This window comes from Grimontia indica, from assembly GCF_000333895.2.
Taxonomy (GTDB): domain Bacteria; phylum Pseudomonadota; class Gammaproteobacteria; order Enterobacterales; family Vibrionaceae; genus Enterovibrio; species Enterovibrio indicus.
The window spans coordinates 1-57,671 of record NZ_ANFM02000035.1 but is presented as its reverse complement, the minus strand read 5'-3'; the positions used below and the strand labels follow the sequence as shown (position 1 = coordinate 57,671).

Sequence of the window (57,671 nt, the reverse complement as noted above, 5' to 3'; positions counted from 1 at the left end):
AAGCGCTGGAAAATTCAAGCTTCATCCCAATGCATCTCGAAAATGCCTTCTTTGCAGATCTGGACCGCCTGATCAGCGTATTAAAGGAGCGCTGGAATCCGGATGTGAGCACTCTGCGGTTGCACGGTGACTGTCACCCCAGCAACATTCTCTGGCGTGATGGCCCTATGTTTGTGGACTTGGATGATGCCAGGAATGGTCCTGCGATTCAGGATATCTGGATGCTGCTCAACGGGGACCGACACGATCAGCTCGCACAGCTTGATACGATTTCCGAGGCATATTCAGAATTTCACGATTTTCCCACCAATGAGTTGCAACTTATTGAACCATTACGCGGTCTGAGAATGGTGCATTACATGGCATGGCTGGCAAAACGCTGGGAAGATCCGGCATTTCCGCGTGCATTCCCATGGTTTGCTGAGGCAAAATACTGGGAAAATCAGGTACTCGCCTTTAAAGAACAATTGGCCGCCCTTGAAGAACCACCGCTCACACTGGCTCCTCAATGGTAAGCAGCCATGAATAACACTCAGGGAGAAAAGACGTTATGTTGAAAAAAATGTTGGCTGTAGCTGCAGCGGCAATGCTGGCCTTTTCGGCGCAGGCAGCGCGCTTTAACGCAGGGGAAGACTATCAGGTACTCGACCTGCCAAAGAGCGACACACCTAGTGTGGTTGAATTTTTCTCGTTCTATTGCCCACACTGCTTTAAAAGCGAACCGCTGATGCAGGAGCTAAAAAAGAACATCCCGGACAATGCCAACTTCACCAAAAACCATGTGTCCTTTATGGGCGGCAACATGGGCAAAGCGTTGAGCAAAGCCTATGCGACGGCTGTGATGCTGGATGTAGAAGACAAGATGGTGCCGGTGATTTTCAACCGTATCCACCTGATGCAAAAGCCACCACGCAATGAAGAAGAGCTGCGCCAGATGTTTATCGATGAAGGTGTAGACGCTGAGAAGTTTGACGGCACTTTCAACAGCTTTGCTGCAAATGGTATGGCAAACCGCTTTGATAAAGCCTTCCAGGATTCGGGCCTTCGTGGCGTGCCAGCACTGATTGTGAACGGCAAATACCACGTGACACCAAAAACCGTGAAGACCAAAGAAGATTACTTCGCGCTGGTTAACTTCCTGCTGACCCAGTAAGCCAAAGGTCAACAGACCCTAGCAACATGAAGAAAGGGCCATCAGGCCCTTTTTTGTTATCTATGATTTAAACCGCCGTTTTCTCTCGCTCGACGATATCGACGTCTGGCTGCGTGTGGCCATAAATACCATCCAGCCTGTCGTCTTTCTCTTCCCAAACGTCATTCAGCCACTGATGGAAACGGCGCTTAAAGGCCTTGTCATTGAAGTAATCACCTTTAACGTTGTCGTCCACGGGCAGTGTGTCGATACGCACCACAATCTTTTCCATCTTCCCACTGAGCAAATCTTTAAAAGGCAAATGGCGGTTATCCGGATACGCCACCGTGACATTAATGATGGCATCAAATTGATCGCCCATTGCACCCAAGGTGTAAGCAATGCCGCCAGTTTTAGGAGGCAGTAGGTTGTTATACGGCGATCGCGTCTGACGCTTCTTTTCATCGGTGAAGCGGGTACCTTCAACAAAGTTGACCACAGTGGTTGGGGTGTGGCGAAAACGCTCGCAAGATTTACGGGTAGTTTCCAGATCGCTGCCGCGCTTTTCCGGATGTTTTAACAGGTACTGACGTGAATAGCGCTTCATGAATGGCATATCCACTGCCCAGCAAGCCATGCCAAGAAACGGAACGTACAAAAGCTGCTGTTTTAAGAAAAACTTCGCCATCGGAATACGGTTTCTGAATACCGAAAAAATCACCACGATGTCAGTCCAGCTAAGATGATTGCAGATAAGCAGATACCAGCCATCTTTTCTCAGGGTCTCTCCGCCCTGAATATCCCATTCCACGTTAGAGGTCAGGTTCAGAAGCTTATGGTTTCCGGTTGCCCACGCCCACATCATGCCGTTACAAAGACGGGTGATCCCCCTTTGCAAAGCAGGAATGGGTAACAACATTTTGATCAGGGCAAAACAACAGATTAGCACTGACCAAAACGCAGTATTCAAGCACACCAGAAAGGCGTTCAGATAAAGTATCAAGGTATCAGTCTCGCGGTCTATTCACTGAGTTGTCATCCAAGGGTCATAATACGACGCAGAAATAAAAAACACCATTCAGTTAAAAGTGGTCACATCAGTCTGCGCGTGCCTTGAAGGCATTAACTTGCCAATGCAGTCAGCTGCTTTAGGAGCCTGTCCATCGAGCGATATCCTAAGGCTTCAGCCAAGTGCCCCCTTTGAATATTCGCCTCACCAGACAAATCCGCAATGGTACGTGCCACTTTGATAATCCGGTGATATGCGCGGATGGACAGCCCTAATCGATGCAGCGCCGTTTCCAGAAAATCCGCGTCCGCTTTATCGAGCGGACAGTAGGTTTCAATTTCCCGACTGGAAAGCAGGCTGTTTACCTTGCCAGACCGTGCGAGCATCACCGCTCTTGCTCTTTCTACCCGCGCTTTAATCACTTCCGTCGGTTCGCCACGATCGCCACCTTCCGTTAACGTGCCTCGCGGCAGTGCGGGGATTTCAATCGAAAGATCAAAGCGATCAAGAAATGGACCTGATAAACGATTTAGATAACGAAGCGTCGCCTGTGGATTGGAGCGCGCCAACTGACCTTCATAGTGTCCGGTCGGACTGGGGTTGAGTGCACCAATAAGCTGGAAGCGCGCAGGAAAACAGGTTTTACCGTTGGCACGGGAAATAACCACCTCGCCAGATTCAAGAGGCTCACGCAGTGAATCCAACACCTTTCTTTCAAACTCAGGCATTTCATCGAGAAAAAGTAAGCCATTGTGTGCCAGCGATATTTCACCCGGTTTCGGGGTGCTACCACCGCCCACCAATGCGGCCATTGAACTGGAATGGTGTGGTGTACGAAAAGGTCGTTTGCGCCAGTTACCTTCGTGCAAAGGCTTTTCTGTAAGGGAAGTGATCGCCGCGGTTTCGAGCGCTTCTTTGTCACTCATAGGTGGCAACAGATCGGCCATGCGTGATGCCAGCATGGTTTTTCCGGTTCCTGGAGGGCCAAGGAAAAGTAAGTTGTGCGAGCCTGCCGCCGCAATCTCCAGCGCTCGTTTTCCCTGTTGCTGGCCGATAATGTCCTGCATACAACGTCCGGCGGTATTTGGCGTGACTTCGTCATCTTCAGGCTCTTTCAGCATCAGGCTGCCCTGTCCGCTTAAGTGGCGACAAACAGAAATCAGATCCGGCGCAGACACATGAATATCCCGCCCCACCAACGCCACCTGTCCGCCATTTTCATCTGGCACCACCAAACTTCTCTTCGCTTCTCGGCATGCCACGGCAGCGGGCAACGTCCCTTTTACCGAGCGCAGCTGACCAGAGAGAGCCAGTTCTCCCGCAAATTCATGACTATCGAGCTTGGTCATCGGAATTTGACCGGAAGCAGCCAAAATGCCGAGCGCGATAGGTAAATCAAACCGACCACCTTCTTTGGGTAAATCCGCCGGGGCCAGGTTGACTGTGATGCGTCTTGCGGGAAATTCATAGCCCGAGTTCACAATGGCGCTGCGCACCCTGTCCCGCGCCTCTTTGACCGTGGTTTCCGCAAGACCAACTAACGTAAACGCAGGTAATCCATTGCTGATATGGACTTCGACAGTCACTTGTGGTGCTTCGACGCCGACACAGGCGCGACTTTGAATAATGGCAAGATTCATAAGGCGTAATCAGTAACTATTTAACTATCAATAGGTTATTTGCATAAACCATTAGTATTACTGCATTACGAAGCGGAAATTGGAAATTCGAGCCACTTTTTGCTTGTCATGCGACAGAAGTCTGTGATACCACTATGAGCGGACAACATCTGTGCAAACAAACGTTGACATAAACATACAGCGCCCAAACAAATGGCGCTAAAAGAGACAAAATGAATCATCTATCTCGCGCCCTAGTCATTATTATTTCAATTATCGTGGTGGTACTACCGCGAGGGGCAGCGACGGCTAGAACATAGCAAACAAACATCGCAACAGCCCCCGCATCGAAAGGTCCGGGGGCTTTTTTCACATTTGGACGTGCGGTTGCAAGACGCAAAAAGGAAAACTCGGTATGGGACCATCTCAGGAAGCACAGCAAGCAACCTCCTTGGCGGGATTTAACAGGAGGCCACAATGACAGGTGCACAACTCGTAGTTGAAGCTTTGCGAAAGCAAGGGGTGACGACAATCTTTGGTTATCCGGGCGGTGCGATCATGCCCGTTTACGATGCCCTTTATGACGGCGGCGTTGATCATGTCCTTTGCCGTCACGAGCAAGGCGCTGCCATGGCCGCTATCGGCTACGCACGCTCCACCGGCGGCGTCGGTGTGTGTCTTGCCACTTCCGGTCCTGGTGCGACCAACCTTATCACGGGTCTCGCGGATGCCATGATGGACTCTGTGCCCGTCGTTGCTATCACAGGTCAGGTTGCCAGCCCACTTATCGGCACCGATGCCTTTCAGGAAGTTGATGTTCTCGGTATTTCCCTTGCCTGCACCAAACACAGTTTTCTGGTGACCGACACATCAAAACTCGCTTCCACATTGGCAGAAGCTTTTGTGGTTGCTAAAGAAGGGCGCCCTGGCCCAGTGCTGGTGGATATCGCCAAAGACGTGCAGCTTGCCCAAATCGAAGAAGCCTTTACGGCTATTGTAAATCAGCCTTCTGCGCCAGAAGTGTCGGAAGCTTCGTTACAGGAAGCCAATACACTGATCGCAGAAGCTAAGCAGCCAATGGTGTATGTCGGTGGCGGCATTCAACTGGCCCATGCGACAGACACCCTTCGCCAGTTTTTAAATCACAGCCAGATCCCAGCCACCAGCACCTTGAAAGGGCTTGGCTCGGTCGACAAAGATTACCCCTACTATCTCGGCATGCTCGGTATGCATGGCACCAAAGCGGCTAACCTCGCGGTGCAGCAGTCTGATTTATTGATTGCTATTGGTGCGCGTTTTGACGATCGCGTCACTGGCAAACTGGATACCTTCGCGCCGAACGCCAAAGTCGTTCACATTGATATCGATGCCGCGGAATTCCACAAACTGCGCCGCGCCAATGTCGCACTTCGCGGTGAGCTAAATACCGTATTGCCGCAGTTGGGCGAGCCTTCGGACATCCAAGCATGGCAAGACAGTGTGCAGACCATGAAAAAGGACTTCGGATGGCGTTATGACCACCCTGGCGATCCAATTTTTGCGCCGCTGCTCCTTAAACAGCTCTCTGACATGATGCCGGATTCCACCGTCGTCGCGACCGATGTTGGCCAACACCAAATGTGGGTGGCGCAGCACGTAGAGCCTCGTCGCCCAGAAAACCTGTTAACCTCCGCTGGTCTCGGCACAATGGGCTTCGGCTTACCTGCCGCCATGGGTGCCAAAATGGCCCGTCCCGACGATGAAGTTGTATTAGTTTCTGGAGATGGTTCATTTATGATGAACATTCAGGAACTTGGCACCCTGAAACGCCGCAATATTCCGGTAAAAATGGTACTGTTGGATAACCAACGTTTGGGGATGGTACGTCAATGGCAACAGCTTTTCTTCGAAGAGCGCTATAGCGAGACCAACTTGTCGGATAACCCTGACTTCGTGACATTGGCGTCAGCCTTCAACATTCCAGGCAAAACCATTACCCGGAAAGAAGAAGTGATCCCTGCCCTGCAGGAATTGCTGGCAAGTGACACAGCCTACCTGCTGCATGTTGCTATCTCAGAGGAAGAGAACGTATGGCCACTGGTTCCACCCGGTGCCGCTAACCAGGATATGTTGGAGCGTACATGAGCCAATCACACACTCTGCTAATCAATGCTGACGACCAGCCAGAATTGCTGGAGCGTCTGCTGCGCATTGTCCGTCACCGTGGATTCCGCCTGACGAGCCTCGACATGCATCATACCAATGACGCCAATGCGGTTGAAATTACCCTGCAAGTGAAGAGCGATCGTCCTATCGCCAATCTTCAGAGCCAGTTAGACAAATTATGGGATGTCTCACGCGTACGTCTGCTCCCGCTAGAACAACAGTAATGCGTTATAAGGATTAATAAGAATGGCAAACACAGCGGATTATATTTGGTCAAACGGCGAACTGATCCCATGGCAAGATGCCACAGTTCACGTACTGACCCACGCCATGCATTATGGCACCTCGGTTTTTGAAGGGATTCGTTGCTACGACACCCCGAATGGCCCAGTGGTCTTTCGTCATCGCGAACACATGCAACGTCTGAAAGACAGCGCAAAAATCTACCGCTTCCCTATCCCGTATTCTGTCGATGAGTTGATGGAAGCGTGCCGTGAAACACTGCGCGCCAATAACCTGAACTCTGCGTACATCCGCCCACTGGGTTTTGTCGGAAATGTTGGTCTGGGCGTTTGTCCGCCGCCAGACACTAAAATGGATCTCATCATTGCAGCCTTCAACTGGGGCACTTACCTCGGCGAAGATGCGCTGGCTAATGGTGTCGATGCCATGATTTCAAGCTGGAACCGCGCCGCCCCGAACACTATCCCGACCGCAGCTAAAGCGGGTGGTAACTACCTGTCGAGCCTGTTGGTCGGTGGTGAAGCCCGTCGCCACGGCTATGCTGAAGGTATTGCCTTGAGTGTGGATGGCTATCTGTCAGAAGGTGCCGGTGAGAACTTGTTCGTGGTGAAAAATGGCGTGATTTCAACGCCTCCAGCGACCAGCGCTATCCTTCCGGGCATTACCCGTGATTCCATTATGACCATCGCCAAAGACATGGGTTACGAGGTGCGTGAAGAGAACATCGCGCGCGAAGCCCTCTATCTGGCAGATGAAGTATTCATGACGGGCACAGCGGCGGAAATCGTGCCGGTTCGCAGTGTAGACCAAATTACTGTGGGTGAAGGCAAACGCGGCCCAGTCACAGAGAAAGTACAAACCGCCTTCTTTGGCCTGTTTAATGGCCAAACCGAAGACAAATGGGGATGGCTGGATCCGGTCTCTCCGGACGCCAAATAAGTAGTTTTAGAGGAATAAGGAAATGCCTAAGTACCGTTCAGCCACCACCACCCATGGCCGTAATATGGCGGGTGCCCGCGCCCTTTGGCGTGCAACCGGCGTAAAAGATGAAGATTTTGGTAAACCTATCATCGCCGTGGTGAACTCCTTCACCCAGTTCGTACCCGGTCACGTGCACCTGAAAGATCTTGGCCAGCTGGTAGCGAAAGAAATCGAAGCCGCTGGTGGCATCGCCAAAGAATTCAACACCATTGCTGTTGATGACGGCATCGCCATGGGTCACGGCGGTATGCTTTACAGCCTGCCATCACGCGAAATCATCGCGGATTCTGTGGAGTATATGGTGAACGCTCACTGCGCCGACGCCATGGTGTGTATCTCCAACTGTGACAAAATCACCCCGGGAATGCTGATGGCAGCAATGCGTCTCAACATCCCAGCGATTTTCGTCTCTGGTGGTCCAATGGAAGCAGGTAAAACCAAGCTTTCTGATCAGATCCTGAAACTGGATCTGGTGGATGCCATGATCCAGGGTGCCGATCCAAATGTCTCAGACGAGCAAAGCGAGCAGATCGAACGTTCTGCGTGTCCAACCTGTGGCTCTTGCTCTGGTATGTTCACCGCCAACTCCATGAACTGTCTAACCGAAGCACTGGGTCTCAGCCAGCCGGGTAACGGCTCTATGCTGGCTACCCATGCAGACCGTGAAAAACTGTTCATTACTGCTGGCCAGCGTATCGTTGAGCTGACCAAGCGTTATTACGAGCAGGATGACGAATCTACCCTGCCGCGTAACATTGCCAGCAAAACCGCGCTGGAAAATGCCATGGCGCTGGATATCGCCATGGGCGGCTCGACCAACACCATTCTTCACCTGCTTGCAGCAGCACAGGAAGGTGAAATCGATTTCGATATGTCTGATATCGACCGTCTCTCCCGTCAAGTTCCGCACCTTTGTAAGGTAGCCCCTTCCACTCAGAAATATCACATGGAAGATGTTCACCGCGCAGGTGGCGTGATGGGTATTCTGGGTGAGCTTGACCGCGCAGGTCTTCTGAAAACTGACGTGCCAAACGTCTTAGGTGAAACCCTGGCAGATACGCTGGCGAAATACGACATCACGGTCACAGACAACGAAGACGTAAAAACCTTCTACCGCGCAGGCCCTGCTGGCATCCGCACCACCAAAGCCTTCTCACAGGATTGCCGTTGGGACACGCTGGATGACGATCGCACTGAAGGTTGTATCCGTACCAAAGAAAACGCCTATAGCCAGGATGGTGGTCTTGCCGTACTGAGCGGTAACATTGCTCTTGACGGGTGTATTGTGAAAACCGCCGGTGTGGCAGAGGAAAACCTCACCTTCCGCGGCCCAGCCCATGTGTTTGAAAGCCAGGAAGATGCAGTCAACGGCATCCTTGGCGGTGCAGTGAAAGCCGGTGAAGTCGTGGTTATCCGCTATGAAGGTCCTAAAGGTGGCCCAGGTATGCAGGAAATGCTTTACCCAACCACTTATCTCAAGTCCATGGGTCTTGGTAAAGAGTGTGCGCTCATCACCGATGGTCGCTTCTCCGGCGGTACCAGCGGTCTGTCTATCGGCCATATTTCTCCTGAAGCGGCTAACGGCGGTACCATTGCTTTGGTTAACCAAGGCGACATCATTGCCATCGACATTCCAAACCGCTCGATCGTTTTGGAAGTGGATGACGCTGAACTGGCAGCACGCCGTGAAGCTCAGGCAGAGAAAGGCTGGAAACCAGCATCGCGCGAGCGCACGGTATCACTGGCGCTGAAAGCCTATGCCAGCCTGGCAACCAGTGCTGATAAAGGCGCAGTGCGCGATAAAAGCAAGCTGGAGGGATAATCATGAGTCAGGCCCGCCAACACAGTGAACCCGCACCGCTCAGCAACGCTGAATACCTGCGTGATATTTTGCGCGCTCCTGTTTACGAGGCTGCGATTGTCAGCCCGTTGCAGGACATGCCACGTATTTCGCAGCGTTTAGGCAATACCATTCAGCTCAAGCGTGAAGACCGCCAGCCGGTGCATTCGTTCAAGTTACGCGGCGCCTACAACATGATGTCGCAGTTGACCGAAGCGCAAAAACAAGCCGGTGTTATCGCTGCATCAGCGGGAAACCATGCGCAGGGTGTGGCTCTTTCAGGTAATAAGCTGGGTATCAAAGCCACCATCGTGATGCCTCGCACCACGCCAGACATCAAAGTGGCATCAGTTCGCGGCTTTGGTGGCAACGTCGTGCTGCATGGCAACAACTTCGATGAAGCCAAAGCCAAAGCGGTTGAACTGTCCGAAGCCCATGGCTACACCTTTGTGCCGCCTTTTGATCATCCTTTAGTGATTGCAGGCCAAGGCACCATGGGCATGGAAATGCTGCAGCAGAACGGCCATCTGGAATATATGTTCCTGCCCGTCGGTGGGGGTGGTATTGCAGCGGGTGTTGCTGTACTGGTTAAACAGCTGCTACCTCAGGTCAAACTGATTGCCGTAGAAGCGGAAGACTCTGCCTGCCTGAAAGCGGCGCTGGATGCCGGTGAGCCGGTCACTCTCGATAACGTGGGTACCTTCGCAGATGGTGTGGCGGTCAAACGCATTGGTGATGAGACCTTCCGTCTTTGTCAGGAGCACCTGGATGACATCATCACGGTGTCGAGCGATGAAATCTGTGCAGCGGTGAAAGATATTTTCGAAGACACTCGCGCGATTTCTGAGCCTGCTGGCGCCTTGTCTCTGGCCGGTCTCAAGAAATACACCGAGCAGCATCAACTCAAAGGCAAGAAGATGGCCGCCGTACTTTCCGGTGCGAACACCAACTTCCACAGCCTGAGATATGTGTCTGAGCGCGCTGAGCTGGGTGAAAAGCGCGAAGGCCTGTTGGCGGTAACGATTCCTGAGCGTACAGGTGCATTCCTCGAGTTTTGCAAAATCCTCGGTGGCCGAGCGGTGACAGAGTTTAACTATCGTCACAGCGACGACACACTGGCAAATATCTTTGTCGGTGTGCGTTTGCAAAATGGCCAGGAAGAGCTCGATGGCATCATTGCCGATCTACGCAAAGGCGGGTATCCGGTGCAGGACTTGTCTGATGATGAAATGGCGAAGGTCCACATCCGCTACATGATTGGTGGAAGGCCTACCAAAGCGATGAAAGAGCGTCTGTACAGCTTTGAATTCCCGGAATATCCGGGCGCCCTGCTACGCTTTCTCCACACCTTGGGTACGCATTGGAATATCAGCATCTTCAACTATCGCAATCACGGCTCTGACTACGGTCGCGTGCTGTGTGGCTTTGAACTGGAAGATAAAGACATCCTGTCATTTACCGCGCACCTGCGTGAGCTGGGATACGCATGGAAAGATGAGACAGAAAATCCGTCTTATAAATTCTTCCTGGCCAAGTCCTAGTCACAAACCCAAAAGACAAAAAAGCCCAGCATTGCTGGGCTTTTTGCTTTTTCTTTTTATCGGTCTTTATCCGGCGTTGTCATATTGATCATGTACTGTGCCAGCAGTAACGCCTGATCCATCACAAGGTTACGTGCTGATTCAGGTAACTGACTGAATAGTGCCAACAGGGAGTTCAGATCGTCCCTGTGCGTAAACGCGATGTCACTTCGCGTACTTTCACCATACAAAAACCAATTTAATGGACGGCCGGTTACATCAGCGATGATTGCCAGGGAAGACACTTTGGGCTCTGTTTTACCGGACTCAATATCTAAATAGGTTTGACGGGCAACATCTAAATGCTGCGCCATTTCCACCTGAGTGATATCCCGGTACTCCCGCGCTTCCCTAATGCGCTGTGCAACATGAGCTTTGACAATAAACATCGCTTGCCCCACAACTCGGCGCCAAGGAACAGGTTAATTCGCTCTGTTCACAGTGACGCACTTTACTGCTAGATCCTGCATTATGCACAGGGTTGTTTTCTACACATGTAAAGCGTTGTTGAAGTGTGAATCAGGGCTACTGTTGCCTAAGCCAGATGACAAGGAAAATACGCAATACCTATTTTGGCAGGCAAGGCGTGACCCTGCTTGCCAAGTAAGTAAGTGCTTAACCTCGTTGTGCTGATTTCGAGTAGTTAACCAGGAACGATGCCATATTGACACTCTGGTTCAGGATAGCGGTGCGCGCTTCATGCGGCAGCTTGGAAAAATGCTCCAGCAAGCGGTTAACATCCTGTTTGTACTGCACATCATGCAGTTCAACGTCAGCATCACCATAAACGAACCACACCAGTGGACGCTCAGTGATTTCTGCAATTTCTGACAACATGCGAACGCGAGGCTCTGTTTTGCCCGTTTCGATATCCAGATACGTTTGGCGCGCTACTTCGAGTAGTTTGGCCATTTTCACCTGAGTGATCCCTTTCCACTCACGTGCTTCTTTAATGCGTTTTGCTACTTGTGCTTTCGAGTCGATCATACTTCACTCCCTACGACGTACAGCTATCTGTTATATAGTTTTGCTGTTTATCGACAATATGCACAATGCAGGCCAACTATTTAGACATCCTATAATGTATTTAATATCAATACTTTAAATAAACCCCAATTGACACTGTTAGTCTTTCTGGGCTCGATGTCTTGTTATGACTGCGAAATGATTTGCAAAATGCGAATAAGCGTTCCCACTCAATAATTGCAAAAAGCAAATCAGACAATGCCTGTATGCCTTATAAGGCACAAAAAGGAGCCTAGTGGCTCCTTTATAAATTAAAACTCTCATTTTTAAGCTGTATTATTCTACTGTCACAGCTTTTGCGAGGTTACGAGGCTGGTCTACGTCTGTCCCTTTGATAAGCGCTACGTGGTAAGACAGCAGCTGCATGGGCAGTGTGTAGAAAATAGGCGCACACACTTCATCGACATGCGGCATAGCAACAATGGTCATGCCCTCACTGACTTCAAAGCCCGCATCTTTATCCGCAAACACATAAAGCTGTCCACCGCGAGCGCGCACTTCCTCAATGTTGGACTTCAGTTTTTCAAGCAGTTCGTTGTTTGGCGCTACCACGATGACAGGCATATCTGCATCAATTAGCGCCAGCGGGCCATGCTTGAGTTCACCAGCTGCGTAAGCTTCAGCGTGGATATAAGAGATTTCTTTCAGCTTTAGCGATGCTTCCATGGCAATCGGATAGTACTCTCCGCGTCCGAGGAATAAAGCATGGTGTTTGTCGGCAAAATCTTCTGCGAGCAGCTCTATCTCTTTGTCGAACGCCAATGCCTGTTCCATGGTTGCCGGTAAGCGATTCAATGCCTCTACGATGGCTTTTTCTTTAGCAGTGTCTACATGGCCTTTCTGCTTGCCTACTGCGGTGACCAGCATCAAGAGGGTAGCCAACTGGGTGGTAAACGCTTTGGTCGATGCCACACCAATCTCAGCACCTGCACGGGTCATAAACGCCAAATCAGATTCTCGAACCAGTGAAGAGCCCGCTACGTTACAAATGGTCATTGCCCCCATAAAGCCACGCTCTTTGGCTTTGCGCAACGCCGCCAATGTATCTGCGGTCTCTCCAGACTGGGAAAGGGTGATCAACAGGCTGCTAGGGCGGGTGACGAAGTTGCGATAGCGGAATTCCGAAGCGATCTCCACGTCACAGCTCACGCCTGCAATATCTTCGAACCAGTAACGTGCCACCATGCCTGCGTTATACGAAGTACCACAAGCCACAATCTGAATATGTTCGGCTTTAGTCAGAAGCTCCGCTGCACCGTGGCCAATACTATCCACCAGCACGCTGTTGCCATCAATACGCCCTTCCAGCGTGTTAATGAGTGCAGAAGGCTGCTCAAAAATTTCTTTTTGCATGTAATGGCGGTATGGGCCTTTGTCTGCCGCATCATGCTCAATAGACGACTCATGAATCTGGCGTTCAACACACTCACCATTCAAATCGGTAATGCTGACTTCGCGTCGGGTAATTTCCGCTACATCACCTTCTTCAAGGAAGATGAAACGTCGGGTGACATTGAGCAGTGCCAGTTGATCGGACGCCAGAAAGTTTTCCCCAATACCAAGGCCAATCACCAAAGGACTGCCCGAACGTGCTGCAATAAGTCGCTCTGGGTCACATCTATCCATCACCACGGTGCCGTAAGCGCCTTCTAGCTGTTTGACCGTGCGTTGGAAGGCTTCCATAAGGCCGCCTCCCTGCCCCAATTCCCAATCCACAAGGTGAGCAATGACCTCAGTGTCAGTTTGGGATGTAAAAACGTAACCGCGGCCTTTGAGCAGCTCTCGGAGCGGTTCATGGTTTTCAATGATGCCGTTGTGGACGATGGCAATGTTATCGCCTGACATGTGTGGGTGTGCATTGGATTCGCTTGGTTCACCATGGGTTGCCCAACGGGTGTGAGCAATACCAGTACCACCAAGAACTGGTGTTTCGTCTAGAGCTTCCGCCAGATTCTGTACTTTGCCCAATCGGCGCAACCGACGCAATTGTTGTTCGCTGTCAGTCACGGCTAGACCGGCAGAGTCATAGCCGCGGTATTCAAGTCTGCGTAAACCTTCCAGTAAGATTTCAGCAACGTCCCTTTGCGCAACCGCGCCAACAATTCCACACATATCTTTCCCCGTATCTAGTCAGGGGCGCAGATCACCTCTGTGCCCGTCTTTTCAATGGCAAGTTTGGTGGTGGCATCAAGCTTACTGTCGGTGATCACCGTGGTGATCACTTCCCAGGGAAGTTCAAGATTCGGGATCTTGCGGCCGATTTTATCGGACTCAATCAAAACCACGACTTCCCTGGAAACCTCTGACATAACACGGCTAAGGCCAACAATTTCATTAAACGTTGTCGTACCGCGACTAACATCGATGCCATCGGCCCCAATAAACAGTTGGTCAAAGTCATACGCACGCAATGCTTGCTCTGCCACCTGCCCCTGAAACGCTTCAGAATGCGGGTCCCAGGTACCGCCTGTCATCAGGAGTGTCGGTTCGTTTTCCAACTCCTTAATGGCTTGCGCCACATTCAGGGAGTTGGTCATCACTACTAGACCACGCTTTTGATTGAGAAGTGGGATCAAAGCTGCCGTCGTTGAACCACTGTCCACCACAATTCGATTATGGTCGCGGATCCGGGTTGCCGCCATTTTTGCGATTGATAACTTTTGTTCCGAAACTTTTACTGCGTTTTCCGAAACCATTTCATGAGGAACAGGAACTGCTCCGCCATAACGACGCAGCAGAAGTCCATTTTTCTCAAGCTCAGCAAGGTCTTTACGGATCGTTACCTCTGATGTTTCAAACAGCGTTGAAAGCATATCTACGCTAACTTCACCCTGTTCAGTCAGCATGGCAACAATCGCATGGCGACGTTGTTGAGTATTACGTTTCGACATGTAACCACCAAACTTTCGTTTCGAAAGATAATATAAACTTTAAATCAAATATCAAGGATGAAATGCGATACACATCACTTTGGACATGATCTGAAGCACAGATTGAGAATTATACAGAGAGTTATACCAATCACAGTAGGTAGATGATCAGAAATAGCGCAGGAAAAATGCTCGAGAACAAGGCGAAAAATTTTCGATAAGTAGTTATTCTACAATCAAATTTTTCAACGTAGTTATTGAGCATTTTAACAAGCTAGGATGAGCAGATATTTACTACGATAGGTATTGCGCACTGAGAGCGCGAGAAGTTGAAGTGAGAGAGTGGGTTGCAAACTGCAGATAGAAAAAAAGCAGGCTAAAAAGCCTGCTTTCAATCATGGTGCGGAAGGAGAGACTTGAACTCTCACACCTTGCGGCGCCAGAACCTAAATCTGGTGCGTCTACCAATTTCGCCACTTCCGCAAATTGTTTTACCTAACCCTTCTTGTTGAAGGCTTAAGTGATGTTTGGTGCGAAGGGAGAGACTTGAACTCTCACGTCCGTAAGGACACTAACACCTGAAGCTAGCGCGTCTACCAATTCCGCCACCATCGCAATTTTGTCGCCTGATATTGAGTTTATAACCCGCAGACACTGGTAGTGTGTCTTATCTGGCAGAAAGTCAGAGACTTTCGAAATAAGTGGTGGCTACGACGGGATTCGAACCTGTGACCCCATCATTATGAGTGATGTGCTCTAACCAACTGAGCTACGTAGCCAACCTGAAATATGGCTGGGGTACCTGGATTCGAACCAGGGAATGGCGGCATCAAAAGCCGCTGCCTTACCGCTTGGCGATACCCCAACAGCAACCACGCTCGAGAGCATGATCTTTAAATAATGGTGCGGAAGGAGAGACTTGAACTCTCACACCTTGCGGCGCCAGAACCTAAATCTGGTGCGTCTACCAATTTCGCCACTTCCGCAAACCTAATTGTTCATCTCACCTCTGGAAAGGAAGAGATGGCGCGTCCGGGAGGATTCGAACCTCCGACCGCCTGGTTCGTAGCCAGGTACTCTATCCAGCTGAGCTACGGACGCGTTGTTGGCTGGGGTACCTGGATTCGAACCAGGGAATGGCGGCATCAAAAGCCGCTGCCTTACCGCTTGGCGATACCCCAACAGAGGCGCGTATAATATTGCGGATTCAGAGGAGCGTCAACCCCCTATTTTTCGTTTGATGACGATTTAATCGCTTCAATAAAAAAACACCGCTTTTGCGGTGTTTTTTTGTGCATAACAAGTATTATTTCTGCTTAATCGGTCTCTTCCAGCCATCAATTGCACGCGCTTTTGCGCGGGTAATTACGAGTTGGCCCTCTTCCACATTACTGGTCAGTGTCGTACCTGCACCAATCGTTGCGCCTTTTTTGATGGTTACCGGGGCCACCAACTGGCTATCAGAGCCAACAAACACATCATCTTCAATCACAGTCTTGTGTTTATTGGCACCATCGTAGTTACATGTGATAGTACCTGCACCGATATTCACACGCTCACCGACTTCAGCATCACCAAGGTAAGTCAGATGATTAGCCTTAGAGCCTTTACCGATACGTGCATTTTTCACTTCAACAAAGTTACCTACATGTGCATCTTCCACCAGCTCAGCGCCAGGACGCAGGCGCGCAAACGGACCCACGGTGCAATCTTCACCAACCGAAGCACCTTCAATCACGCTGTATGGGCGGACGACAGTGTTGTCATCAATTTCACAATCTTTCAGTACACAGCCCGCACCGATGACCACGTTGTCACCCAGAGTAACTGAACCTTCAATCACGACGTTCACATCGATTTCGACATCAGTGCCACACTGTAGCTGACCACGCAGGTCAAAACGCGCAGGGTCGCGGAGCATCACACCGCTTTCCAGAAGCTTCTCTGCCTGAGCAGCTTGATAAGCGCGTTCCAGACGAGCCAACTGAATGCGGTTGTTGACACCTTCTACCTCAATTGCACTTTCCGGGTGAACCGCTTCAACTGCACGACCTTCATCGTGGGCAATCGCAATCACATCTGTGAGGTAGTATTCGCCTTGTGCGTTGTCGCTTTTTACTTCATTCAGCCAACGGCGTAGATCACGTCCGGTAGCGACCATTACACCAGTGTTGATTTCTTTGATAAGCTTTTGCTCTTGTGTGGCATCTTTATCTTCCACGATCGCCACCACAGGACCATTACGGCGAATGATACGTCCGTAGCCCGCTGGCTTATCCAGTACCACAGTCAGCAATGCAATGCCGCCGTCTGGCTGTGCATCCAACAGGTTTTCGATGGTTTGCTCAGAAATCAGCGGAACATCGCCGTAAAGCACAAGAACCTGCTCATCATCCGAAAATTCCGGGGCAGCTTGGTTCACTGCGTGGCCTGTACCTAACTGCTCCGCCTGAAGGACCCAATTGACTGACTCTTCTGCCAGTGCTGCTTTCATTGCATCACCACCATGGCCATACACCAGATGCAGGTTTTTTGCGCCCAGTGAGGAGCAGGTATCGATGACATGCTTCACCATAGGTTTCCCTGCAAGCGTATGCAGTACCTTAGGTAGGTTGGAGTACATGCGGGTTCCCTTACCCGCAGCCAGAATCACAGCACTGAAATTCATGGAGAGTTGTCCTTGGTATTGAGGGTCTACTTCAAATAATGGCGCTTATTGTAACGGTTCGCTTTGTAAAACGGGATTCAAACCTATAAGAAATTCATAAATTTCCGTCATCTTGTAGCAATTTTCAGGCGATACCTCGCAGATAATCACTTAAGAAAAGACACATATGAATTCACATCAACTAATTGATAATTAAATCATAAAAACTGAACATATCTTTTTCTTCCAAGGCTTAAAGACCGAAAAATTAGACGATTGGAAAACGAGAAAAACAAACATAAAAAAGGCGACCTCTCGGTCGCCTTCCAGTCTTTGGGTGATACCTGGTACTTAGCGTGCCTTTTTGGTCAGCTCGATAACTCGTAGCTGGGCAATCGCCTTGGCCAGATCACTGGCCGCCTGAGCAAAGTCCATATCGCCATGTTTGTTGAGGATACGATCCTCTGCACGGCGCTTCGCTTCTTCTGCCTTAGCTTGATCCAGGTCGACGCCGCGAATTGCGGTATCAGCCAGCACAGTCACTGTGCTTGGTTGCACTTCCAGCATACCACCAGAAAGGTAAATTACCTCTTCATGGCCGTGTTGCTTAGTAATGCGGATCATGCCCGGCGTGATAGCGGTCAGCAGCGGGGTGTGGCTTGGGTAAATACCCAATTCACCTTCGCTACCCGTTACCTGGATTGCTTCAGCACGGCCAGAAAACAGTTGTTTCTCTGCGCTTACTACATCCAGGTGAAAGGTCATCGCTGCCATGTCGCCTCCTACCAGCTATTACAGGTTCTTCGCTTTTTCCAGTACTTCTTCGATACCGCCACAGTACAGGAATGCCTGCTCAGGGATATCGTCGTACTCACCGTTCAGCAGACCTTTGAAGCCTGTGATGGTTTCTTTAAGCGAAACATACACACCAGGTTGGCCTGTGAAGACTTCTGCTACGTGGTAAGGCTGAGTCAGGAAACGCTCAATCTTACGTGCACGGGCTACTGCCAGCTTGTCGTCTTCAGACAGTTCATCCATACCCAGGATGGCGATGATGTCTTTCAGCTCTTTGTAGCGTTGCAGTACAGACTGCACACCACGTGCAACATCATAGTGCTCTTGACCGATAACCAGTGGATCCAGCTGACGTGAAGTCGAATCCAGTGGGTCGATGGCTGGGTACAGACCCAGTGCAGCGATGTTACGTGAAAGTACAACGGTCGCATCCAAGTGCGCGAACGTGGTTGCTGGAGATGGGTCAGTCAAGTCATCCGCAGGTACATATACCGCCTGTACAGATGTGATAGAACCACTCTTAGTCGAGGTGATACGCTCCTGAAGAACACCCATCTCTTCTGCCAGTGTAGGCTGATAACCTACCGCAGACGGCATACGACCCAGCAGTGCCGATACTTCGGTACCTGCAAGGGTGTAACGATAGATGTTATCGATGAACAGCAGTACGTCACGGCCTTCATCACGGAACTTCTCAGCCATTGTCAGGCCAGTCAGTGCAACGCGCAGACGGTTACCCGGTGGCTCGTTCATCTGACCGTAAACCATTGCTACTTTCGATTCTGCTGGATTCTCAACGTTTACAACGCCCGCTTCCTGCATCTCGTAGTAGAAGTCGTTACCTTCACGAGTACGCTCACCAACACCTGCGAATACAGACAGACCAGAGTGCTGCAGTGCGATGTTGTTGATAAGTTCCATCATGTTAACGGTCTTACCTACACCTGCACCACCGAACAGACCGATTTTACCACCCTTAGCGAATGGACAAACCAAGTCGATAACCTTAACGCCGGTTTCCAGCAGTTCGGTTGCATTTGATTGGTCTTCGTAGCTTGGCGCTTCACGGTGGATAGAGTAACGCTCTTTCTCACCGATTTCGCCACGCTCATCGATAGAGTCACCCAGAACGTTCATAATACGTCCCAGTGTCTCAGTACCTACTGGTACTTCAATCGGTCTACCAGTATTTTCTACTTCCAGTCCACGACGCAGACCATCAGACGAACCCATTGCGATGGTACGAACGATACCACCACCAAGCTGCTGCTGAACTTCCAGCACCAGACGCTCGCCTTCACGTTTCACGTTCAGGGCATCATATACCTGTGGCACAGATTCCTGTGGAAACTCTACGTCGACTACCGCACCGATGATCTGAACGATCTTACCTGTAGCCATCGTTATTCCTCTAAAATAGTTCGTTGGCCCTTGCCTTACACCGCAGCAGCACCGGAGACAATCTCCGACAGCTCTTGGGTAATTGCAGCCTGACGGGCTTTGTTATACACCAGTTGCAGTTCATCAATCAGATTCCCTGCATTGTCTGTTGCAGCCTTCATCGCAACCATTCGCGCTGCTTGTTCACACGCGAGGTTTTCTACCACGCCCTGATAAACCTGAGATTCAACATAGCGAACCAATAGGGTATCCAGCAGTGGTTTTGGCTCAGGCTCATAGATGTAGTCCCAAGCGTGGTTGCGCTGCATTTCTTCGTCTTCCGACTTAGGCAAAGGCAGCAATTGATCGATCACTGGTTCCTGCGTCATGGTGTTTACAAACTGGTTGTAAACCAAATACAGGCGATCCAGTTGGCCTTCATCATATTTCTTCAGCATCACACCGACGGTACCGATCAAATCTTCCAGTGATGGGCTGTCACCCAGACCAGAAACTTGTGCGGATACGTTGCCGCCGTAGCTGTTAAAGAATGCAGTCGCTTTAGCGCCTATCAGTGCAGTTTCAACTTCCACACCTTTTTGGCTGTACGCCTGCATATCTGTGATGGCACGTTTGAACAGGTTAATGTTCAGGCCACCACACAGACCGCGGTCTGAAGATACGATGATGTAACCGACGCGCTTGGCTTCACGCTCTTCCAGATATGGATGGCGGTACTCAAGGTTACCAAGTGCGACATGACCGATCACTTTGCGCATAGTAGTCGCGTATGGACGGGAGGCTTCCATGGCGTCTTGCGAACGACGCATTTTAGAAGCGGCAACCATTTCCATCGCTTTGGTGATCTTCTGTGTACTTTTTACACTTCCGATCTTGTTACGAATTTCTTTTGCGCCGGCCATCGTTACTCTCCGTTATTAGAAGGCCGCTGAGCGGCCTTCTACGCATTACCAGGTTTGTGTTGCTTTGAAGTCTTCAACCAGCTTAGCCAGTTGCGCTTCAATGTCGCCGTTGTAGTCGCCAGTCTCATCGATCTGTGCAACCAGCTCAGCAAACGTACCTTTAGCATATGCAAGCAGAGCAGATTCGAAATCAGCCAGTTTGGTCAGCTCAACGTCTGACAGGTAGCCTTTTTCCGCAGCAAAAATCATCAATCCCTGCTCAAACACAGACATTGGTGCGTATTGCTTCTGCTTCATCAGTTCAGTTACTTTCTGACCATGATCCAGCTGCTTCTTGGTTGCATCGTCCAGGTCAGAAGAGAACTGAGCAAATGCAGCCAGTTCGCGGTACTGAGCCAGAGCGGTACGGATACCACCAGACAGCTTCTTGATGATCTTAGTCTGTGCTGAACCACCTACACGAGATACTGAGATACCTGGGTCAACTGCCGGACGGATACCTGCGTTAAACAGTTCCGATTGCAAGAAGATCTGACCGTCGGTGATCGAGATAACGTTGGTTGGTACGAACGCAGATACGTCACCCGCTTGGGTTTCAATGATTGGCAGCGCGGTCAAAGAACCAGTTTTGCCAGTCACTTCACCATTGGTGAACTTAGCAACATAATCAGCGTTAACACGCGCAGCACGCTCCAGCAGACGAGAGTGGAGGTAGAAAACGTCACCTGGGAATGCTTCACGACCTGGTGGGCGACGCAGCAACAGAGAAATCTGACGGTAAGCAACAGCTTGCTTAGACAGATCATCGTATACGATCAGCGCATCTTCACCGCGGTCACGGAAGTATTCACCCATCGCACAACCTGCGTAAGGCGCAAGGTATTGCAGTGCCGCTGCTTCAGAAGCAGATGCAACAACAACGATGGTGTTTTTCAGTGCGTCGTGCTCTTCCAGTTTGCGAACCACGTTAGCGATGGTTGACGCTTTCTGGCCGATAGCAACATAGATAGAGTAGATACCAGAGTTCTTCTGGTTAATGATCGCATCGATTGCCAGCGCCGTTTTACCGGTCTGACGGTCACCGATAACCAGCTCACGCTGACCACGGCCGATTGGGATCATTGCATCAACTGCTTTGTAACCGGTCTGTACTGGCTGGTCTACCGACTGACGTGCGATTACGCCAGGTGCAATCACTTCTACAGGAGAAGTCAGTGCAGCATTGATAGGACCTTTACCGTCAATTGGCTCACCCAGAGTGTTAACCACACGGCCCAGTAGCTCAGGACCTACTGGAACTTCAAGAATACGACCAGTACCGGTTACTTTCATGCCTTCCTGAAGGTCGGCATAAGGACCCATAACAACCGCACCTACAGAATCACGCTCAAGGTTGAGCGCCAGTGCGAAACGGTTGCCAGGTAGTTCAATCATTTCACCTTGCATAGCATCTGCAAGGCCATGGATGCGAATGATACCGTCGCTGACTGACACGATGGTACCTTCGTTGCGTGCTTCACTAACAACGTTGAATTTTTCAATACGCTGTTTGATCAGATCGCTAATTTCCGTGGAATTAAGTTGCATGCTCCAATTCCCCAAATCAAGACTGCAATGCATCGCTCAGACGGCGCATACGGCCGCTAACTGAGTTATCGATGATCAAGTCTCCAGCTCGAATCACAACCCCGGCAACCAGGGTCTCGTCTACACTACAGTTCAGCTTCACTTTTCGCTCAAGGCGGGCTTCCAGCTTGCTTTCAATAGCGTCCAGTTGCGCTTGTTCCAGCGCGACAGCAGAGGTGACCTCAACGTCAACCTGCTTTTCTAATTCACGGCGAAGTGCCATGAACTGGACAGTTACTTCCGGCAACGCTTTTAAGCGTCCGTTTTCAGCCATCACCTTCACGAGGTTCTGGCCGAATTCATTGAGCTGCTCACCGCACACTGAGAGAAAAATCTCAGTCAACTTTTCAGCTGAATAAGAACCATCGAGAAAGTCTGCGATGGTTTCATTGCGGGCAACTTCAGCAGCAAAAGCCAGCATTTCAGACCACTGGTCCAATTCGCCTTTTTCTACTGCCAGATCGAAGGCTGCTTTAGCGTAGGGGCGTGCGATGGTAGTCAGTTCAGACATAGCTGCCCCTCCTTCTTAAAGTTCTGCAGTGATTTTATCGAGAATATCTTTATGAGCATTTTCGTCGATTGAACGCTCAAGGATTTTCTCAGCACCGATTACGGCCAGAGTTGCAACTTGTTTGCGCAGTTCATCGCGGGCACGGTTGCGCTCAGCTTCCAGTTCAGCCTTTCCTTGGTTAAGGATATTTTCACGCTCAGAAGATGCTTCTTCGCGGGCTTCATCAAGAATTTGTGCTTTACGCTTATTCGCCGAATCGATGATCTCAGTTGCAGCGCGCTTTGCTTCTTTCAATTGATCAGAAGCATTAGCCTGGGCCAAATCCAGGTCTTTCGCGGCACGCTCAGCTGCCGCAAGACCGTCAGCAATTTTCTTCTGACGCTCTTCAATCGCTTGCATGATTGGTGGCCATACATACTTCATGCAGAACCACACAAACATGGAAAACGCGATCGCCTGGCCGATAAGAGTAGCGTTCATATTCATAACTGCTTCTCCATCTCCCAATAGTTAACTACAGGTATAATCAGGCGACTTAACCCAGCTGACCAACGAATGGGTTTGCGAAGGTGAACAGCAGTGCGATTACGATACCGATCATTGGAACCGCATCCAGCAGACCAGCGATGATGAACATCTTAACTTGCAGCATTGGAGCCATTTCTGGTTGACGAGCCGCACCTTCAAGGAATTTACCGCCAAGCAGTGCGAAGCCGATCGCTGTACCCAGGGAAGCAAGACCTACAATGATGCCAACGGCAATTGCAGAAAAGCTCAATAAAGTTTCCATCACTATCTCCAGTTTCTTGTTGTCGGCTTATATGCCGGAAGGTCGAACAAAGTTGCTTACTAAAAAATCTTTTATTAATGCGAGTCTTCATGTGCCTGAGACAGGTACACAATGGTCAACATCATAAAGACGAACGCTTGGATGGTAATAACCAGAATGTGGAAGATTGCCCACGGTAATGAACCCAACCATTGCGCCCACCACGGCAGAAGAGCCGCAATCAGGATAAATACCACTTCACCTGCAAACATGTTACCGAACAGACGCATGCCGAGTGAGATTGGTTTCGCCAGCAGCGATACCACTTCAAGCAGCAGGTTGAACGGGATCATGAGAGGGTGATTGAACGGGTGAAGAGCCAGCTCTTTTGCAAAGCCACCTAGGCCTTTGATCTTGATGCTGTAGTAAATCATCAAGAAGAACACGCCCAGCGCCATTGCCAGTGTGATATTTACGTCAGCTGTTGGTACGACCTTCATATAAGGGATACCAAGCTGTTCCGCTGGATAAGGAATAAAATCGATAGGAACCAAGTCCATCGTATTCATCAGGAATATCCAAACGAAAATGGTCAGAGCCAAAGGCGCGATCAGTGGATTCTTTCCATGGAAGGTTTCGCGAACGTTTTCATCAACGAACTCCACCAACATTTCCACAAAACACTGAAGCTTGCCTGGAACTCCTGTTGTAGCTTTTTTCGCCACTGCACGGAACAGCCATAGAAAGCCGATACCGATGGCAATAGAGAAAAACAGGCTATCAATATGCACCGACCAGAAGCTACCTTCCTCCACCAAGCCAAGCTTGTCCGAAGACAGGTTGGTTAAGTGGTGGGAGATATAACCGGAGGGTGTAAGCGCTTCACCTGGCGCAGCCATAACTCATCCTATTTGTTGTTGTTAATGAATAAAACTGGCGCAAGGATGTTGATTCCAAGTACCAGCAAATAGGTCAGTTTGAGGGGAACAAGTTCCACCTCGGCATACAGGTAAACAACGGAAAACAGCGCGACGGTCAGTAGAATCTTAAGCACTTCGCCGCTGTAGAAGGATGCTACAACGAGCTTTGCAGCTCTCGCTCCACTAAAAAGGAATGCACACAATGCAAAGGCTGCGTTGGCAATTACAAAAATGCCACCGCCTATGAGTGCGGAAATTCCCCAGTCGACATTGATGATGGTGACCATCAAGATTGCCGTTGCTAACACGACGCACGCCTGTAACAGCAGCAACCTTTTCGCAAGCTTGCGACCTGGTCGCGTGAGCGTCGATACCATGTATTCGTTCCTCGATTCCTTTCCTCTTAGCACTATGTCGTGCTGGGAAAACTGCGAAAATTATACGGGTCGCCCTTTTGAATGCAATCTCATCACATCAAAAAGGGAGACTAAATTTTACAACAGGGTAACCTGATCACAGTAAGCAAAAATATGTAACAAAAACCCAACGCGTTACGTCACACTTCTTCGCCAAGAATTGCAAGAATTTGCATAAGTTTTTCGTTTTGATCAAAGCTGATGACCAATTTACCACTGCCACTTTTACTTTGTGACAGGCTAACTGAGGTGCCTAACTTATCAGTCAACCTATCCTGCACAGCAGTCAATTCCGGTGACACGGGTTCCGGCGTTTTTTCTACGGCCGGCGTCAGGCATTTTTTCACCAACGCTTCGGTCTGTCTCACTGTGAGTTTCTTGTTGACGGAGACCAGTGCAGCTTCAATCTGAGCGTCACCTTCCAATGCCAATAATGCGCGTGCATGACCCATTTCCAATTGGCGTCCAGACAGCAATTTCTTTACGCCAGCTTCAAGGCCGTTCAATCGTAAAAGGTTACTGATGGTGGTGCGGGATTTGCCCAGCGCTTCAGCCAGTTGTTGGTGGGTAAGGGAGAAGTCGTGGACCAGACGATCCAGCGCTTCTGCCTCTTCCATCGCGTTGAGATCTTCACGCTGGATGTTCTCAATCAGTGCGATGGCGCTCGCAGCTTTGTCATTTAGGTCACGGACCAAACAAGGGACATGGGTCAATCCGGCGATTTTTGACGCTCTGAAACGGCGCTCACCAGCGATAATTTCGTACTGACTGTCACCAAGGTGACGCACGACCAAAGGTTGGATAACGCCCTGTGCGCGGATAGACTCCGCCAGCTCTTCCAGTGCTTCCTGCGCCATATCCTGACGCGGTTGATAAACACCGGGACGCAATGCCGTTAATGGCAAATGCTGCAGCTCACTGTTGTTCACGGCTTCCTGGGTGTCGTTGTTCAGATCGACACGCGCTTGTGCTCTGGCACTGGTGGCCAGTAGCGCATCGAGTCCTTTACCCAATCCACGTTTGGTAGCGTTCATTCACGTTCCTTTAAGACGCGTTGGCAATGGCCTGCTTGGCCTGCTCTTCCCGTCGCAATATTTCACCCGCTAATGCCAGATATGACTTGGCACCGCTGGAATATTTGTCGTAGTACATGGCTGGTTTGCCGTGACTCGGCGCTTCTGCCAAACGGACATTGCGCGGGATAACAGTACGGTAGACCTTGTCTCCAAAGTGTTTTTTGATCTGTTCAGACACTTCTGTCGCCAGACGATTTCGCGGATCGTACATGGTTCTGAGTAAGCCTTCCACATGCAAGTCAGCGTTCACTACGCTTGCAAGCTTACTGATGGTGTCCATCAGTGCGGTCAGGCCTTCCAATGCAAAGTATTCACACTGCATTGGCACCAGTACGGAATTTGCCGCCGTCATGGCATTGATTGTAAGAAGGTTAAGAGAAGGGGGACAATCAATGAAGATGAAATCATAGTTTTCACGAATGTCGGCTAATGCGTTGCGCAGCCTCACTTCGCGGGCAAACACTTCCATGAGTTTGATTTCTGCTGCGGTGACATCGCCATTGGCCGCTATCAGATGATAACCGCCCGTGGTCTCTGTCACCACCACATCGTTAAACGGGGTCTCTTCAACCAACAAATCGTAAGCGGTGGCATGAACATCGTATTTATCCACCCCACTGGCCATGGTTGCGTTGCCCTGTGGGTCTAGGTCAATTACCAATACCTTACGCTGAGTCGCTGCCAGCGACGCAGCCAAGTTGATACAGGTCGTTGTTTTACCAACGCCTCCCTTTTGGTTTGCAACAGCAATGACTTTTCCCACAAGACGACCTCGCCTAATAATCCTATCTAGCCAAGATTACTAGATGACGTTGACCTTCCAATCCCGGAACAGTCAAAGGTTTGATATCTGTCACAGAACATCCGGCAGGAAGTTCGTCAATTTCGACTTGATCCACTTGTCCCTTGAGAGCGAGGAACTGACCTTGTGGTGAAGGGAGGTGATGACACCAGTTCACCATGTCGCTCATGGATGCAAAGGCTCGGCTTAATACGCCATCAAATCCCTGTTCAGGCTGGAAATCTTCGACGCGGCTCTGCACAGCCGTGACATTGGTAATTTTCTGCTCATGCAGCACCTGACGGATGAAGCGAATGCGCTTACCCAGGCTGTCGAGCAGCGTGAAGGATTTTTCTGGGTTGATGATTGCAAGCGGGATCCCCGGTAATCCAGGACCCGTCCCCACATCGATGTAACTTTGGCCATCGAGGTGCTGACTCACCACGATGCTATCCATGATGTGTTTGACGATCATTTCGTTTGGATCGCGCACCGATGTCAGGTTGTACGCTTTGTTCCACTTGTGGAGCATTTCAACATAGCCAATCAGTTGGGCTTGTTGCTCAGCAGGGATATTCATCCCTGCCTGTTCAATCAGTTGTGCTAGACGTTGTTTCACAGAAACTCAGGCCCCTTTTTTCAGCATGCCTTGTTTTTTCAGATGCACCAGCAGGATAGAGATCGCTGCAGGCGTGATACCGGAAATGCGTGACGCCTTGCCAATGGTCTCTGGACGGCTGTCTTTCAGTTTCGCCACCACCTCGTTCGACAAGCCTTTGATTTGGGAATAATCCAGCTCGATCGGCAAATGGGTATTTTCGTGGCGGATAGATTTTTCAATCTCGTCTTTCTGGCGGTCGATATAACCTGCGTACTTGACCTGAATTTCTACCTGCTCAGACGCTTGAATGTCTTCGTGCGCTGGCGAGAATGTAGGAATTTTCACCAGATCGTTGTATGTCACTTCCGGACGACGCAATAGTTCTTCGCCGTTTGCCTCACGGGACAATGGCGTTTTCAGGATCGCGTTCAATACTTCAGCATGCTCTGAAGTCGGGTGGATCCAGGCACTGCGAAGACGCTGTGCTTCCTGTTCCATGTTTTCCAGTTTCTGGTTGAAACGGGCCCAGCGCTCATCGTCCACCAAACCGAGCTCGCGACCGGTTTCAGTCAAACGCATGTCCGCGTTGTCTTCACGAAGCAATAAGCGATATTCAGCGCGGGAAGTGAACATACGGTACGGTTCTTTGGTACCCATGGTCGACAAATCGTCAATCAACACGCCCATGTAAGCTTGATCGCGACGAGGGCACCAGCCCTCCTTGTCCTGAGCAAACAATGCTGCGTTTGTGCCTGCGAGCAAGCCTTGTGCTGCCGCTTCTTCATAGCCTGTGGTGCCGTTAATTTGACCAGCGAAGAATAAGCCTTTGATAAATTTGGTTTCAAAGGTTTGCTTCAGATCGCGCGGATCGAAGAAATCATACTCGATCGCATAACCTGGACGGATCACACGCGCGTTCTCGAAGCCTTTGATCGAACTGATGATCCCCATCTGCACATCAAATGGCAGGCTGGTGGAGATCCCATTCGGGTAGAGTTCGTTGGTCGTCAAGCCTTCTGGCTCAACGAAAATCTGGTGTTTATCTTTGTCCGCGAAGCGCATCACCTTGTCTTCGATAGACGGGCAGTAACGCGGACCAATACCTTCAATCACACCGGCATACATCGGGCTGCGATCCAGATTATTACGGATCACATCATGGGTTTTCTCATTGGTGTAAGTGATGTAACACGGCACCTGACGCGGATGCTCAGACACATCCCCCATGAAAGAAAACACGGGACGTGGATCGTCACCATGCTGGGTTTGCATCACACTGAAATCGACTGTGCGTGCATCAATACGCGGCGGTGTTCCTGTTTTCAGGCGGTCAACGCGAAACGGCAATTCACGGAGGCGATCAGCCAGCGCGATCGAAGGGGGATCGCCGGCACGGCCACCGGAATAATTCTCAAGACCAATGTGGATTTTTCCGCCGAGGAAAGTACCTACGGTCAACACCACCGATCGGGCACGGAATTTCAGGCCCATTTCGGTCACAACACCAATCACTTGATCCTGTTCAACGATCAGATCATTCACTGCTTGTTGGAACAACATCAGATTTGGCTGGTTTTCCAATGCCTCACGTACTGCCGCTTTGTACAGCGCACGGTCAGCCTGTGCTCGGGTAGCACGGACAGCAGGGCCTTTCGATGCATTCAGGGTACGGAACTGAATACCACCTTTGTCAATCGCACGCGCCATCAGGCCGCCTAATGCGTCGACTTCTTTCACCAGATGTCCTTTTCCGATCCCGCCAATGGCAGGGTTACATGACATTTGCCCCAATGTATCGATGTTGTGTGTCAGCAGAAGGGTTTGCTGACCCATACGTGCAGCGGCCAGTGCGGCTTCCGTACCTGCATGACCACCACCAACAACGATGACATCAAAGTTATCCTGGTAAAACATGGTGTGACCTCAATAAGGAATGTGTTGATCGGTTGGTTGAGCAAAAGAGGATCATTCTACCGCTTTTCAGAAACGGAGAGAACCAAAAGTGTGATCTTTGATCGAGGGTGTGTCTCTTAAAATATATAAAGATCTTTATATAGATCTTTATTTTGATCTTTTATTAGGGAAGACGATCTTTGTGGATAACTAATAAATGATCAACATGATCATGCGTTTAAGGAAGATCGTTTTCTGTGTGTTTACTTGGATCTAGTCTTGTACTGCTTGGGATCAAAATGGCATGTTATCAACAGGTGGGGAAAGAGAGGAAAGTTATTATTGGGATAACTATAGGTTGATCACCGTTTAGATCTATAGTTATCCACAAAGCAAAGGTCACAGTTTTGAATAAAGTTTTTATGGTCGCCGCGTCATTTTATTCACAAAATGCCGATTTGTGCTGGGATAACCATGCTTCAGCCGCTTCTTCAGGCAAAGGCTGCTCAAGAATATCAATCTCTAATCTGGGGGCCAGAGACTGCGCTCCCAGGCTTTTCAATAGTTCATCTGCCTGAATACCTGCGCCACAAAACGTGTCGTAACTGGAGTCGCCGATTGCGATCACGGCATACTTCAGTGCGCTCAAATCAGGTGTCGTGTTTTTCAGGGCTTCCATCGCTGGCGCGAGGTTATCCGGATAGTCTCCGGCACCATGGGTTGATGTGATAAGGAGAAGGCTGGAGGCATTCGCGACGTCATCAGGCTCTGCTTCATTGATCACATTCACTGTGATGCCTTCTTGTTCCAGAAGATCAGAGAGGTGATCGCCCACGTACTCTGCGCCGCCCAATGTACTGCCGGTGATCAGGGTTAGTTCACTCATAAGATTGTTCTCTAACGGTTTATCAATGGCCGTTAGTATTGAGTGACGGTCACTGCTGCGTCAAGTCAGTTGGGCTGGTAGTGCTCACTTCGGTAAAGGGCATTAAACCCTTTGGGTGATAAGGTTTGTATCTTGTTCTTGCCTCGCTTTTTGGCATTGGCAACAGCATGAATTGCCGTATCTATCAGCTGAAAACCAGCAAGGCAGCCATCATTTGATGTGGTTACTCCCAGGCTTGCAGTGCGTTTAACCGCGGTGTTATCCAGCAGAACCACACTGCGTCCAATGGCCAGTTTCAGTTGTTCGGCCACACGCATTGCGTCACTTGAAGGTGTATTCCTCAATAAGATCGCGAAGTTGTCGGCGTACAAACGGCCAATAGGCGTGGCTGGCGGGAGTTGTTCGCGCAGAAGTTCTGCAACATGGATAAGCACTTGATCACCTGTTTGTCTTCCGTGCATTTCGTTGATTTGCCGGAAGTCATCGAGGTTTATAGCGACGACCGACAGCGGCTCCCCGCGCCGTTGCGCTTGAAAGAAAAGTTCATCGGCCTGGTTATAGAGACTTTGGCTGTTGGAGGTTTCAGTTAAAAGATCCTCGTGAACCAGTTTTCGGGAAGATTCATCAATGCTGTGAAGATCCACCATATAGAAATCGGTCAATGCGACTGATGCAAGCACCAGAATCAGGATGACACACAGGTATGCTGCCCGTGCATTGGTGTCCGTGAGTGCCAGCACAGGATCGGCTGACGGAACCGTTTTAGCCAGAAAAAGCAGAAAAATGGCGATAAGTGACAACCCATAGCGGGGGAGGCGTTCGTTCGGATCAAACACCAGAACAACAGCGGTTGGAACCACCAGCAACAGCAGTTCGGTTTCAAAGTTGGCGGACAACACAAACAGAGGGAGGAAGAGTTGTTGAAGGAAGAAAGTAACGAATATCCAATACTTGGCCATCCACAAAACACCTTCCCGGGTCAGCAGAAAAGCGACCAGATACAGTATGGCAAACAGGCCATTCAAAAGAGCAGCGGTAGCACTACCAAAAGCGAACCAGAAAAGTGCTGAGAACAACAAGGTACCACTCGCACACAGACACGTGAGCAAATTCACCATCCGTAGGTGATGCACATGTAGCTTGTCGCAGCGTGTTATCCCCAGATTAAGAATGGGGCTGAGGCTGTTGATCATCGCTTTGGCTGAGTCTATGAAAGATGTATTCAAGTGTAGCAAAAGCGGGACATTTCGGCGGGAAACAAGCCGCCCGAAGGCGGCAATGTATTTATTTACCGATACAGAAGGAGCTGAAGATCCGGCCAAGCAGATCGTCTGAGCTGAATTCTCCGGTGATCTCCGAAAGATGCTGCTGGGCAATGCGGAGCTCTTCAGCGAGGATCTCTCCGGCCATGTAACCTTCAAGCTGCTCTTTCCCGATATCGAGATGACGAGCGGCTGCATCCAGCGCTTCCAAGTGGCGGCGACGGGCCATAAAGCCACCCTCTGTCGCGCCGGAGAAGCCCATACAGGCTTTCAGGTGCTCACGCAGGGCATCAACACCGGCTCCTGTCTTCGCGCTTAAACGGATAAGCGTCGGTTGACTAGCATGGCAGATTCCCAGGGTTTCATCTGTCATGTCTGCCTTGTTGCGGATAACCGTCATACCGATGTTTTCTGGCAGGCGGTCGATAAACTCCGGCCAGATTTCTTCCGGTGATGTCGCATCAGTGGTGGTGCCATCCACCATAAAGAGCACGCGGTCTGCCTGAGCGATTTCATCCCACGCACGTTCGATACCAATACGTTCCACCTCGTCGGAAGCATCACGTAAGCCTGCTGTGTCGATGATGTGCAGCGGCATGCCATCAATGTGGATATGCTCACGGAGCACATCACGGGTGGTGCCGGCAATGTCAGTCACAATGGCGCTTTCTTTACCTGAAAGGGCATTGAGCAGGCTGGATTTCCCCGCATTAGGACGGCCAGCGATCACCACTTTCATGCCTTCACGCATGATAGCGCCTTGGTTGGCCGCTTTACGCACGTCATCCAGCGAGTTGATGATGTTGTCGAGATCGGCGGCGACTTTACCGTCAGAGAGAAAATCGATTTCCTCATCCGGGAAATCGATTGCCGCTTCCACGTAGATGCGCAGATGGATCAGCGCTTCCACCAGCGTATTCACTTTGCCCGAAAACGCGCCCTGAAGGCTTTGTAGCGCGCTTTTTGCCGCTTGTTCTGAGCTGGCATCAATCAAATCTGCAATCGCTTCTGCCTGCGCGAGATCGAGCTTGTCATTCAAAAAGGCGCGTTCGGAAAACTCGCCCGGGCGGGCAGTGCGAACACCGTCGATATCCACAATGCGCTTGATCAGCATATCCATGATAACTGGGCCGCCATGACCTTGCAGTTCCAGCACATCTTCACCGGTAAACGAATTCGGCGCCTGGAAGTACAGGGCAATCCCCTGATCAAGTGCGTTGCCCTGTTCATCGTTAAACGGCAGGTATTCAGCGCGTCGCACCGGAAGTTCACGTCCGGTGACCGCCAGGGCAACTGCTTTGGCTTTAGGGCCTGATACGCGGATGATGCCCACACCACCGCGTCCCGGTGGTGTTGCCTGAGCAACAATGGTGTCTGAATGAGTCATGAAACTTTACCTGCAGTTTGAAAACGTTGCTTAGTGTATACCAATTTTACCTGACCGCCTGTCGCGTCTTCAGAAAGAAGAAAGGCGGCCAGTTGGCCGCCTTATCAGTATTCAGTGCGATTAAGTGCGGCTGTGAAGGCCTTTTTTCTCCAGCGCACGGTAAATCATGGTCTGCTGGATAAGGGTCACAACGTTTGACACCAACCAGTACAGTACCAGACCTGCCGGGAACCACAGGAAGAACACGGTGAACATCACTGGCATGAAGTTCATGATCTTCTGCTGCATTGGATCCGTGATAGTGCTTGGGCTCATCTTCTGAATGAGGAACATAGAAGCACCCATCAGCAGTGGCAGCACGTAGTATGGATCCGGTGCTGACAAGTCTTGAATCCACAGCATGAACGGCGCGTGGCGCAGTTCAACCGATTCCATCAACGCCCAGTAAAGTGCGATGAAGATAGGCATTTGTAGAAGCAGAGGTAAACAGCCGCCCAGCGGGTTCACTTTCTCTTTCTTATACAGCTCCATCATTTCCTGGCTCATGCGCTGGCGGTCATCGCCAATACGCTCACGCATTTCTGCCAGTTTTGGCTGCAGCATGCGCATTTTCGCCATCGAGGTGTACTGCGCTTTGGTCAGCGGGTACATCACACCACGAACGATGAAAGTCAGGATGATGATTGCCACACCCCAGTTACCCACGAAACCGTGAATGGTTGACAGCAACCAGTGCAGTGGGCTCGCGATAAACCACAGCCAGCCGTAGTCGACAGTCAGGTTCAGGTTAGGTGCCACTTCAGCCATTTTGTCCTGAAGCTTAGGACCGACCCACAGGGTCGCGTCCAGTTGTGCCGTTGAACCAGCAGCAACCGTGGTGGTTGGGTAACGTACACCGATAAAGCCCTGGCCATTGCTGGTGCGGGTATACAGGTTCGCTTCACCTTCTGAATGTGGGATCCAGGCGGCAACGAAGTAGTGTTGCATCATGCCTGCCCAACCTTGATTGGCGATAGTCAGGTTCAGGTTTCTGTCCTTCATATCGTCAAAGCTGTATTTCTCGTATTTCGCATCGTCAGCCGAGTACACACCACCGCGGTAGGTAGGCATGGTCAGACTGCCGCCGTCATCCAGCAGGTTTTGCTTCAGCTGCGCATACATTTGAACTGTCGCTGCTTTGCCGCTTTGGTTGTCTACCGTGTAGTCAACGTCAACCGCGTAGTTGTCGCGTTTCAGTACAAAGGTTTTGGTGAAGGTAATGCCGTCTTTTACCAGCGTCAGTGGAACACGCAACTCGTCCTGGCCATCAGCCATCACAAAGTCGGTGCCGTTTGCAGAGAACTGTGCACGGCCATCCAGGGTATCGATACCATCAGGGCCAATCAGGCCGCTTTGAGCAACGAATACGTGGTCAGGCTGGTTTTTGAGCATCACGAACTTGTCGACAGAGTCGAACTCTGCGTCGTAGTTGTTCAGTTCAGCGCGAAGAATGTCACCGCCTTGTGTGTCAACGGTCAAAGTCAGCACGTCACTTTTGATGGTGATCAGCTTGTTTGAAACTGCGTCCTGCGTCAGAGGCTGAGACGCATCTGAGCTGGCAGGTACATCACCACTGTGTTGTGCTTGCTGTGTTACGCCCTGGCCCTGTGGTTGAGGGTTGGTTGCTTCCGTCCAGTTGAGATACAACATGAAGGATACAAACATTAGGGCAATCAACAGGATATTGCGTTGAGAATCCATTGTTAATTGTCTCGATTTTTAGGATGACGCGGGGGTACAGGATCGTACCCACCATGATTAAGAGGGTGGCATTTTAATAAACGTTTGCTGGCGAACCAACACCCTTTTATCACACCGTGACGGTTGACCGCTTCTATGGCGTATTGGGAGCATGTCGGCGTGAAGCGACATCGGGGCCCCAGAAGTGGGCTGATGAAGAGTTGATACCCGCGAAACAGTCCAGTGACTATTTTTTTCGCGGCGGTCGAGACAAACGTTGCCATAACTTATCAAGCAGCTGACTCAGTTCTTCGTTACTGAGCTCATTCGCACTTTTCTTTGCTATCACAACATAATCTTTTGCCATCAGCGAGTGCTGGTTGAGACGAAAACTTTCACGTACCAGACGTTTAAAGCGATTTCGGTCAACGGCAAGTTTGATTTGTTTTTTTGGAACAGCTTGGCCTAGACGTGGGCGTCCAAGTTTGTTGTTTCGAGCAAGAATGGTTAAGTGTGGGGAGCCAGCGCGGTGAGGTTGCTGGAAGACGAAGTTGAAATGTTCGGGAGTTAACAGACGTAACTCCCGAGAAAAAGCTAGCTTATTCACAAATCGCTAAGGATTATTTTGAAAGCTTGCTACGGCCTTTCGCACGGCGAGCGGCGATAACCTTACGACCGTTCTTAGTTGCCATGCGCGCACGGAAACCGTGAGTGCGCTTACGCTTTAGAACTGAAGGTTGAAAAGTGCGTTTCATGGTTTCTACCTTAATTACTGATCAGTTTTTAGGTTTGTTAACCCGACGTGGGACAAAAGTCCGACGCCTCTCAACAAAGAGGGCGGATTGTAATCACTGACTGACTTATAGTCAATGTTAAAACCACAGGTGGTTTCAATCCGAATCTCTCAGGGCGCGCAATTATACGTGGTCGCCTGTCAAGCGCAAGGATCCTTTGCCGATCTTATCCACCTTTCCTTGTGTATTTCATGTGCGATCGTCAGGGATAACCCAGTATAGGGTGTGTAAATTTGATCAGGATGAATTTTTTAAGAACATCGATCACCCGTGACGTTTTGTGGAGTGGGGGAGTCAACACTGTGATCGGATCATCGGATTTTTGAGCCAAAATCGGATAATTCTGTGAGTAAGTGGGGTGTTAGCTGTGCCGATCTGCAAACTAAATGTGCGATCTGTGTGTATAACTTAGATCTTATTCACTGCAAAAGGGATCTCTTCGCTAGCGATCCTCCTCGTACAAGTATAAACTTAGTTCCCTTTTCATTAATAAATAAGTGTGGAGTCAGACGTGTCATCTTCGCTTTGGTTGCAGTGCCTTCAGCGCCTTCAAGAGGACCTTCCTGCAACAGAATTCAGCATGTGGGTTCGACCGCTTCAGGCGGAGTTAAATGACAATACCCTGACTTTGTTCGCGCCAAACCGTTTTGTACTGGATTGGGTTCGCGACAAATACCTCAATAGCATCAATCAGTTACTGAATGAATTTTGCGGTAACGACTTGCCTGTGCTGCGCTTTGAAGTTGGCAGTAAGCCGGTTGCCCCGGTGGCGCCGCCAAGCCAGCCTGCAGCTCCAGCCCCTGTTGCACCAGCCGCTAAACCTGTTGGTCGCACGTGGGAGCCTGCACCTTCTCCTGTGCAATCAGATGTGAATCACCGTTCTAACGTGAATCCGAAGCACAAGTTCACTAACTTCGTAGAAGGTAAGTCGAACCAACTCGCATTGGCAGCAGCTCGCCAGGTGGCAGATAACCCGGGCGCGGCATACAACCCACTTTTCCTTTATGGCGGCACAGGTCTAGGTAAAACCCACTTGTTGCACGCTGTAGGTAATGCGATTTCTGATCGTAAAACCGATGCGCGCGTGGTGTACATGCATTCTGAACGTTTTGTTCAGGACATGGTTAAAGCGCTTCAGAACAACCAGATTGAAGAGTTTAAGCGCTACTACCGTAGTGTTGACGCGCTGCTTATCGATGACATCCAATTCTTCGCCAACAAAGAGCGCTCACAGGAAGAGTTCTTCCACACCTTTAATGCGCTCTTGGAAGGTAACCAACAAATTATCCTCACCTCTGACCGTTATCCAAAAGAGATCAGCGGTGTGGAAGATCGTCTGAAATCCCGTTTTGGCTGGGGTTTGACTGTTGCCATTGAGCCACCAGAGCTTGAAACCCGTGTGGCGATTTTGATGAAAAAGGCGGAAGATCATAATATTCGCCTGCCAGACGAAGTGGCATTCTTTATCGCCAAACGTCTGCGCTCAAATGTTCGAGAGCTTGAAGGGGCGTTGAACCGCGTGATAGCGAATGCTAACTTCACCGGCCGTGCTATCACCATCGATTTTGTCCGCGAAGCCCTGCGTGATTTGCTGGCGCTTCAGGAAAAACTGGTCACCATAGACAACATCCAGAAAACCGTCGCCGAGTATTACAAAATCAAAATGGCGGACCTATTGTCGAAACGTCGCAGCCGCTCTGTGGCACGTCCACGCCAGGTGGCGATGGCACTGTCAAAAGAGCTGACCAACCACAGTTTGCCTGAGATTGGTGACGCATTTGGTGGCCGCGATCATACTACGGTACTTCATGCATGCCGAAAGATTGAACAGCTGCGCGAAGAGAGCCACGATATAAAAGAAGATTATTCCAACCTGATCCGGACTTTGTCGTCTTAATATGAAATTTACAGTTACCCGTGACCAATTCTTGAAACCCCTGCAGCAGGTGTCTGGTGCATTAGGGGGACGACCTACGCTGCCTATTCTTGGCAATATCCTGCTGAAAGTAGAGTTCGGACAACTTTCCATGACCTGTACGGATTTGGAAGTTGAGCTGATTGCTAATCTGCCGCTGGAAAGTGAAGCAGAAGACGGGGCAGTAACTGTCCCGTCTCGTAAGTTTTTAGATATTTGCCGCGGTCTGCCAGACAGCGCACCTATCAGTTTTACGCTCGAAGGTGATCGCGCAGTAATCCGTTCAGGCCGCAGCCGTTTTACACTGTCGACATTGCCAGCTGCTGACTTCCCGAATATCGAAGATTGGCAGAGCAACGTGGAATTCACGGTGCCACAAGGCAAGCTTCGCCAATTGATTGAAAGCACTGCATTCTCCATGGCCAACCAGGATGTCCGTTATTTCCTCAACGGTATGTTGCTTGAGACTGATGGCACCACACTTCGCTCTGTGGCCACAGACGGTCACCGTATGGCGGTAGGTACAACTGCGCTCGATAACCAGCTGGCTGGCCAGCAAGTGATTGTGCCACGTAAAGGCGTGACTGAATTGATGCGTATGCTGGATAACCCAGAGGCGCCAGTAACCATCCAGATTGGCAGTGCCAACATCCGCGCTCAGGTGAACCAGTTTGTGTTTACCTCTAAGTTAGTGGATGGTCGATTCCCGGATTACCGCCGCGTCATGCCGCAATCTTCCAACAAAATCATGGAAGCGGATTGTGACGAGCTGCGTCAGGCATTTTCGCGTGCAGCCATTTTGTCGAATGAGAAATTCCGCGGTGTGCGCTTGAACCTGAGCTCAGGCCAGCTTCGCATTTCTGCGCATAACCCTGAGCAGGAAGAAGCGGAAGAGTTTGTTGACGTTAATTACGATGGCGAAGACTTGGAAATCGGATTTAACGTCAGTTACGTGCTGGATGTATTAAATACGCTTAAGTGCGAACAAGTGCGCTTTTCGATGACCGATGGTACCGCGAGTACACTGGTAGAAGATGTCAGCAATGATGACGCCATGTACGTCGTGATGCCTATTCGTCTGTAATATGGCGCTGTCCCGACTCTCTATCCATGACTTGAGAAATATTGAAGCCTGTGACCTTAGCCTGTCATCAGGCTTCAATTTTCTTGTAGGGCCTAACGGCAGTGGAAAAACCAGTGTGTTGGAGGCGGTTTACTATCTGGGGCATGGCCGTTCATTTCGAAGCCAGTTGACCGGAAGGGTGATCCGACACCAGCAAGACAGATTAGTTGTACACGGTCGCGTGCAAGCAGGTGAGTCCTTACTACCAGTAGGGCTCCAGAAAAACCGCGACGGTTCGACAGAAGTGAAAATCGGTGAGGAAAAAGGGCAGAAGCTGGTGCAGCTTGCCGAAGTTTTGCCGATGCAGCTGATTACCCCGGAAGGGTTTGAGCTGTTAACCGGTGGTCCTAAATTCCGCCGTGCATTTATCGACTGGGGTGTGTTTCACGTGGAACCCCAGTTTTACCCCGCGTGGTCTAGGGTAAAACGGCTTACCAAGCAACGAAATGCGTTGATGAAAACAGCGCGTAGCTACCGAGAGCTTAGTTACTGGGATGCGGAATTAGCGCCTTTGGCAAACCAAATTGACCAGTGGCGCAAAGACTACATTGAAAAGCTCTCAGAACGTGCTTCTAAGCTCTGTGAAGCGTTTCTGCCTGAGTATGAAATCAAACTCAACTACACGCGTGGTTGGGATAAAGGGTCAGATTATGCTGAGCTGCTACGCGAGAACTTTTTACGCGATCAGCAACTCGGGTATACAGTCAGTGGTCCTCACAAGGCAGATCTTCGCCTTCGCGTGGGCGGCACCCCAGTGGAAGATGTACTTTCCCGTGGGCAGTTAAAGTTGATGGTGTGTGCACTTCGTTTAGCACAGGGCCAACAACTGACCGAAGACAAACAAAAGCAATGCATCTATTTGATAGATGACTTTGCGTCCGAGTTGGATAGCCAACGAAGGGCGCTATTGGCTGAGCAGTTAAAAGCCACAGGCGCACAGGTATTTGTAAGTGCCATTAGTGCCGATCAGGTCGCTGAAATGTGCGACGAAAATAGTAAGATGTTTCATGTGGAAAACGGTAAAATAGCCGCAGAATAAAATTAAGCGAGAGTAACTCAATGTCCAACAATTACGATTCATCGAGTATCAAGGTACTCAAGGGTCTGGATGCAGTACGAAAGCGTCCGGGGATGTACATCGGTGATACTGACGACGGTACCGGTCTGCACCACATGGTCTTTGAGGTGGTCGATAACTCTATCGATGAAGCTCTCGCTGGTCACTGTAATGACATCGTGGTCACCATCCATGAAGACGGTTCGGTATCTGTAAAAGATGACGGTCGTGGTATTCCTGTCGACATCCACGAAGAAGAGGGTGTATCAGCAGCCGAAGTTATCATGACGGTACTTCATGCCGGTGGTAAGTTCGATGACAACTCGTACAAAGTCTCCGGTGGTCTTCACGGTGTAGGTGTTTCGGTAGTAAATGCCCTGTCTGAGAAGCTTGAGTTGACTATCTGGCGTCACGGCAACATCCACCAGCAAATCTACAAAATGGGTGTGCCTGAGCAGCCTCTGGAAGCGATTGGTGATACTGACGAAACCGGTACCCGTATCCGCTTCTGGCCAAGTGACGAGACCTTCTCTGACACTACGTTCCATTACGACATTCTGGCCAAGCGCCTGCGTGAGCTGTCATTCCTGAACTCAGGCGTTTCAATCAAGCTGATTGATGAGCGTGAAGAGAACAAACAAGACCACTTCATGTATGAAGGTGGTATCCGCGCATTCGTAGAGCACCTCAACCGCAACAAAACACCTATTCACCCAACTGTGTTCCACTTTGAACATGAACGCGAAGACGGTGTGTCGGTAGAAGTGTCAATGCAGTGGAACGATGGTTTCCAGGAAAACATTTACTGTTTCACCAACAACATTCCTCAGCGTGATGGCGGTACACACCTTGCTGGTTTCCGAGCAGCTCTGACCCGTACGCTGAACTCTTTCATGGACAAAGAAGGGTATTCGAAGAAAGCCAAAGCAGCGACTTCTGGCGACGATGCCCGTGAAGGTTTGACTGCCGTTGTGTCTGTGAAAGTGCCGGATCCGAAATTCTCAAGCCAGACTAAAGACAAACTGGTTTCTTCAGAAGTGAAGTCTGCGGTTGAGTCAGCAATGAACGAGAAACTGTCTGAGTTCCTGATTGAGAACCCACAAGACTCGAAGATCGTTTGTAGCAAAATCATTGATGCGGCGCGTGCGCGTGAAGCGGCACGTAAAGCACGTGAAATGACCCGTCGTAAAGGCGCACTGGATTTGGCTGGCCTTCCAGGCAAGCTTGCAGACTGTCAGGAAAAAGATCCTGCGCTGTCTGAACTCTACATTGTGGAGGGTGACTCTGCGGGCGGTTCCGCGAAGCAGGGTCGTAACCGTAAGAACCAGGCTATCCTGCCACTGAAAGGTAAAATCCTGAACGTTGAGAAAGCGCGTTTCGACAAGATGCTTTCTTCTCAGGAAGTCGCAACGCTGATCACTGCACTAGGTTGTGGTATTGGCCGTGACGAGTACAACCCTGACAAGCTGCGTTACCACAGCATCATCATCATGACCGATGCGGACGTCGACGGCTCGCACATTCGTACGCTGCTGTTGACCTTCTTCTATCGTCAAATGCCTGAGCTGATTGAGCGTGGTTATGTCTACATCGCTCAGCCACCGCTTTACAAAGTGAAGAAAGGTAAGCAAGAGCAATACATCAAAGATGATGAAGCGATGGAGCAATACCAGGTATCTATCGCGCTGGAAAACGCTTCACTCTTCGTTAACCAAGATGCACCGGCACTGAATGGTTTGGCGTTAGAAGAGCTTGTTAAGCAGTACAACGGTGTAATGAAGCTGATTAAGCGCATGAACCGTCGTTACCCATACGCGATGCTCAACGAGCTGGTTTACCAACCGCGCCTGAGTGTAGATACGCTGAGCAATGAGGGTGAAGTACGCGCCTGGATTGATACGCTGGTGGATGTTCTGAATAAGAACTCGACCGGTGAAAGCCAGTACCGCGCTGAGGTGAAGTTTGATGAGGAGCATCAGGCTTACCAACCAGAACTGATTGTTCGTACCCACGGCGTCGATCATGAGTATCTCATCAGCTACGACCTGCTGAACTCAAAAGAGTACGGACGTATTGCTGATCTGGCAGAAGCACTTGATGGTCTTCTGGATGATACTGCATACATTCAACGTGGTGAGCGTAAGCAACCTGTTAAGAGCTTTGCAGATGCATTGGCTTGGTTGATTAAAGAGTCTAACCGTGGTCTTAGCCGTCAGCGCTACAAAGGTCTGGGTGAGATGAACCCTGATCAACTCTGGGAAACCACCATGGATCCAGAATCACGTCGTATGATGCGCGTGACCATTCAGGATGCGGTAGCAGCAGATGAGCTCTTCACGACATTGATGGGTGATCACGTTGAGCCACGTCGTGCGTTTATCGAAGATAATGCCCTGAAGGTTGCCAACCTCGATGTGTAACCACGTGATTCTACGTAAAATCTGAGTACCTAACGCCGCATTAGCGGCGTTTTTTTTACGTAGCGTGATGTATTTATTTAAGTTATTGAATTTTAAAACTTTAAGCGTATTCAATAATACCGTTTATCAATTCTTCATGAATGGCTAAAGAAGGATTCTGATAAGACGCCAAGTTATCTTCTAGGTTAACGTTTACCGCCACTAGAACGTGATTCATCGAACCGACTAATCTTAGGGTCACTTGTTTTTCGTTATCCGCATAAAGTGCAAGCGCATCTTCTTTTGTCACTTGTAAATCACGCTCCCCTTGAACAATGAGAGTTTTCCCTTTTCTTTGGGATAGTAGAGAGCAGGGGTTCTGTCTCAGTAAGGATTTCATATAAGACTGGGCTGAAGGTCTAAATAACGGAAATAGGCTCTCGCTGATGTGAGTGACGTTTTCACCGTGTTTTAATGCATCGATAATGGCTTCGGCTTCATTGACCAATTGGGGAGCGCGCGCTGAAAGTTGTTCCAGTATGATTTGGTCTATTGGGCGACCCGGTGTGGCGACGAGCACGAGCTTATCAATTTCTGTTTTCAGCCCGGCAGCGAGACCGATGAGCCCGCCCTCACTATGACCAATGACACCCACTTTCGACGATGGGTATCTATTACGAAGTCAGTCAATCACGTAAACAGCGTCATTGATATAGGTATCAATGGTGAGGTTTTCTTCTTTTAACCCATCTACTTTGCTTTCACCGACACCTATTTTGTCATAGCGGTATGAAGCGATGTTTTGTTTTGAAAGGGCATGAGCGAGCTTTTTGTACGTACCCGTTGTTATCGATGGCTGATTACCATCTCTATCCGTGGGGCCACTTCCAGCAATGATCAGATAAACCGTTTCGCTATGTCGAAAGGATTTTGGTTCGACTAATGCTCCTGTGAGCTCTCCAACTTTCAAATTAGTTTCTACTTCAGAGTGCGTTTTATTCTCGGTCATTGTCTTCCACTCAACCTATGTTTCACGTGAAACGTTAGCGGTTAAATTAAAATGATAAAAGAACACGTCTTGCTGTTTACGATCAGATTAGTGAGTCCAAATAGAAGATGAACACAAAAAAGCCCAGTCGATTTTCTAACTGGGCGATGTTTCACGTGGAACCTTTGGTGGAGAATTAAGACTCAGCGTAAGCCTTTTCCACTTCCTCTTTAAGTATCTCGACACCCCGCGCAATGGCCTCGTCGTCCTGAACATAGTTCATTCTTAGGCACTCACGGGTATGGTCCCAATCCAATTCTGAACCAATAAAAAAGTACTCACCAGGGACTATCAGTAAGCCGCGTTTCTTAAGGCGCTGGTAAAGCTCTTTGGTGCTGATGGGTAGACCTTCAAACCAAAGCCAAAGGAAGATAGCACCTTCTGGTTTATGAATTTTAAATCGTTCATCAGGAATCGCTTTCTGAAGGAGCTCGATACTACGCTTTGCTTTCTTCTGATAGAAAGGCTTAATGACAGTTTCACTGAGCGACAGTAGGTCACCGGTTTTAATCATCTCAAGTGCGAGTGCAGGGCCAACACCACAAGGTGACAAGCTGACGATGCCATTGATGTTGGATAGGGCAGTGATAATCTCTTCTTGCGCAATGATGATGCCGCAGCGTACACCTGGCAAACCTAACTTGGATAAGCTTGAACACAGGATAGTGTTCTCGTTCCAGAAAGGCTTCACATCTTCGAAGATGATGTTAGGGAAGGGGACGCCATAAGCATTGTCGATGATGAGGGGTATATTGTTCGCTCGCGCCAGCTTATCAAGCTTTGCGATTTCTTCATCAGTAAGAACATTACCGGTCGGGTTTGTTGGTCGTGAGGCACAAATAGCCGCAACTGACTCATCAATCTCCAGCGCATCAAAATCTACGTGGTATTTAAACTGGCGGTTATCTAGATGCTCGATTGTTGGCTTGAAGCTGGTAAAGATATCAGAGTCTAAACCCGAATCGGCGTAACCAATATACTCAGGTGTTAGAGGCAGCAGGATCTTCTTAAAGCTGCCGTCGTCATACTGCCCACCGAAAAGGTTGAAGAGATAAAAGAAGGCGCACTGACTGCCATTGGTCAGCATGATGTTCTTAGAGGTGACCTGCCAGCCAAATGTCTTATTCAACATCTCAGCCAGCGCTGCGATGAACGCTGTCTTCCCTTGCGGGCCATCATAGTTAGAGAGTGCTGCGACAAGAGAGCCATCATCTAGCATCCGTCTACTCAAGTCTTCGAAATGCTCAAGCATTTCAGGAATCGCCGCTGGGTTGCCACCACCAAGCATAATGGCATCCGGGTTTCTTAGTCCGTCATTGAGGTCGTCCATCAACTGTGTGATGCCGGAATGCTGAGAAAACTTATTTCCAAACTTAGAAAACTGCATAGCGCGAAACCTATTTAATCCTTTGTTCCTTCAGGTTAGTCGACAAACCATAACTGATTCATTGCACAAAATGAATGCAATTTCTGCTTTCTTTTTAACATGTAGCGGACGGCGGAAAGGTTGTCGTTTCAGATAAGGGAAGGAGGGAGTTTAGAGAGCGTTTCGAGAGATGTTCCACGTGAAACATACCGAAAATTTTAGATTAGACAGGATTGAATACATCGATTTAGAAGCTGTGAATGAGGCTGGTGGAAAGACAATTTTATAGATACAAAAAAGCCCCGTTCAAACGGGGCTCTTGATTAACTTTTCTTGCCGAGCTTATTTCTGAAGCAGAGAGATATCTGCAACATTCATAAATTGGCCACGCAGGGTATTGAGCAGTGCCAGACGGTTCGCCTTCAGCGCTTCGTCTTCAGCCATTACCATCACGTTGTCGAAGAAGGTATCAACAGGTTCGCGCAGGTCTGCCAATTGGGTCAGTGCAGCTTGGTAATCACCAGCGGCAAAGACAGGCTTCAGCGCTTCAACCATTGCGGTGACTTTTACAGCCAACGCCTTTTCTGCATCTTCAACCAACAGCTCACTGTTGATAGTGTCAGACAATTCGCCGTCGTATTTTGCCAGGATGTTACCAACACGCTTATTCGCAGCCGCCAGAGACTCAGCAGCATCCAGTGAACGGAAGTGCGTTACAGCTTTCACGCGCTTGTCGAAATCAGCCGGTTGGGTAGGGTTCATTGCAAGCACGGCTTGGATGGCATCTACGCTATGGCCTTCGTCCTGATACCAGGCACGGAAACGACCCAGCATGAATTCGATAACGTCAGCTTCAACCTTATCGTTAGTCAGACGGTCGCCGAACAGCGATTTGGCTTTGGCAATCAGATCGGTCAGATCCAGATCGTAACCGTACTCAACGATAATGCGAAGGACACCCAGAGAAGCACGACGCAGCGCGAATGGGTCAGAACCTTTCGGTGCCTGGCCAATACCGAAGATACCTACGATGGTATCCAGCTTGTCTGCCATCGCCAGTGCTGAAGAAACACCATTGCCTGGCAGTTCATCACCTGCGAAACGTGGCATGTATTGCTCATTCAGGGCAACGGCAACATCTTCTGCTTCGCCATCATGACGCGCATAGTGCATACCCATCACGCCCTGAGTTTCGGTGAATTCGAAAACCATGGAGGTCATCAGGTCGCATTTCGCCAGAAGGCCTGCACGTTTTGCTTTTTCGACATCAGCACCAATTTTATCAGCAATGTAGCCAGCAAGCTCAGTGATGCGGTCTGTCTTGTCTTTGATGGTACCCAACTGCTTTTGGAAAATAGCCGTTTCCAGCTGTGGCAGACGGTCAATCAAAGGACGCTTACGGTCGGTGTCGAAGAAGAACTCTGCATCCGCCAGACGAGGGCGAACCACTTTTTCGTTACCTTCGATAACGTGGCGAGGTTCCTTCGATTCGATGTTTGATACGAAGATGAAGTTAGGCAGAAGCTGCTTGTCTTCGCTGTAAACAGGGAAGTACTTCTGGTCGCCTTTCATGGTGTAAACCAAGGCTTCTGAAGGAACCTTCAGGAACTTCTCTTCGAAGGTTGCAGTCAGTACCACTGGCCACTCAACCAGAGAGGTGACTTCCTCAACCAGGTCATCTTCCAGATCAGCAATACCACCAACCAGCTCTGCTGCCTTTTGGGCATCAGCGATGATAGTGGCTTTACGTGCTTCGTAATCGGCAATGACTTTACCGCGCTCTTCCAGAATCGCTGGATATTGGTCAGCATTGTCGATGGTAAATTCCGCTTCGCCCATAAAACGGTGACCACGAATGGTACGCGCTGAATCAACACCCATGATGGTGCCTTCAATCAGCTCGTCACCCAGCAGGATAGTCAGGGTCTTCACCGGACGGATGAATAGGGTATCTTTGTCACCCCAGCGCATTGGCTTCGCGATTGGCAGATTCGCCAACGCTTTGTCAGCCAGTGCAACAACGATGTCTTTGGTGTTCTGACCTTTAACTTCTTGCTTGAACAGCAGCCATTCACCTTTATCAGTCACCATACGATCGGCTTCTGATACATCGATACCACAACCACGCGCCCAACCTTGTGCGGCTTTGGTTGGGTTGCCGTCTGCGTCAAAAGCGGCAGAGATGGCAGGGCCACGTTTCTCAACCATCTTGTCAGCTTGTTGGTCAGCCAGCGCAGTGACTTTCAGTGCCAGACGACGAGGGGTTGCGTACCAAACCATACCTTCGTGGGTCAGTTCAGCGTCTTTCAGCTCTTGCTCAAAGTTTGCCGCAAATGCTTCAGCCAGTGTACGAAGTTGCGTTGGTGGCAGCTCTTCAGTACCCAGCTCAATCAGGAAATTGTTCGCCATCTTACTTCTCCTCACCCTTTTTACACATTGGGAAGCCTAGAGCTTCACGGGATGCGTAGTACGCTTCAGCAACTGACTTGGTCAGGTTGCGGATACGCAGGATGTAGCGTTGACGCTCGGTCACTGAGATAGCTTTGCGTGCGTCCAGCAGGTTAAATGCATGACCTGCTTTCAGGATGCGCTCATACGCTGGCAATGGCAGAGGCTTCTCAAGCTCGAGAAGAGACTTACACTCTTTCTCGCACTGGTCGAAGTAAGTGAATAGGAAGTCTACGTCAGCGTATTCGAAGTTGTAGGTCGATTGCTCCACTTCGTTTTGGTGGAAGATATCGCCATAAGTCACTTTACCGAATGGGCCATCAGTCCATACCAGATCGTAAACTGAATCGACGCCCTGGATGTACATCGCCAGACGTTCGATACCGTAAGTGATTTCGCCGGTAACAGGCTTACACTCAAGACCGCCTACTTGTTGGAAGTAAGTAAACTGGGTGACTTCCATGCCATTCAGCCAAACTTCCCAGCCGAGACCCCAGGCACCCAGTGTCGGGTTTTCCCAGTTGTCTTCTACGAAGCGGATGTCATGAACTTCAGGGTCAATGCCCAGCACACGCAGCGAACCAAGATACAGTTCCTGAATGTTGTCTGGAGACGGCTTCAGGATGGTCTGGAACTGGTAGTAGTGTTGCAGACGGTTAGGGTTTTCACCGTAACGGCCGTCAGTTGGACGACGAGAAGGCTGAACGTAAGCTGCTGCGATTGGCTCTGGACCAATTGCACGCAGACAAGTCATTGGGTGAGAGGTGCCTGCACCTACCTCCATGTCGAGCGGTTGTACGATGGTACAACCTTGTTGGGCCCAGTAATCCTGCAGCGCGAGGATCATGCCCTGAAAAGTTTTAACGTCGAATTTTTGCATCGTCAGGTTCGCGCGATTTAATGAAGTGAAAATAACACGCGATTATAGCGCGCAAGGCTTGGGATAAGTAGGGGTAATGGCGGTTTTTTGTCCTTTGGTTTCAAAGGTGGCGAGCGGGGTCGAAAGGTAAAACGGGCAGAGGTTGTATTCCGTCAGGCGTTGAGGCTAAAATGCGCTCGCTCTTGGGGAGTAGTCTCTCGCGCCAGCGAGGCCATTATCAACATATTTGAAGCTCAATCTTCATGGTAATGGCGACACACGATAGTGGGTTTGACGAGACCAATGACACTTTACGCGAACCGGGCGGGGCGCGTGGGTTGTCATGGTTTTCGAATAATAATCCTCGCCCTGGAAGACAATAATGAGCGTGTTAGCGATATCCATTGCCACCGTTGCGTTGGCAGAAATTGGTGATAAAACCCAACTCCTTTCCCTGTTACTGGCCAGTCGATACCGAAAGCCAGTACCTATTATTCTTGCTATCTTTTTCGCCACAATCCTTAACCATGCGGTTGCTGCCTGGCTGGGTGTGGTTGTTGCCGATTATCTTACCGAAGAAGTCTTGCGTTGGGTGCTGATCGTCAGCTTTGCGGTGATGGCTGTTTGGGTGCTAATCCCTGACAAACTCGATGACGAAGAAAGTGTGTCAAACCGGGGTCCATTTGTGGCGAGTTTCATCGCCTTCTTTATTGCAGAAATTGGCGACAAAACCCAGGTGGCAACGACTGTTCTCGGTGCTCAAAATGCTGAAGCGCTGACCATGGTCATTATTGGTACGACTATCGGTATGCTGCTGGCTAATGTCCCGGTGGTATTACTGGGTCACAAGGCAGCAAATGCATTGCCATTGAACGTTGTACGGTATGTGACGGCAGGGTTGTTTGCGGTACTCGCGATCGGTACTTTCTTTATGCGATAAGAAACATAACCAGATGCCTGAATGTGTGATTTCATCAGCAACCTCACCGACGGTTCCATGGTAGTTTGGCTTTAGTGTCATCGTGACTAAGGAGCGTGTTATGGACAGGTTTCTGGCGATCAGCCCCAAAAGCCAGATGTGGCTGTTCCACTTTGCACTGGCGCTGAATATTCTTGGAATGGTGTTAACTGATATGTGGCTTCCAATGGTGGTTGGCGCAATAGTAACCACTTACTTATCTATTGATGCTATGGTGAGAGTGCGCTACGTATTGCCGATGAAAAAGGCCATGCGGGAACTGGAGCATGAAAACGCCACGCTCAGGCGGAAAGTGAACGACGTTGAGCAAGTATCAGATTACTGACAGACACGAAAAAGGCAGCCTTGGCTGCCTTTTTCATTTCCGCTCGTTTATCTGTTCAGAAGATCTTAAAGACCTTTCTTGATCAGATAGCGGAATGGACTGGTTCCTGACTCATGGGCAACAAGGGTGTGGTCCATGAAACGGCAGAAACTTGGGATATCGCGTGTCGTTGACGGATCGTCCGCCGTCACCAGTAAGGTTTCACCCTCCGCCATGTTGCGGATTGTTTTTCTTACCATCATGACTGGTTCCGGACAACGCAGGCCTTCTGCGTCTAAAAAGTGATCCGGATTTTCAAATTCTGAACTCATCTGCATTTATCACATTGAAAACGTCGACCCGATCATACTTATGAAGACTAAATATTCAACAGGGGTTGGATTTGTAAAAAACATGTGTAACTTAATTAACAAGTTGTTAACGAATGATGTTCAAACGAATGTGAACATGGCGAAACAGCTAGGCTAACTCACTCATCGACTACACTCACACCCAGTTTTCTTGGGCTTCCCCGCTTTAATGCGGGATTTTTTTTATCTGGCGTTCGCCAAATATCAATAAACGCCTTTCTCAATCACCCTTATCGGTGACTGGCATGCTTATAATGGCAACGTTAGCACTCTTTGGGCATGTTATGGAACTTGAAGATATCTACCGCCGCGACTTAAACCTGCTAATCGCGCTTCGTGTGCTGCTGGAAGAAGGCAGCGTGAGTAAAGCGGCTATACGTCTAAGCCTTAGCCAGTCAGCGATGAGTAGGGTTCTGGGACGATTGAGAAGCCTTACAGGTGATCCCTTGTTTACCCGGCACGGACAACAGTTGATCCCAACCCAAAGAGCGTTGGAGTTGAATGCTCAACTGACAGCGCCACTAGATACACTTCGTCATGTCCTTTCGCCTGAAGAGTTTGATCCGGCCAAGTGTGAGCAGTCTTTTAAGATCGCAACGACTGATTACGCCATGCAAACCATTTTGCCATTTGCATTGCCGCGTATTTATGAGGAAGCGCCGGGTTTGTCACTGGAGTTCGCCCCTTTGCAGCATGACCAGTTAATGCGTCAGTTGACCTCGGAAGGGTGCGACATGGCGATTTGCCGCCCGACCGGTCCCGTTGACCCGCTTCAGTCTGACAGGTTGGGACTGGTGAGCGTATTCTGCATGGTGTCGAAACATCACCCTTTGGCCGATAAAGCGCTAACGCTCGAAGACTACCTGGCTTACCCACATGCAGTGATTGCCATCAGTGATGGCGTGAAAGCACTGATCGATGAAGCGTTGCGCGGACACCCAGAGCCGAAACTGGCATTGCGTGCTTATCACCTGGAAGCTGCGGTAGCGATGTTGGATAGCCTGCCGCTTATCATTACGGTTCCTGCTGACTTGGCTTATCTCGTGGGTGAAAAATACGATTTGGTGATTAAGCCACTGCCGTTCGAATTTAAGCCGTTTGATTATTCCCTGATTTGGCACCCAAGGACGGAGCACTCCGCGGCGCAGGTATGGCTTAGAAACCTGATTAAAGAAGAGTGCAGCCGCCTTATCGATACGCGGATTAAAGACATGGGGTTTGTTTGACCCTCAATCTTTCAAACAAAAAACGGAGCCGATAGGCTCCGTTTTTTGTATACCGCAAAGAAGGCTTACAGCTTGATCACCACACGGCCAGTGATTTGACCATTGGTGATGGCTTCTGCTGCTTCTGGTACTTCTTCCAGTGAGATTTCGCGACAGCCGTTATTGTAGTAGCTCGTTGGCAGCAACTCAGATATACGCTGCCACGCTTTCTGGCGACGCTCGAAAGGCGCGTATACAGAATCCACACCCAGCAGTTTCACGCCGCGAAGGATAAATGGCATGACTGTGGTTGGCAGATCGAAACCGCCTGCAAGACCACATGCTGCGACTGCGCCGTCGTAATCAACTTGTGCCAGTACTTTTGCCAGCATCTTGCTGCCAACGGTATCTACCGCGCCAGCCCAAATTTGTTTTTCCAATGGGCGAGCAGGTTCTTCAAATTCGCTACGCTCTACCACACGTGACGCGCCCAGCGATTTCAGCCATTCACCATTCTCGCTTGAACGGCCTGTTACTGCTACCACTTGGTAACCCAATTCAGACAGCAGCGTGACTGCCACTGAACCGACACCGCCACTTGCGCCTGTCACCAGAATTTCACCTTTCTCTGGTGTGATGCCAGCATCTTGAAGTGCCTGTACACACAGCATGGCTGTCAAACCCGCAGTACCGATTTTCATTGCCTGATCGCCAGAGAGCTTTTCTGGCAGTGGAACCAACCAGTCAGCTTTGAGGCGCGCTTTTTGTGCCATGCCACCCCAATGGGTTTCACCGACGCCCCAGCCAGTCAGTACCACTTTCTGTCCGGCGGTAAAACGAGAATCTGAAGATTCTGCCACTGTCCCTGCCAGGTCGATACCTGGCACCATTGGGAACTCACGACAGATCTTGCCTTTGCCTGTAATAGCCAGACCATCTTTATAGTTCAGTGAGGAGTAATCCACGTCGATTAGCACATCGCCTTGTGGCAGTCGGCTAACGTCGAGTTCTTGAATGCTTGAAGTGGTGATTTTGTCAGCTTGGTCCAGTACCAGTGCTTTGAACATGGGATGTCCTCCGGAAAGGGGAATAAACGTATGAAATACAGTGTAGAACCAAAGTGGTCATGAAAATAATGAAACTAAATCATGATTAATATGCGTTAAGCGCATAGCTATATAGCAATACTCCGCTACAAATAACAAAGCCGGGTATTAAACCCGGCTTTGATGACGACACGTTTTTGTTTAAACGCGCTCAAACACCGTAGCAATACCCTGACCTAAACCGATACACATGGTGGCAAGACCCAGCTCGACATCATTGTGCTCCATCAGGTTGATAAGCGTAGTAGAGATACGTGCACCTGAACAACCCAGAGGGTGACCCAGTGCGATCGCGCCACCGTTGAGGTTCACTTTCTCGTCGACTTTATCCAGCAAGCCCAGATCTTTTGCACAAGGCAGTGACTGCGCAGCGAAGGCTTCGTTAAGCTCAATCATGCCGATGTCATCAATGGTGACACCTGCACGCTTCAGTGCTTTTTGCGTCGCTGGTACAGGACCATAACCCATGATAGAAGGATCGCAGCCTGCGACTGCCATCGAACGCACGCGAGCACGAATTGGCAAACCGAGCGCTTTGGCTTTGTCTTCACTCATCACCAGCATGGCCGCGGCACCGTCAGACAGTGCAGAAGACGTACCTGCGGTTACTGTGCCGTTGGCTGGGTCGAATACAGGGCGCAGACCTGAAAGGGTTTCCACTGTGGTTTCCGGGCGGATAACTTCATCGTTCTCCATCAGGAACAGTCCGCCTTTCTCATCATGGCCTTCGGTGGGCATGATTTCATTTTTAAAGCGGCCTTCCACGGTGGCAGCATACGCGCGCTGGTGGGAGCGGGCAGCAAAAGCCTCTTGCTGCTCACGGCTGATACCATGGATGCGACCTAACATCTCTGCGGTCAGACCCATCATGCCGGCAGCTTTTGCCACAGACTTGGAAAGACCCGGGTGGAAGTCGACACCGTGGGTCATGGGTACGTGGCCCATGTGCTCAACACCACCAATCAGGCAGACATCGGCATCGCCTACTTGAATAGCGCGTGCCGCATCATGCAGTGCTTGCATGGAAGAGCCACAGAGACGGTTAACCGTAGTTGCGGCTACTGTATGTGGAATGCCTGCCAGCAGTGCTGCGTTACGGGCGACGTTGAAGCCTTGTTCTAGTGTCTGCTGTACACAGCCCCAGTAGATATCCTCGATTTCTGTTGGATCTAATTGTGGGTTACGTGCCAGCAGTGATGCCATCAGGTGCGCTGACAAATCTTCCGCACGGGTATGGCGGAAAGCACCGCCTTTGGAGCGGCCCATCGGGGTTCGAATACAATCGACAATAACGACGTTTTTCATGTTGTTTTCCCTCTCAATTCCTTGTGGTTAGGCAGACTGTCGTTGGGCATCGAAATACCCTTCGCCTTTGGCAGCTTTGTCGCGAAGACCTTGTGGCACTTCATAGGCAGGGCCCAGATTGGCCAGTTGGTCAGCCATAGCAACATAGTTTGCCAGTCCAATGGTATCCAGATAACGGAATACACCGCCTCGGAATGGAGGGAAGCCAAGGCCGTAAACCAGCGCCATGTCTGCTTCCTGAGGAGTCGCGATAATGCCTTCTTCCAGACAACGCACTACTTCGTTGATCATCGGCACCATCATGCGGTTGATGATCTCTTCGTCGCTGTAATCGGTCGCTGAACCGATCACTGTTGACAGCAGGCCTGCGACATCAGCATCCACGTCTTTCTTAGGCTTGCCTTTACGATCGACCGAGTATTTGTAGAAACCGACGCCATTCTTCTGACCAAAGCGCTCGGACTCAAACATCACATCGACAGCATCGCGGTAGCTTTTCGCCATGCGTTCTGGGAAACCTTCTGCCATCACAGCCTGTGCATGGTGTGCAGTATCAATGCCTACAACATCAAGTAGGTAAGCAGGACCCATTGGCCAGCCGAACTTCTTCTCCATCACTTTGTCGACTTTGGTGAAGTCAGCACCGTCACGAAGCAGCATGCTGAAACCGGCAAAGTAGGGGAACAGCACGCGGTTTACAAAGAACCCTGGGCAGTCGTTGACGACCACTGGGCTTTTACCCATCTTGGCGGCGTAGGCCACTACGCGTGCCACGGTTTCTTCTGAGGTATCCTTACCGCGAATGACTTCTACCAGTGGCATGCGGTGCACGGGGTTAAAGAAGTGCATGCCGCAGAAGTTTTCTGGTCGCTTGAGCGATTTCGCCAACAGATCGATAGGAATGGTGGAGGTGTTGGAAGTCAGTACTGCACCTTCTGGTAGCAAGGCTTCTACTTCGCTCAGTACTGCCGCTTTCACTTTCGGGTTCTCCACCACGGCTTCAACAACCACGTCAGATTGCTCGATACCTGCGTAGTGAAGGCTAGGGGTGATAGAGGCAAGTACTTCTGCCATTTTCAGACCGTTAAGACGACCACGCTCCAATTGCTTGTTCAGCAGTTTGGATGCTTCTTTCATGCCGGTTTCCAGCGAAGCCTGACTGATGTCTTTCATCAGTACCGGCACACCTTTGCTGGCTGACTGGTAAGCGATACCGCCACCCATGATGCCTGCACCCAGTACAGCACCACGCTCAGTTGGCTTGCCTTCTTTGGCGGCTTTTTTGGCTTTGGATTTCAGGTATTGGTCATTAAGGAAAATACCAACCAGTGCCTGAGTGACATCGTTCTTCGCCAGTTTGACGAAGTGCTTGTTCTCAACCAGCAAGGCACCGTCGCGGTCGGAGCGTGACGCTTCTTCAATCGCCACAACTGCAGTCATAGGAGCTGGGTAGTGAGGACCTGCCACACGCGCCACCATGCCTTTGGCCATGGTGAAGCTCATGGTGGCTTCAATCTTGTTCAGTTGCAGTGGCGCTTTTTTCTGTGCACGACGTGATTGCCAGTCCAGTTTGCCATCAATGGCTTGCTTAGCAAGGGCAATCGCAGCATCACGCAGGTCATCCGGTGCCGTCACGGCATCAACCAGACCGATTTTGAGTGCGGCATCTGCTTTGCTTTCTTTACCTGCGGTGATGAGCTCCATCGCGGTATCTGCGCCCACCAGACGTGGCATACGCACGGTGCCGCCAAAGCCCGGCATGATACCAAGTTTGGTTTCTGGCAGGCCGATGCGCGCGGTGGAATCAGCAATACGGAAATCAGTAGCAAGAATGCACTCGCAGCCACCACCTAGCGCGAAACCGGAAATGACGGAAACGGTAGGGAAAGGCAGATCTTCGAGTTTGTTGAAGATATCGTTCGCGTGCGTGACCCAATTTGAGAGCTCTTCCTCTGGCTTGGCAAACAGGCCGAGGAATTCAGTGATATCTGCGCCTACGACAAATGCTGGTTTGGCAGACGTCAGCAGCAGGGCTTTTACGTCGGACTTTTGCGAGAGAGCATTAAGCGCCTCGTTGAGACTTTCCAGTGTCGCAAGGTCGAATTTATTAACAGAGCCGGGTGCATCGAGGTTCAGCTCCGCGAGGCCATCTTCCAGATAGCGCACGGACAGGGTGTCACCTTGGTAAATCATGTTCTATCTCCGTATTGCCAGATCTTTGTCTGGTTTGGTTTACCTTTAGGTAGAGGGTAGTCGTTATAGTCAGCTTTAGTCTGAGCCGGGCTGAACAAAAAGGCAATAGAAATGTTAAACAGATGTTTGAAATTTGTGTTTAAACTATCTGTTTGAATCTTGCATTCTCACTATTTCAACGAGTTAGCGCTTTTGCTGTGTTACGATTTTCTTGTGTTAAAATCCCGCGCCTTTTCAATTTATGGTGACTCGCATGAATACCTCGCCTTATCTGATCCCGTTATCACCCGTGATATCGGAAGAAGATATAAAGAAGAGCCGCTTTATTACCTATCTCGCCCATACGCCAGGCATCGAAAGTGCCAAAGCGTTTGTGGCAGAAATCAAAGCGAAGCATGCCGACGCGCGCCATAACTGTTGGGCATTCGTTGCTGGGCGACCTGAAGACTCGATGAGTTGGGGCTTCAGTGATGACGGAGAGCCTTCCGGTACGGCCGGTAAACCTATCCTTGCGCAGCTATCTGGAAGTGGTGTGGGCGAGATCACTGCGGTGGTGACGCGATACTACGGTGGTATCCGGCTGGGGACTGGTGGGCTGGTCAAAGCTTATGGTGGCGGTGTGCAACAGGCGCTACTGCAACTGGCAACGAAAGAGAAGGCGATTACGGTTCAGTTCACAATAAGCTGTGAATACCCTCACATTGCCTTGATCGAATCGATACTGGCTTCCCATAACGCGGTTCAGGTTAATACTGAATTCAGCCATAATGTGGAGATGACAGTGGAAGTGGATGCACGGAGTGCCGAACAGATCGCAGCGGAGATTTTTAATCGCTCCCGCGGTCAGGTTAGCGTGGCCGGGCTTGATAAAAATACATAATTCAGGCTCACCCCTGAATATAAGGATGAGCCGTCCAAGGCTATGCAATTTCGTTCAATTATCCGGATTGTCGGGCTTCTTCTTGCCCTTTTCAGTATCACCATGCTGGCGCCAGCCGTGGTGGCATTCATTTACCGCGATGGTGAAGGTTTCCCTTTTGTTCTCACTTTCTTCCTTCTTCTCGCGGGCGGTGGTCTTCTCTGGTTTCCTAACCGACGTTTCAGACATGAATTGAAAGCCCGTGATGGCTTTTTGATTGTGGTGCTGTTCTGGACGGTAATCGGCAGCGCGGGGTCTATTCCGTTCATGCTGTCAGAACAACCCAATATGTCGGTAACCGACGCCTTCTTTGAATCTTTCTCAGGCCTTACGACGACCGGGGCAACGGTGATGGTGGGGCTCGACAACCTGCCAAAAGCGGTACTGTTTTACCGTCAGCTTCTGCAATGGTTCGGGGGCATGGGTATCATTGTGCTCGCAGTCGCCATTCTGCCAGTGCTCGGTATCGGTGGTATGCAGCTTTATCGTGCTGAAATCCCGGGGCCGGTTAAAGACAGCAAGATGACACCGCGTATTGCAGAAACGGCGAAAGCGCTGTGGTATATCTATCTTGCGCTGACCGTTTCCTGCGCATCGGCTTACTGGCTGGCGGGGATGTCGGTATTCGATGCTATCAGCCACAGCTTTTCTACAGTAGCGATCGGCGGATTCTCAACCCATGATGCAAGTATCGGCTATTTCAACAGCCCGGCGATTAACTTCATCACAGTGTTCTTCCTCTTTATTTCAGCATGTAATTTCTCGCTACACTTTGCTGCTTTTGCCAGTGGCAAGCTGCATCCTGGCTTCTATTTCAAAGACCCTGAGTTCCGTGCGTTTATCGTGATCCAGCTTATCCTACTGGCGATTGTGTTTGGTATGTTGATCAACCATGGCACTTACGAGTCAGAGTTCGAAGCTTTTAACCAAGCCATCTTCCAGACCGTATCGATTTCCACGACAGCGGGTTATACCACGACGAGTTTTTCTGAGTGGCCATTATTCCTGCCGGTGCTTCTACTGTTTTCCTCTTTTATAGGTGGGTGTGCAGGCTCAACGGGGGGCGGTATGAAAGTGATCCGAATCCTGCTGCTGTCACTGCAAGGTTCTCGTGAACTGAAACGTCTGGTGCACCCAAGGGCGGTGTACACCATCAAAGTGGGCAACAAAGCATTGCCTCAACAGGTGGTGGATGCAGTTTGGGGATTCTTCTCTGCCTATGCGCTGGTATTTGTAATCTGTATGCTGGGGCTTATCGCGACAGGTATTGATGAGTTAACGGCGTTCTCTGCGGTTGCGGCAACCCTTAACAACCTCGGCCCTGGTTTGGGCGAGGTTGCAGTTCACTTTGGCGATATTAATAGTGGCGCGAAATGGGTACTGATTGTCTCCATGTTGTTCGGACGTCTCGAAGTGTTCACCTTACTGGTTCTTTTTACGCCGACCTTCTGGCGTAGCTGATAGCTTTTATAGGAATAATGATGAAAAAGGCGCTTTTACTTCACTCGAGTCGTGAAGGGCAGACAGTAAAGATTCTTCGTTCTATTGAAAGCGAATTGGCAGGTAACTACGAATGTGAGCTGGTGGACCTGCACGACATGCCTGAGGTGAATTGGGCGGAATATGACAAGGTACTGATTGGTGCGTCAATTCGGTATGGTCACCTGAATAAGAAGCTATACCGGTTTATCGAAAACAACCTCTCTGCGCTCAACGAAAAGAAAGCTGCCTTTTTCTGCGTGAATCTGACAGCACGCAAACCTGGTAAAGACACACCGGAAGGTAGTGTCTATATGAAGAAGTTCAGAAAACTGTCGCCTTGGCAGCCAGAACTGCAAGATGTGTTCGCCGGTGCGCTCTATTATCCCCGCTATAAGCTTTTCGATCGTGTCATGATTCAGTTCATCATGAAGATGACAGGCGGCGAAACTGACCCAACCAAAGAAGTTGAGTACACCAACTGGGATAGAGTTAAGGACTTTTCAGAGCGATTTCGTTCACTTTAATGCCATTTTGGGTGAAAAGTAATCGAACGCACCGTTTTTCATAAAAAACCTCAAAAAAGCCCTTGCCAGGATTTCAGACCTCCCTATAATGCCGCCTCACCGACACGGAGAGCGGCTTCCACAGCGGAAACGCCCACTCAAATCGGTACGGCGAAGGCCTCAAAAATTGAGTTGAAATAAACGCTTGACGCGCTGTTTCGAATCAGTAAAATGGCCGCCCGCTTCGAAGGGAAATTC

Annotated in this window: 53 protein-coding genes and 7 tRNA genes (1 of these 60 running past the window's edge); 17 read left to right on the top strand and 43 right to left on the bottom strand. The window is 50.0% G+C overall.

Annotated elements, in window-relative coordinates:
• On the top strand, window positions 1-515 hold the 3' portion of the coding sequence (locus D515_RS19100; protein WP_002540836.1) for a serine/threonine protein kinase. The gene continues 472 nt to the left of window position 1, outside the view; only the last 515 of its 987 coding nucleotides appear in the window; its start codon lies beyond the left edge, outside the window; its stop codon occupies window positions 513-515.
• 35 nt (window positions 516-550) lie between these two features.
• Window positions 551-1,153, top strand: coding sequence for a thiol:disulfide interchange protein DsbA/DsbL (locus D515_RS19095; RefSeq protein WP_002540835.1), 603 nt, complete (start codon window positions 551-553; stop codon window positions 1,151-1,153).
• A 67-nt stretch (window positions 1,154-1,220) separates the two neighbouring features.
• On the opposite strand, the gene D515_RS19090 is transcribed toward D515_RS19095, so the two are convergent.
• Window positions 1,221-2,135 carry an acyltransferase gene (locus D515_RS19090; protein WP_083939936.1) on the bottom strand — a complete coding sequence of 305 codons (915 nt, stop codon included), beginning with the start codon at window positions 2,133-2,135 and terminating at the stop codon, window positions 1,221-1,223.
• A gap of 119 nt (window positions 2,136-2,254) precedes the next feature.
• Entirely contained in the window at window positions 2,255-3,781 is a 1,527-nt protein-coding gene (locus D515_RS19085; protein ID WP_002540832.1) for a YifB family Mg chelatase-like AAA ATPase, read from the bottom strand.
• A 456-nt stretch (window positions 3,782-4,237) separates the two neighbouring features.
• Here D515_RS19085 and ilvG point away from each other — a divergent pair, with 456 nt between their 5' ends.
• The 5 genes from ilvG to ilvA are packed head-to-tail and all read left to right on the top strand — an operon-like array spanning window position 4,238 to window position 10,510.
• Complete coding sequence (ilvG, locus tag D515_RS19080) at window positions 4,238-5,884, top strand: acetolactate synthase 2 catalytic subunit (protein WP_002540830.1); 1,647 nt, start codon at window positions 4,238-4,240, stop codon at window positions 5,882-5,884.
• Entirely contained in the window at window positions 5,881-6,129 is a 249-nt protein-coding gene (ilvM, locus tag D515_RS19075) for an acetolactate synthase 2 small subunit (RefSeq protein ID WP_002540829.1), read from the top strand. The genes ilvG and ilvM overlap by 4 nt, the downstream gene beginning before the upstream one ends.
• Window positions 6,130-6,151: 22 nt before the next feature.
• Window positions 6,152-7,087 (top strand): branched-chain amino acid transaminase, encoded by a 936-nt coding sequence (locus tag D515_RS19070; RefSeq protein WP_002540828.1) that lies wholly within the window; start codon window positions 6,152-6,154, stop codon window positions 7,085-7,087.
• A 22-nt stretch (window positions 7,088-7,109) separates the two neighbouring features.
• Window positions 7,110-8,951, top strand: coding sequence for a dihydroxy-acid dehydratase (gene ilvD / locus D515_RS19065; RefSeq protein WP_002540827.1), 1,842 nt, complete (start codon window positions 7,110-7,112; stop codon window positions 8,949-8,951).
• Between the two features lie 2 nt (window positions 8,952-8,953).
• Window positions 8,954-10,510 (top strand): threonine ammonia-lyase, biosynthetic, encoded by a 1,557-nt coding sequence (gene ilvA / locus D515_RS19060; RefSeq protein ID WP_002540826.1) that lies wholly within the window; start codon window positions 8,954-8,956, stop codon window positions 10,508-10,510.
• 56 nt (window positions 10,511-10,566) lie between these two features.
• On the opposite strand, the gene D515_RS19055 is transcribed toward ilvA, so the two are convergent.
• The 32 genes from D515_RS19055 to rpmH all read right to left on the bottom strand — a co-directional run bounded on the left by D515_RS19055 (window position 10,567) and on the right by rpmH (window position 34,792).
• Window positions 10,567-10,938: a helix-turn-helix domain-containing protein gene (locus tag D515_RS19055; RefSeq protein ID WP_002540824.1), complete on the bottom strand. Its 372-nt coding sequence runs from the start codon at window positions 10,936-10,938 to the stop codon at window positions 10,567-10,569.
• A gap of 226 nt (window positions 10,939-11,164) precedes the next feature.
• A complete protein-coding gene (locus tag D515_RS19050) occupies window positions 11,165-11,536 on the bottom strand; it encodes a helix-turn-helix transcriptional regulator (protein ID WP_002540823.1) in 372 nt (123 codons plus the stop codon).
• A gap of 315 nt (window positions 11,537-11,851) precedes the next feature.
• Window positions 11,852-13,687, bottom strand: a complete 1,836-nt coding sequence (glmS, locus tag D515_RS19045; protein ID WP_002540822.1) for a glutamine--fructose-6-phosphate transaminase (isomerizing) — start codon at window positions 13,685-13,687, stop codon at window positions 11,852-11,854.
• 14 nt (window positions 13,688-13,701) lie between these two features.
• Complete coding sequence (locus tag D515_RS19040) at window positions 13,702-14,466, bottom strand: DeoR/GlpR family DNA-binding transcription regulator (RefSeq protein WP_002540821.1); 765 nt, start codon at window positions 14,464-14,466, stop codon at window positions 13,702-13,704.
• A 377-nt stretch (window positions 14,467-14,843) separates the two neighbouring features.
• Window positions 14,844-14,928 (bottom strand) — tRNA-Leu (locus tag D515_RS19035).
• A 45-nt stretch (window positions 14,929-14,973) separates the two neighbouring features.
• Window positions 14,974-15,060, bottom strand: a tRNA-Leu gene (locus D515_RS19030).
• Between the two features lie 87 nt (window positions 15,061-15,147).
• Window positions 15,148-15,224 (bottom strand) — tRNA-Met (locus D515_RS19025).
• A gap of 11 nt (window positions 15,225-15,235) precedes the next feature.
• Window positions 15,236-15,310 (bottom strand) — tRNA-Gln (locus tag D515_RS19020).
• A gap of 36 nt (window positions 15,311-15,346) precedes the next feature.
• Window positions 15,347-15,431 (bottom strand) — tRNA-Leu (locus D515_RS19015).
• Between the two features lie 38 nt (window positions 15,432-15,469).
• Window positions 15,470-15,546, bottom strand: a tRNA-Arg gene (locus tag D515_RS19010).
• Between the two features lie 5 nt (window positions 15,547-15,551).
• Window positions 15,552-15,626 (bottom strand) — tRNA-Gln (locus D515_RS19005).
• A 125-nt stretch (window positions 15,627-15,751) separates the two neighbouring features.
• On the bottom strand, window positions 15,752-17,113 hold the full coding sequence (glmU, locus tag D515_RS19000; RefSeq protein WP_002540820.1) for a bifunctional UDP-N-acetylglucosamine diphosphorylase/glucosamine-1-phosphate N-acetyltransferase GlmU: 1,362 nt from the start codon (window positions 17,111-17,113) through the stop codon (window positions 15,752-15,754).
• 330 nt (window positions 17,114-17,443) lie between these two features.
• Window positions 17,444-17,866 carry a F0F1 ATP synthase subunit epsilon gene (locus D515_RS18995; protein ID WP_002540819.1) on the bottom strand — a complete coding sequence of 141 codons (423 nt, stop codon included), beginning with the start codon at window positions 17,864-17,866 and terminating at the stop codon, window positions 17,444-17,446.
• Window positions 17,867-17,884: 18 nt separating this feature from the next.
• Window positions 17,885-19,288 carry a F0F1 ATP synthase subunit beta gene (gene atpD / locus D515_RS18990; protein WP_002540817.1) on the bottom strand — a complete coding sequence of 468 codons (1,404 nt, stop codon included), beginning with the start codon at window positions 19,286-19,288 and terminating at the stop codon, window positions 17,885-17,887.
• A 35-nt stretch (window positions 19,289-19,323) separates the two neighbouring features.
• Window positions 19,324-20,190 (bottom strand): F0F1 ATP synthase subunit gamma, encoded by an 867-nt coding sequence (atpG, locus tag D515_RS18985; RefSeq protein ID WP_002540816.1) that lies wholly within the window; start codon window positions 20,188-20,190, stop codon window positions 19,324-19,326.
• A 45-nt stretch (window positions 20,191-20,235) separates the two neighbouring features.
• The gene (gene atpA / locus D515_RS18980; RefSeq protein ID WP_002540815.1) at window positions 20,236-21,777 is read right to left on the bottom strand and encodes a F0F1 ATP synthase subunit alpha; all 1,542 of its coding nucleotides are present in this window, start codon (window positions 21,775-21,777) and stop codon (window positions 20,236-20,238) included.
• Window positions 21,778-21,793: 16 nt separating this feature from the next.
• The gene (gene atpH / locus D515_RS18975; RefSeq protein ID WP_002540814.1) at window positions 21,794-22,327 is read right to left on the bottom strand and encodes a F0F1 ATP synthase subunit delta; all 534 of its coding nucleotides are present in this window, start codon (window positions 22,325-22,327) and stop codon (window positions 21,794-21,796) included.
• A 15-nt stretch (window positions 22,328-22,342) separates the two neighbouring features.
• Window positions 22,343-22,813 (bottom strand): F0F1 ATP synthase subunit B, encoded by a 471-nt coding sequence (gene atpF, locus D515_RS18970; RefSeq protein ID WP_002540813.1) that lies wholly within the window; start codon window positions 22,811-22,813, stop codon window positions 22,343-22,345.
• Window positions 22,814-22,862: 49 nt separating this feature from the next.
• Window positions 22,863-23,117 (bottom strand): F0F1 ATP synthase subunit C, encoded by a 255-nt coding sequence (gene atpE / locus D515_RS18965; protein WP_002540812.1) that lies wholly within the window; start codon window positions 23,115-23,117, stop codon window positions 22,863-22,865.
• A gap of 74 nt (window positions 23,118-23,191) precedes the next feature.
• Window positions 23,192-23,995, bottom strand: a complete 804-nt coding sequence (gene atpB / locus D515_RS18960) for a F0F1 ATP synthase subunit A (protein ID WP_002540796.1) — start codon at window positions 23,993-23,995, stop codon at window positions 23,192-23,194.
• Between the two features lie 8 nt (window positions 23,996-24,003).
• Window positions 24,004-24,393: a F0F1 ATP synthase subunit I gene (locus D515_RS18955; protein ID WP_039850328.1), complete on the bottom strand. Its 390-nt coding sequence runs from the start codon at window positions 24,391-24,393 to the stop codon at window positions 24,004-24,006.
• Window positions 24,394-24,572: 179 nt separating this feature from the next.
• A complete protein-coding gene (locus D515_RS18950) occupies window positions 24,573-25,466 on the bottom strand; it encodes a ParB/RepB/Spo0J family partition protein (RefSeq protein WP_002540793.1) in 894 nt (297 codons plus the stop codon).
• Between the two features lie 10 nt (window positions 25,467-25,476).
• Window positions 25,477-26,271, bottom strand: coding sequence for a ParA family protein (locus D515_RS18945; RefSeq protein ID WP_002540792.1), 795 nt, complete (start codon window positions 26,269-26,271; stop codon window positions 25,477-25,479).
• A gap of 22 nt (window positions 26,272-26,293) precedes the next feature.
• A complete protein-coding gene (gene rsmG, locus D515_RS18940) occupies window positions 26,294-26,869 on the bottom strand; it encodes a 16S rRNA (guanine(527)-N(7))-methyltransferase RsmG (protein ID WP_239643998.1) in 576 nt (191 codons plus the stop codon).
• A gap of 45 nt (window positions 26,870-26,914) precedes the next feature.
• Window positions 26,915-28,804, bottom strand: coding sequence for a tRNA uridine-5-carboxymethylaminomethyl(34) synthesis enzyme MnmG (gene mnmG, locus D515_RS18935; protein ID WP_002540789.1), 1,890 nt, complete (start codon window positions 28,802-28,804; stop codon window positions 26,915-26,917).
• Window positions 28,805-29,222: 418 nt separating this feature from the next.
• Window positions 29,223-29,669, bottom strand: a complete 447-nt coding sequence (gene mioC, locus D515_RS18930) for an FMN-binding protein MioC (RefSeq protein WP_002540788.1) — start codon at window positions 29,667-29,669, stop codon at window positions 29,223-29,225.
• 65 nt (window positions 29,670-29,734) lie between these two features.
• Complete coding sequence (locus D515_RS18925; protein ID WP_039850326.1) at window positions 29,735-30,787, bottom strand: GGDEF domain-containing protein; 1,053 nt, start codon at window positions 30,785-30,787, stop codon at window positions 29,735-29,737.
• A 166-nt stretch (window positions 30,788-30,953) separates the two neighbouring features.
• The gene (gene mnmE / locus D515_RS18920; protein ID WP_002540786.1) at window positions 30,954-32,318 is read right to left on the bottom strand and encodes a tRNA uridine-5-carboxymethylaminomethyl(34) synthesis GTPase MnmE; all 1,365 of its coding nucleotides are present in this window, start codon (window positions 32,316-32,318) and stop codon (window positions 30,954-30,956) included.
• A gap of 120 nt (window positions 32,319-32,438) precedes the next feature.
• Window positions 32,439-34,058: a membrane protein insertase YidC gene (gene yidC / locus D515_RS18915; RefSeq protein WP_002540785.1), complete on the bottom strand. Its 1,620-nt coding sequence runs from the start codon at window positions 34,056-34,058 to the stop codon at window positions 32,439-32,441.
• Between the two features lie 2 nt (window positions 34,059-34,060).
• Window positions 34,061-34,321 (bottom strand): membrane protein insertion efficiency factor YidD, encoded by a 261-nt coding sequence (gene yidD / locus D515_RS25410; RefSeq protein WP_082111347.1) that lies wholly within the window; start codon window positions 34,319-34,321, stop codon window positions 34,061-34,063.
• Window positions 34,285-34,644, bottom strand: a complete 360-nt coding sequence (gene rnpA, locus D515_RS18910; RefSeq protein ID WP_039850324.1) for a ribonuclease P protein component — start codon at window positions 34,642-34,644, stop codon at window positions 34,285-34,287. The genes yidD and rnpA overlap by 37 nt, the downstream gene beginning before the upstream one ends.
• A 13-nt stretch (window positions 34,645-34,657) precedes the next feature.
• Window positions 34,658-34,792 carry a 50S ribosomal protein L34 gene (rpmH, locus tag D515_RS18905; protein WP_002540783.1) on the bottom strand — a complete coding sequence of 45 codons (135 nt, stop codon included), beginning with the start codon at window positions 34,790-34,792 and terminating at the stop codon, window positions 34,658-34,660.
• A gap of 550 nt (window positions 34,793-35,342) precedes the next feature.
• On the opposite strand from rpmH, the gene dnaA reads away from it, so the two are divergent.
• Genes dnaA through gyrB form a run of 4 tightly spaced genes read left to right on the top strand, consistent with a single transcriptional unit; the run spans window position 35,343 to window position 41,346 of the window.
• Complete coding sequence (gene dnaA, locus D515_RS18900; RefSeq protein ID WP_002540782.1) at window positions 35,343-36,728, top strand: chromosomal replication initiator protein DnaA; 1,386 nt, start codon at window positions 35,343-35,345, stop codon at window positions 36,726-36,728.
• Between the two features lies 1 nt (window position 36,729).
• Window positions 36,730-37,830, top strand: a complete 1,101-nt coding sequence (gene dnaN, locus D515_RS18895) for a DNA polymerase III subunit beta (RefSeq protein ID WP_039850322.1) — start codon at window positions 36,730-36,732, stop codon at window positions 37,828-37,830.
• A gap of 1 nt (window position 37,831) precedes the next feature.
• A complete protein-coding gene (gene recF, locus D515_RS18890) occupies window positions 37,832-38,908 on the top strand; it encodes a DNA replication/repair protein RecF (protein WP_002540780.1) in 1,077 nt (358 codons plus the stop codon).
• Between the two features lie 20 nt (window positions 38,909-38,928).
• The gene (gene gyrB, locus D515_RS18885) at window positions 38,929-41,346 is read left to right on the top strand and encodes a DNA topoisomerase (ATP-hydrolyzing) subunit B (protein WP_002540779.1); all 2,418 of its coding nucleotides are present in this window, start codon (window positions 38,929-38,931) and stop codon (window positions 41,344-41,346) included.
• Between the two features lie 100 nt (window positions 41,347-41,446).
• On the opposite strand, the gene D515_RS25040 is transcribed toward gyrB, so the two are convergent.
• The 5 genes from D515_RS25040 to glyQ form a co-directional block, all read right to left on the bottom strand.
• Entirely contained in the window at window positions 41,447-41,980 is a 534-nt protein-coding gene (locus D515_RS25040) for an alpha/beta fold hydrolase (protein WP_002540778.1), read from the bottom strand.
• Between the two features lie 27 nt (window positions 41,981-42,007).
• Window positions 42,008-42,334 carry an alpha/beta fold hydrolase gene (locus D515_RS25035; RefSeq protein WP_002540777.1) on the bottom strand — a complete coding sequence of 109 codons (327 nt, stop codon included), beginning with the start codon at window positions 42,332-42,334 and terminating at the stop codon, window positions 42,008-42,010.
• Window positions 42,335-42,509: 175 nt separating this feature from the next.
• Window positions 42,510-43,760: a valine--pyruvate transaminase gene (locus tag D515_RS18875; protein WP_002540775.1), complete on the bottom strand. Its 1,251-nt coding sequence runs from the start codon at window positions 43,758-43,760 to the stop codon at window positions 42,510-42,512.
• Window positions 43,761-44,081: 321 nt separating this feature from the next.
• On the bottom strand, window positions 44,082-46,148 hold the full coding sequence (gene glyS, locus D515_RS18870) for a glycine--tRNA ligase subunit beta (RefSeq protein WP_002540774.1): 2,067 nt from the start codon (window positions 46,146-46,148) through the stop codon (window positions 44,082-44,084).
• A 1-nt stretch (window position 46,149) separates the two neighbouring features.
• Window positions 46,150-47,067 carry a glycine--tRNA ligase subunit alpha gene (glyQ, locus tag D515_RS18865; RefSeq protein WP_002540773.1) on the bottom strand — a complete coding sequence of 306 codons (918 nt, stop codon included), beginning with the start codon at window positions 47,065-47,067 and terminating at the stop codon, window positions 46,150-46,152.
• Window positions 47,068-47,428: 361 nt separating this feature from the next.
• On the opposite strand from glyQ, the gene D515_RS18860 reads away from it, so the two are divergent.
• Window positions 47,429-47,986: a TMEM165/GDT1 family protein gene (locus D515_RS18860; RefSeq protein WP_002540771.1), complete on the top strand. Its 558-nt coding sequence runs from the start codon at window positions 47,429-47,431 to the stop codon at window positions 47,984-47,986.
• Between the two features lie 100 nt (window positions 47,987-48,086).
• Entirely contained in the window at window positions 48,087-48,350 is a 264-nt protein-coding gene (locus tag D515_RS18855; protein WP_002540770.1) for a hypothetical protein, read from the top strand.
• A gap of 65 nt (window positions 48,351-48,415) precedes the next feature.
• On the opposite strand, the gene tusA is transcribed toward D515_RS18855, so the two are convergent.
• Window positions 48,416-48,661, bottom strand: coding sequence for a sulfurtransferase TusA (gene tusA / locus D515_RS18850; protein WP_039850333.1), 246 nt, complete (start codon window positions 48,659-48,661; stop codon window positions 48,416-48,418).
• Between the two features lie 323 nt (window positions 48,662-48,984).
• Here tusA and D515_RS18845 point away from each other — a divergent pair, with 323 nt between their 5' ends.
• Complete coding sequence (locus D515_RS18845) at window positions 48,985-49,926, top strand: LysR family transcriptional regulator (RefSeq protein WP_002540768.1); 942 nt, start codon at window positions 48,985-48,987, stop codon at window positions 49,924-49,926.
• A 65-nt stretch (window positions 49,927-49,991) separates the two neighbouring features.
• On the opposite strand, the gene acuI is transcribed toward D515_RS18845, so the two are convergent.
• The 3 genes from acuI to fadB all read right to left on the bottom strand — a co-directional run bounded on the left by acuI (window position 49,992) and on the right by fadB (window position 54,509).
• Entirely contained in the window at window positions 49,992-50,972 is a 981-nt protein-coding gene (gene acuI, locus D515_RS18840) for an acrylyl-CoA reductase (NADPH) (RefSeq protein ID WP_002540767.1), read from the bottom strand.
• Between the two features lie 180 nt (window positions 50,973-51,152).
• Complete coding sequence (fadA, locus tag D515_RS18835; protein WP_002540766.1) at window positions 51,153-52,316, bottom strand: acetyl-CoA C-acyltransferase FadA; 1,164 nt, start codon at window positions 52,314-52,316, stop codon at window positions 51,153-51,155.
• Between the two features lie 27 nt (window positions 52,317-52,343).
• Window positions 52,344-54,509 carry a fatty acid oxidation complex subunit alpha FadB gene (gene fadB, locus D515_RS18830; RefSeq protein WP_002540764.1) on the bottom strand — a complete coding sequence of 722 codons (2,166 nt, stop codon included), beginning with the start codon at window positions 54,507-54,509 and terminating at the stop codon, window positions 52,344-52,346.
• 253 nt (window positions 54,510-54,762) lie between these two features.
• Between fadB and D515_RS18825 the strand changes: the two genes are divergently transcribed.
• From D515_RS18825 to hemG, 3 genes are read left to right on the top strand one after another with little or no spacing between them, the layout of a single operon-like run.
• A complete protein-coding gene (locus D515_RS18825; RefSeq protein ID WP_002540761.1) occupies window positions 54,763-55,389 on the top strand; it encodes a YigZ family protein in 627 nt (208 codons plus the stop codon).
• 42 nt (window positions 55,390-55,431) lie between these two features.
• The gene (locus tag D515_RS18820; RefSeq protein WP_002540760.1) at window positions 55,432-56,889 is read left to right on the top strand and encodes a TrkH family potassium uptake protein; all 1,458 of its coding nucleotides are present in this window, start codon (window positions 55,432-55,434) and stop codon (window positions 56,887-56,889) included.
• Window positions 56,890-56,909: 20 nt separating this feature from the next.
• Window positions 56,910-57,434 (top strand): menaquinone-dependent protoporphyrinogen IX dehydrogenase, encoded by a 525-nt coding sequence (gene hemG / locus D515_RS18815; RefSeq protein ID WP_002540759.1) that lies wholly within the window; start codon window positions 56,910-56,912, stop codon window positions 57,432-57,434.
• Window positions 57,435-57,671 lie beyond the last annotated feature (237 nt).

What these genes read in the sequence shown, in the direction of transcription:
- D515_RS19095 (WP_002540835.1), top strand. Translation starts at nt 551, where the DNA reads ATGTTGAAAAAAATGTTGGCTGTAGCTGCAGCGGCAATGCTGGCCTTT.
- D515_RS19085 (WP_002540832.1), bottom strand. Translation starts at nt 3,781, where the DNA reads ATGAATCTTGCCATTATTCAAAGTCGCGCCTGTGTCGGCGTCGAAGCA.
- ilvG (WP_002540830.1), top strand. Translation starts at nt 4,238, where the DNA reads ATGACAGGTGCACAACTCGTAGTTGAAGCTTTGCGAAAGCAAGGGGTG.
- ilvM (WP_002540829.1), top strand. Translation starts at nt 5,881, where the DNA reads ATGAGCCAATCACACACTCTGCTAATCAATGCTGACGACCAGCCAGAA.
- D515_RS19070 (WP_002540828.1), top strand. Translation starts at nt 6,152, where the DNA reads ATGGCAAACACAGCGGATTATATTTGGTCAAACGGCGAACTGATCCCA.
- ilvD (WP_002540827.1), top strand. Translation starts at nt 7,110, where the DNA reads ATGCCTAAGTACCGTTCAGCCACCACCACCCATGGCCGTAATATGGCG.
- ilvA (WP_002540826.1), top strand. Translation starts at nt 8,954, where the DNA reads ATGAGTCAGGCCCGCCAACACAGTGAACCCGCACCGCTCAGCAACGCT.
- D515_RS19055 (WP_002540824.1), bottom strand. Translation starts at nt 10,938, where the DNA reads ATGTTTATTGTCAAAGCTCATGTTGCACAGCGCATTAGGGAAGCGCGG.
- D515_RS19050 (WP_002540823.1), bottom strand. Translation starts at nt 11,536, where the DNA reads ATGATCGACTCGAAAGCACAAGTAGCAAAACGCATTAAAGAAGCACGT.
- glmS (WP_002540822.1), bottom strand. Translation starts at nt 13,687, where the DNA reads ATGTGTGGAATTGTTGGCGCGGTTGCGCAAAGGGACGTTGCTGAAATC.
- D515_RS19040 (WP_002540821.1), bottom strand. Translation starts at nt 14,466, where the DNA reads ATGTCGAAACGTAATACTCAACAACGTCGCCATGCGATTGTTGCCATG.
- glmU (WP_002540820.1), bottom strand. Translation starts at nt 17,113, where the DNA reads ATGAATTTCAGTGCTGTGATTCTGGCTGCGGGTAAGGGAACCCGCATG.
- D515_RS18995 (WP_002540819.1), bottom strand. Translation starts at nt 17,866, where the DNA reads ATGGCAGCGATGACCTTTCACCTGGATGTAGTAAGCGCAGAGAAACAA.
- atpD (WP_002540817.1), bottom strand. Translation starts at nt 19,288, where the DNA reads ATGGCTACAGGTAAGATCGTTCAGATCATCGGTGCGGTAGTCGACGTA.
- atpG (WP_002540816.1), bottom strand. Translation starts at nt 20,190, where the DNA reads ATGGCCGGCGCAAAAGAAATTCGTAACAAGATCGGAAGTGTAAAAAGT.
- atpA (WP_002540815.1), bottom strand. Translation starts at nt 21,777, where the DNA reads ATGCAACTTAATTCCACGGAAATTAGCGATCTGATCAAACAGCGTATT.
- atpH (WP_002540814.1), bottom strand. Translation starts at nt 22,327, where the DNA reads ATGTCTGAACTGACTACCATCGCACGCCCCTACGCTAAAGCAGCCTTC.
- atpF (WP_002540813.1), bottom strand. Translation starts at nt 22,813, where the DNA reads ATGAATATGAACGCTACTCTTATCGGCCAGGCGATCGCGTTTTCCATG.
- atpE (WP_002540812.1), bottom strand. Translation starts at nt 23,117, where the DNA reads ATGGAAACTTTATTGAGCTTTTCTGCAATTGCCGTTGGCATCATTGTA.
- atpB (WP_002540796.1), bottom strand. Translation starts at nt 23,995, where the DNA reads ATGGCTGCGCCAGGTGAAGCGCTTACACCCTCCGGTTATATCTCCCAC.
- D515_RS18955 (WP_039850328.1), bottom strand. Translation starts at nt 24,393, where the DNA reads ATGGTATCGACGCTCACGCGACCAGGTCGCAAGCTTGCGAAAAGGTTG.
- D515_RS18950 (WP_002540793.1), bottom strand. Translation starts at nt 25,466, where the DNA reads ATGAACGCTACCAAACGTGGATTGGGTAAAGGACTCGATGCGCTACTG.
- rsmG (WP_239643998.1), bottom strand. Translation starts at nt 26,869, where the DNA reads ATGAATATCCCTGCTGAGCAACAAGCCCAACTGATTGGCTATGTTGAA.
- mnmG (WP_002540789.1), bottom strand. Translation starts at nt 28,804, where the DNA reads ATGTTTTACCAGGATAACTTTGATGTCATCGTTGTTGGTGGTGGTCAT.
- mioC (WP_002540788.1), bottom strand. Translation starts at nt 29,669, where the DNA reads ATGAGTGAACTAACCCTGATCACCGGCAGTACATTGGGCGGCGCAGAG.
- D515_RS18925 (WP_039850326.1), bottom strand. Translation starts at nt 30,787, where the DNA reads ATGGTGAATTTGCTCACGTGTCTGTGTGCGAGTGGTACCTTGTTGTTC.
- mnmE (WP_002540786.1), bottom strand. Translation starts at nt 32,318, where the DNA reads ATGACTCATTCAGACACCATTGTTGCTCAGGCAACACCACCGGGACGC.
- yidC (WP_002540785.1), bottom strand. Translation starts at nt 34,058, where the DNA reads ATGGATTCTCAACGCAATATCCTGTTGATTGCCCTAATGTTTGTATCC.
- yidD (WP_082111347.1), bottom strand. Translation starts at nt 34,321, where the DNA reads ATGGCAACGTTTGTCTCGACCGCCGCGAAAAAAATAGTCACTGGACTG.
- rpmH (WP_002540783.1), bottom strand. Translation starts at nt 34,792, where the DNA reads ATGAAACGCACTTTTCAACCTTCAGTTCTAAAGCGTAAGCGCACTCAC.
- dnaN (WP_039850322.1), top strand. Translation starts at nt 36,730, where the DNA reads ATGAAATTTACAGTTACCCGTGACCAATTCTTGAAACCCCTGCAGCAG.
- recF (WP_002540780.1), top strand. Translation starts at nt 37,832, where the DNA reads ATGGCGCTGTCCCGACTCTCTATCCATGACTTGAGAAATATTGAAGCC.
- gyrB (WP_002540779.1), top strand. Translation starts at nt 38,929, where the DNA reads ATGTCCAACAATTACGATTCATCGAGTATCAAGGTACTCAAGGGTCTG.
- D515_RS25035 (WP_002540777.1), bottom strand. Translation starts at nt 42,334, where the DNA reads ATGACCGAGAATAAAACGCACTCTGAAGTAGAAACTAATTTGAAAGTT.
- D515_RS18875 (WP_002540775.1), bottom strand. Translation starts at nt 43,760, where the DNA reads ATGCAGTTTTCTAAGTTTGGAAATAAGTTTTCTCAGCATTCCGGCATC.
- glyS (WP_002540774.1), bottom strand. Translation starts at nt 46,148, where the DNA reads ATGGCGAACAATTTCCTGATTGAGCTGGGTACTGAAGAGCTGCCACCA.
- glyQ (WP_002540773.1), bottom strand. Translation starts at nt 47,067, where the DNA reads ATGCAAAAATTCGACGTTAAAACTTTTCAGGGCATGATCCTCGCGCTG.
- D515_RS18860 (WP_002540771.1), top strand. Translation starts at nt 47,429, where the DNA reads ATGAGCGTGTTAGCGATATCCATTGCCACCGTTGCGTTGGCAGAAATT.
- D515_RS18855 (WP_002540770.1), top strand. Translation starts at nt 48,087, where the DNA reads ATGGACAGGTTTCTGGCGATCAGCCCCAAAAGCCAGATGTGGCTGTTC.
- tusA (WP_039850333.1), bottom strand. Translation starts at nt 48,661, where the DNA reads ATGAGTTCAGAATTTGAAAATCCGGATCACTTTTTAGACGCAGAAGGC.
- D515_RS18845 (WP_002540768.1), top strand. Translation starts at nt 48,985, where the DNA reads ATGGAACTTGAAGATATCTACCGCCGCGACTTAAACCTGCTAATCGCG.
- acuI (WP_002540767.1), bottom strand. Translation starts at nt 50,972, where the DNA reads ATGTTCAAAGCACTGGTACTGGACCAAGCTGACAAAATCACCACTTCA.
- fadA (WP_002540766.1), bottom strand. Translation starts at nt 52,316, where the DNA reads ATGAAAAACGTCGTTATTGTCGATTGTATTCGAACCCCGATGGGCCGC.
- fadB (WP_002540764.1), bottom strand. Translation starts at nt 54,509, where the DNA reads ATGATTTACCAAGGTGACACCCTGTCCGTGCGCTATCTGGAAGATGGC.
- D515_RS18825 (WP_002540761.1), top strand. Translation starts at nt 54,763, where the DNA reads ATGAATACCTCGCCTTATCTGATCCCGTTATCACCCGTGATATCGGAA.
- D515_RS18820 (WP_002540760.1), top strand. Translation starts at nt 55,432, where the DNA reads ATGCAATTTCGTTCAATTATCCGGATTGTCGGGCTTCTTCTTGCCCTT.
- hemG (WP_002540759.1), top strand. Translation starts at nt 56,910, where the DNA reads ATGAAAAAGGCGCTTTTACTTCACTCGAGTCGTGAAGGGCAGACAGTA.